Origin of the sequence: Bradyrhizobium sp. 164, assembly GCF_023073715.1 — a bacterium.
Classification (GTDB): Bacteria; Pseudomonadota; Alphaproteobacteria; order Rhizobiales; family Xanthobacteraceae; genus Bradyrhizobium.
The window spans coordinates 1-56,413 of sequence record NZ_JADPKA010000073.1 but is presented as its reverse complement, the minus strand read 5'-3'; the positions used below and the strand labels follow the sequence as shown (position 1 = coordinate 56,413).

At 64.0% G+C, this 56,413-nt stretch carries 57 protein-coding genes and 1 pseudogene (1 of these 58 cut by a window edge); 38 read left to right on the top strand and 20 right to left on the bottom strand.

Going from position 1 to position 56,413, the window contains the following annotated elements:
- On the top strand, window positions 1–96 hold the 3' end of the coding sequence (locus tag IVB01_RS23515; protein ID WP_247281372.1) for a flavin reductase family protein. 549 nt of this gene lie to the left of the window's left edge; only the last 96 of its 645 coding nucleotides appear in the window; its start codon lies off the left edge, out of view; the stop codon is at window positions 94–96.
- 16 nt (window positions 97–112) lie between these two features.
- Here IVB01_RS23515 and IVB01_RS23510 read toward each other — a convergent pair whose 3' ends face one another.
- The gene (locus tag IVB01_RS23510) at window positions 113–775 is read right to left on the bottom strand and encodes an aspartate/glutamate racemase family protein (RefSeq protein ID WP_247281373.1); all 663 of its coding nucleotides are present in this window, start codon (window positions 773–775) and stop codon (window positions 113–115) included.
- Window positions 776–943: 168 nt separating this feature from the next.
- On the opposite strand from IVB01_RS23510, the gene hydA (IVB01_RS23505) reads away from it, so the two are divergent.
- The 9 genes and pseudogenes from hydA (IVB01_RS23505) to IVB01_RS23465 all read left to right on the top strand — a co-directional run.
- Window positions 944–2,413, top strand: a complete 1,470-nt coding sequence (gene hydA, locus IVB01_RS23505; protein ID WP_247415289.1) for a dihydropyrimidinase — start codon at window positions 944–946, stop codon at window positions 2,411–2,413.
- A gap of 12 nt (window positions 2,414–2,425) precedes the next feature.
- A complete protein-coding gene (locus IVB01_RS23500) occupies window positions 2,426–3,418 on the top strand; it encodes an NAD(P)-dependent oxidoreductase (RefSeq protein WP_247281375.1) in 993 nt (330 codons plus the stop codon).
- A 1-nt stretch (window position 3,419) separates the two neighbouring features.
- The gene (locus IVB01_RS23495) at window positions 3,420–4,181 is read left to right on the top strand and encodes an SDR family oxidoreductase (RefSeq protein ID WP_346015532.1); all 762 of its coding nucleotides are present in this window, start codon (window positions 3,420–3,422) and stop codon (window positions 4,179–4,181) included.
- Entirely contained in the window at window positions 4,178–5,614 is a 1,437-nt protein-coding gene (locus IVB01_RS23490; protein ID WP_247494920.1) for an NAD(P)/FAD-dependent oxidoreductase, read from the top strand. Before IVB01_RS23495 ends, IVB01_RS23490 begins: the two co-directional genes overlap by 4 nt.
- Before the next feature lie 115 nt (window positions 5,615–5,729).
- The gene (locus IVB01_RS23485) at window positions 5,730–7,349 is read left to right on the top strand and encodes an ABC transporter substrate-binding protein (protein WP_247281378.1); all 1,620 of its coding nucleotides are present in this window, start codon (window positions 5,730–5,732) and stop codon (window positions 7,347–7,349) included.
- Window positions 7,350–7,377: 28 nt separating this feature from the next.
- Entirely contained in the window at window positions 7,378–8,409 is a 1,032-nt protein-coding gene (locus tag IVB01_RS23480) for an ABC transporter permease (protein WP_247281379.1), read from the top strand.
- On the top strand, window positions 8,406–9,266 hold the full coding sequence (locus IVB01_RS23475) for an ABC transporter permease (RefSeq protein WP_247281380.1): 861 nt from the start codon (window positions 8,406–8,408) through the stop codon (window positions 9,264–9,266). The genes IVB01_RS23480 and IVB01_RS23475 overlap by 4 nt, the downstream gene beginning before the upstream one ends.
- A complete protein-coding gene (locus tag IVB01_RS23470) occupies window positions 9,263–10,924 on the top strand; it encodes an ABC transporter ATP-binding protein (RefSeq protein ID WP_247281381.1) in 1,662 nt (553 codons plus the stop codon). Before IVB01_RS23475 ends, IVB01_RS23470 begins: the two co-directional genes overlap by 4 nt.
- Window positions 10,925–11,139: 215 nt before the next feature.
- A pseudogene (locus IVB01_RS23465) lies at window positions 11,140–11,232 on the top strand (ABC transporter permease); the annotation flags it as partial.
- A 95-nt stretch (window positions 11,233–11,327) separates the two neighbouring features.
- On the opposite strand, the gene IVB01_RS23460 reads toward IVB01_RS23465, so the two are convergent.
- Both IVB01_RS23460 and IVB01_RS23455 read right to left on the bottom strand, forming a co-directional pair.
- Window positions 11,328–12,077 (bottom strand): aspartate/glutamate racemase family protein, encoded by a 750-nt coding sequence (locus tag IVB01_RS23460; RefSeq protein ID WP_247494919.1) that lies wholly within the window; start codon window positions 12,075–12,077, stop codon window positions 11,328–11,330.
- Between the two features lie 2 nt (window positions 12,078–12,079).
- Window positions 12,080–12,790, bottom strand: coding sequence for a GntR family transcriptional regulator (locus IVB01_RS23455; RefSeq protein WP_247281383.1), 711 nt, complete (start codon window positions 12,788–12,790; stop codon window positions 12,080–12,082).
- A 198-nt stretch (window positions 12,791–12,988) separates the two neighbouring features.
- Here IVB01_RS23455 and IVB01_RS23450 point away from each other — a divergent pair, with 198 nt between their 5' ends.
- The 5 genes from IVB01_RS23450 to hydA (IVB01_RS23430) are packed head-to-tail and all read left to right on the top strand — an operon-like array spanning window position 12,989 to window position 17,766.
- Entirely contained in the window at window positions 12,989–13,993 is a 1,005-nt protein-coding gene (locus IVB01_RS23450) for an ABC transporter substrate-binding protein (RefSeq protein WP_247494918.1), read from the top strand.
- Complete coding sequence (locus IVB01_RS23445; protein ID WP_247281385.1) at window positions 13,977–14,828, top strand: ABC transporter permease; 852 nt, start codon at window positions 13,977–13,979, stop codon at window positions 14,826–14,828. The genes IVB01_RS23450 and IVB01_RS23445 overlap by 17 nt, the downstream gene beginning before the upstream one ends.
- Window positions 14,828–15,604, top strand: coding sequence for an ABC transporter ATP-binding protein (locus IVB01_RS23440; RefSeq protein ID WP_247281386.1), 777 nt, complete (start codon window positions 14,828–14,830; stop codon window positions 15,602–15,604). The genes IVB01_RS23445 and IVB01_RS23440 overlap by 1 nt, the downstream gene beginning before the upstream one ends.
- 9 nt (window positions 15,605–15,613) lie before the next feature.
- Window positions 15,614–16,345: an aspartate/glutamate racemase family protein gene (locus IVB01_RS23435; RefSeq protein ID WP_247281387.1), complete on the top strand. Its 732-nt coding sequence runs from the start codon at window positions 15,614–15,616 to the stop codon at window positions 16,343–16,345.
- A gap of 11 nt (window positions 16,346–16,356) precedes the next feature.
- Window positions 16,357–17,766, top strand: a complete 1,410-nt coding sequence (gene hydA / locus IVB01_RS23430; RefSeq protein ID WP_247281388.1) for a dihydropyrimidinase — start codon at window positions 16,357–16,359, stop codon at window positions 17,764–17,766.
- Window positions 17,767–17,808: 42 nt separating this feature from the next.
- Here hydA (IVB01_RS23430) and IVB01_RS23425 read toward each other — a convergent pair whose 3' ends face one another.
- The 3 genes from IVB01_RS23425 to IVB01_RS23415 all read right to left on the bottom strand — a co-directional run bounded on the left by IVB01_RS23425 (window position 17,809) and on the right by IVB01_RS23415 (window position 20,626).
- Window positions 17,809–18,261: an acetamidase/formamidase family protein gene (locus IVB01_RS23425; RefSeq protein WP_247281389.1), complete on the bottom strand. Its 453-nt coding sequence runs from the start codon at window positions 18,259–18,261 to the stop codon at window positions 17,809–17,811.
- A 162-nt stretch (window positions 18,262–18,423) separates the two neighbouring features.
- Window positions 18,424–19,842, bottom strand: coding sequence for a cytosine permease (locus IVB01_RS23420; protein WP_247281390.1), 1,419 nt, complete (start codon window positions 19,840–19,842; stop codon window positions 18,424–18,426).
- Window positions 19,843–20,131: 289 nt separating this feature from the next.
- The gene (locus IVB01_RS23415; RefSeq protein ID WP_247281391.1) at window positions 20,132–20,626 is read right to left on the bottom strand and encodes a MarR family transcriptional regulator; all 495 of its coding nucleotides are present in this window, start codon (window positions 20,624–20,626) and stop codon (window positions 20,132–20,134) included.
- Window positions 20,627–20,782: 156 nt separating this feature from the next.
- Between IVB01_RS23415 and IVB01_RS23410 the strand changes: the two genes are divergently transcribed.
- From IVB01_RS23410 to IVB01_RS23365, 10 genes are all read left to right on the top strand, one after another.
- The gene (locus tag IVB01_RS23410; RefSeq protein ID WP_247494917.1) at window positions 20,783–22,060 is read left to right on the top strand and encodes an amidohydrolase/deacetylase family metallohydrolase; all 1,278 of its coding nucleotides are present in this window, start codon (window positions 20,783–20,785) and stop codon (window positions 22,058–22,060) included.
- An 8-nt stretch (window positions 22,061–22,068) separates the two neighbouring features.
- Window positions 22,069–24,459: a xanthine dehydrogenase family protein molybdopterin-binding subunit gene (locus tag IVB01_RS23405; RefSeq protein WP_247415276.1), complete on the top strand. Its 2,391-nt coding sequence runs from the start codon at window positions 22,069–22,071 to the stop codon at window positions 24,457–24,459.
- A complete protein-coding gene (locus IVB01_RS23400; RefSeq protein WP_247281394.1) occupies window positions 24,456–25,292 on the top strand; it encodes an FAD binding domain-containing protein in 837 nt (278 codons plus the stop codon). Before IVB01_RS23405 ends, IVB01_RS23400 begins: the two co-directional genes overlap by 4 nt.
- On the top strand, window positions 25,289–26,488 hold the full coding sequence (locus IVB01_RS23395) for a 2Fe-2S iron-sulfur cluster-binding protein (RefSeq protein ID WP_247281395.1): 1,200 nt from the start codon (window positions 25,289–25,291) through the stop codon (window positions 26,486–26,488). Before IVB01_RS23400 ends, IVB01_RS23395 begins: the two co-directional genes overlap by 4 nt.
- A 77-nt stretch (window positions 26,489–26,565) precedes the next feature.
- A complete protein-coding gene (locus IVB01_RS23390; protein ID WP_247281396.1) occupies window positions 26,566–27,720 on the top strand; it encodes an ABC transporter substrate-binding protein in 1,155 nt (384 codons plus the stop codon).
- A 125-nt stretch (window positions 27,721–27,845) separates the two neighbouring features.
- Window positions 27,846–28,718: a branched-chain amino acid ABC transporter permease gene (locus IVB01_RS23385; RefSeq protein WP_247415273.1), complete on the top strand. Its 873-nt coding sequence runs from the start codon at window positions 27,846–27,848 to the stop codon at window positions 28,716–28,718.
- Window positions 28,715–29,761 carry a branched-chain amino acid ABC transporter permease gene (locus IVB01_RS23380; protein WP_247281398.1) on the top strand — a complete coding sequence of 349 codons (1,047 nt, stop codon included), beginning with the start codon at window positions 28,715–28,717 and terminating at the stop codon, window positions 29,759–29,761. The genes IVB01_RS23385 and IVB01_RS23380 overlap by 4 nt, the downstream gene beginning before the upstream one ends.
- Window positions 29,761–30,543 carry an ABC transporter ATP-binding protein gene (locus IVB01_RS23375; RefSeq protein ID WP_247281399.1) on the top strand — a complete coding sequence of 261 codons (783 nt, stop codon included), beginning with the start codon at window positions 29,761–29,763 and terminating at the stop codon, window positions 30,541–30,543. Before IVB01_RS23380 ends, IVB01_RS23375 begins: the two co-directional genes overlap by 1 nt.
- The gene (locus IVB01_RS23370) at window positions 30,536–31,240 is read left to right on the top strand and encodes an ABC transporter ATP-binding protein (RefSeq protein WP_247281400.1); all 705 of its coding nucleotides are present in this window, start codon (window positions 30,536–30,538) and stop codon (window positions 31,238–31,240) included. The genes IVB01_RS23375 and IVB01_RS23370 overlap by 8 nt, the downstream gene beginning before the upstream one ends.
- 37 nt (window positions 31,241–31,277) lie before the next feature.
- On the top strand, window positions 31,278–31,583 hold the full coding sequence (locus IVB01_RS23365; protein ID WP_247281401.1) for a Rieske (2Fe-2S) protein: 306 nt from the start codon (window positions 31,278–31,280) through the stop codon (window positions 31,581–31,583).
- Between the two features lie 106 nt (window positions 31,584–31,689).
- Here IVB01_RS23365 and IVB01_RS23360 read toward each other — a convergent pair whose 3' ends face one another.
- Window positions 31,690–32,550, bottom strand: a complete 861-nt coding sequence (locus IVB01_RS23360; protein ID WP_247281402.1) for an alpha/beta hydrolase — start codon at window positions 32,548–32,550, stop codon at window positions 31,690–31,692.
- A gap of 274 nt (window positions 32,551–32,824) precedes the next feature.
- Between IVB01_RS23360 and dusA the strand changes: the two genes are divergently transcribed.
- Window positions 32,825–33,817: a tRNA dihydrouridine(20/20a) synthase DusA gene (dusA, locus tag IVB01_RS23355; RefSeq protein WP_256464562.1), complete on the top strand. Its 993-nt coding sequence runs from the start codon at window positions 32,825–32,827 to the stop codon at window positions 33,815–33,817.
- 6 nt (window positions 33,818–33,823) lie between these two features.
- Here the strand turns inward: dusA and IVB01_RS23350 are convergent, their stop codons facing one another.
- The 5 genes from IVB01_RS23350 to IVB01_RS23330 all read right to left on the bottom strand — a co-directional run bounded on the left by IVB01_RS23350 (window position 33,824) and on the right by IVB01_RS23330 (window position 38,697).
- On the bottom strand, window positions 33,824–34,378 hold the full coding sequence (locus IVB01_RS23350; RefSeq protein WP_247281404.1) for a TIGR02281 family clan AA aspartic protease: 555 nt from the start codon (window positions 34,376–34,378) through the stop codon (window positions 33,824–33,826).
- Between the two features lie 28 nt (window positions 34,379–34,406).
- Window positions 34,407–34,610 carry a DUF1289 domain-containing protein gene (locus IVB01_RS23345; protein ID WP_247494916.1) on the bottom strand — a complete coding sequence of 68 codons (204 nt, stop codon included), beginning with the start codon at window positions 34,608–34,610 and terminating at the stop codon, window positions 34,407–34,409.
- A gap of 44 nt (window positions 34,611–34,654) precedes the next feature.
- Window positions 34,655–36,250, bottom strand: a complete 1,596-nt coding sequence (locus IVB01_RS23340) for a HAMP domain-containing sensor histidine kinase (RefSeq protein ID WP_247281406.1) — start codon at window positions 36,248–36,250, stop codon at window positions 34,655–34,657.
- A gap of 171 nt (window positions 36,251–36,421) precedes the next feature.
- Window positions 36,422–37,702: a sodium:proton antiporter NhaD gene (gene nhaD / locus IVB01_RS23335; protein ID WP_247281407.1), complete on the bottom strand. Its 1,281-nt coding sequence runs from the start codon at window positions 37,700–37,702 to the stop codon at window positions 36,422–36,424.
- Between the two features lie 122 nt (window positions 37,703–37,824).
- Window positions 37,825–38,697, bottom strand: coding sequence for an NAD(P)-dependent oxidoreductase (locus IVB01_RS23330; RefSeq protein WP_247281408.1), 873 nt, complete (start codon window positions 38,695–38,697; stop codon window positions 37,825–37,827).
- Between the two features lie 196 nt (window positions 38,698–38,893).
- Between IVB01_RS23330 and IVB01_RS23325 the strand changes: the two genes are divergently transcribed.
- From IVB01_RS23325 to IVB01_RS23305, 5 genes are all read left to right on the top strand, one after another.
- On the top strand, window positions 38,894–39,331 hold the full coding sequence (locus IVB01_RS23325; RefSeq protein ID WP_247281429.1) for a VOC family protein: 438 nt from the start codon (window positions 38,894–38,896) through the stop codon (window positions 39,329–39,331).
- A 52-nt stretch (window positions 39,332–39,383) separates the two neighbouring features.
- Window positions 39,384–40,520: an Mrp/NBP35 family ATP-binding protein gene (locus tag IVB01_RS23320; protein WP_247281409.1), complete on the top strand. Its 1,137-nt coding sequence runs from the start codon at window positions 39,384–39,386 to the stop codon at window positions 40,518–40,520.
- A 203-nt stretch (window positions 40,521–40,723) separates the two neighbouring features.
- Window positions 40,724–41,812 (top strand): TRAP transporter substrate-binding protein, encoded by a 1,089-nt coding sequence (locus IVB01_RS23315; protein ID WP_247281430.1) that lies wholly within the window; start codon window positions 40,724–40,726, stop codon window positions 41,810–41,812.
- A 163-nt stretch (window positions 41,813–41,975) separates the two neighbouring features.
- A complete protein-coding gene (locus IVB01_RS23310) occupies window positions 41,976–43,064 on the top strand; it encodes a TRAP transporter substrate-binding protein (RefSeq protein ID WP_247281410.1) in 1,089 nt (362 codons plus the stop codon).
- 384 nt (window positions 43,065–43,448) lie between these two features.
- Entirely contained in the window at window positions 43,449–43,814 is a 366-nt protein-coding gene (locus tag IVB01_RS23305; RefSeq protein WP_247281411.1) for a hypothetical protein, read from the top strand.
- A 226-nt stretch (window positions 43,815–44,040) separates the two neighbouring features.
- On the opposite strand, the gene IVB01_RS23300 is transcribed toward IVB01_RS23305, so the two are convergent.
- The 5 genes from IVB01_RS23300 to IVB01_RS23280 form a co-directional block, all read right to left on the bottom strand.
- Window positions 44,041–44,331: a hypothetical protein gene (locus IVB01_RS23300; protein WP_247281412.1), complete on the bottom strand. Its 291-nt coding sequence runs from the start codon at window positions 44,329–44,331 to the stop codon at window positions 44,041–44,043.
- A gap of 241 nt (window positions 44,332–44,572) precedes the next feature.
- Entirely contained in the window at window positions 44,573–46,192 is a 1,620-nt protein-coding gene (gene groL, locus IVB01_RS23295) for a chaperonin GroEL (protein ID WP_247281413.1), read from the bottom strand.
- Between the two features lie 38 nt (window positions 46,193–46,230).
- Entirely contained in the window at window positions 46,231–46,545 is a 315-nt protein-coding gene (gene groES, locus IVB01_RS23290; RefSeq protein WP_247281414.1) for a co-chaperone GroES, read from the bottom strand.
- 227 nt (window positions 46,546–46,772) lie between these two features.
- Window positions 46,773–47,888: a glycosyltransferase family 4 protein gene (locus tag IVB01_RS23285; RefSeq protein ID WP_247281415.1), complete on the bottom strand. Its 1,116-nt coding sequence runs from the start codon at window positions 47,886–47,888 to the stop codon at window positions 46,773–46,775.
- 16 nt (window positions 47,889–47,904) lie between these two features.
- On the bottom strand, window positions 47,905–48,384 hold the full coding sequence (locus IVB01_RS23280) for a sigma factor-like helix-turn-helix DNA-binding protein (protein WP_247494915.1): 480 nt from the start codon (window positions 48,382–48,384) through the stop codon (window positions 47,905–47,907).
- Between the two features lie 494 nt (window positions 48,385–48,878).
- Here IVB01_RS23280 and IVB01_RS23275 point away from each other — a divergent pair, with 494 nt between their 5' ends.
- From IVB01_RS23275 to IVB01_RS23260, 4 genes are all read left to right on the top strand, one after another.
- On the top strand, window positions 48,879–49,331 hold the full coding sequence (locus IVB01_RS23275) for an Hsp20 family protein (RefSeq protein WP_247281417.1): 453 nt from the start codon (window positions 48,879–48,881) through the stop codon (window positions 49,329–49,331).
- Window positions 49,332–49,429: 98 nt separating this feature from the next.
- Window positions 49,430–49,915 carry an Hsp20/alpha crystallin family protein gene (locus IVB01_RS23270; protein WP_247281418.1) on the top strand — a complete coding sequence of 162 codons (486 nt, stop codon included), beginning with the start codon at window positions 49,430–49,432 and terminating at the stop codon, window positions 49,913–49,915.
- Between the two features lie 92 nt (window positions 49,916–50,007).
- On the top strand, window positions 50,008–50,370 hold the full coding sequence (locus IVB01_RS23265) for an SPW repeat protein (protein ID WP_247281419.1): 363 nt from the start codon (window positions 50,008–50,010) through the stop codon (window positions 50,368–50,370).
- 167 nt (window positions 50,371–50,537) lie between these two features.
- Window positions 50,538–50,759 (top strand): hypothetical protein, encoded by a 222-nt coding sequence (locus IVB01_RS23260; protein WP_247281420.1) that lies wholly within the window; start codon window positions 50,538–50,540, stop codon window positions 50,757–50,759.
- 588 nt (window positions 50,760–51,347) lie between these two features.
- Here IVB01_RS23260 and IVB01_RS23255 read toward each other — a convergent pair.
- Window positions 51,348–52,952 (bottom strand): TRAP transporter large permease subunit, encoded by a 1,605-nt coding sequence (locus IVB01_RS23255; protein WP_247494914.1) that lies wholly within the window; start codon window positions 52,950–52,952, stop codon window positions 51,348–51,350.
- Window positions 52,949–53,488, bottom strand: a complete 540-nt coding sequence (locus IVB01_RS23250) for a TRAP transporter small permease subunit (protein ID WP_247281431.1) — start codon at window positions 53,486–53,488, stop codon at window positions 52,949–52,951. The genes IVB01_RS23255 and IVB01_RS23250 overlap by 4 nt, the downstream gene beginning before the upstream one ends.
- Before the next feature lie 165 nt (window positions 53,489–53,653).
- On the opposite strand from IVB01_RS23250, the gene IVB01_RS35505 reads away from it, so the two are divergent.
- The gene (locus IVB01_RS35505) at window positions 53,654–53,776 is read left to right on the top strand and encodes a hypothetical protein (protein ID WP_256464563.1); all 123 of its coding nucleotides are present in this window, start codon (window positions 53,654–53,656) and stop codon (window positions 53,774–53,776) included.
- Window positions 53,777–53,814: 38 nt separating this feature from the next.
- Here IVB01_RS35505 and IVB01_RS23245 read toward each other — a convergent pair whose 3' ends face one another.
- Window positions 53,815–54,051 carry a hypothetical protein gene (locus IVB01_RS23245; RefSeq protein WP_247281422.1) on the bottom strand — a complete coding sequence of 79 codons (237 nt, stop codon included), beginning with the start codon at window positions 54,049–54,051 and terminating at the stop codon, window positions 53,815–53,817.
- Between the two features lie 224 nt (window positions 54,052–54,275).
- On the opposite strand from IVB01_RS23245, the gene IVB01_RS23240 reads away from it, so the two are divergent.
- On the top strand, window positions 54,276–54,950 hold the full coding sequence (locus IVB01_RS23240) for a response regulator transcription factor (protein ID WP_247281423.1): 675 nt from the start codon (window positions 54,276–54,278) through the stop codon (window positions 54,948–54,950).
- Window position 54,951: 1 nt separating this feature from the next.
- Window positions 54,952–56,289, top strand: coding sequence for an ATP-binding protein (locus tag IVB01_RS23235; RefSeq protein ID WP_247281424.1), 1,338 nt, complete (start codon window positions 54,952–54,954; stop codon window positions 56,287–56,289).
- The last annotated feature ends 124 nt before the right edge of the window (window positions 56,290–56,413 follow it).

The window sequence follows — 56,413 nt, the reverse complement described above, 5'->3', positions numbered from 1 at the left end:
TTCGGCAATCTCTATTCGACCCAGCGCGACATGTTCGCGATGGACCGCGAGAGCTATGACGATTGGCAGGCGAGGCGGGCGCGTGAGGCACGCTAGCCCGTCAATCAGTGCCTCAGTGCGCGCCGAATTGCACGGCGCCGAGCGCCATGGTGACGGCGGCCTGGGTCGGATCGATCACGGGAATGCCGAGCGCCTCCTCAAGCGGCTTCCGGTGGCGCGCCATGCCGGCACAGCCCATCACGATGGCGCCGGCGCCGTCCTCCTCTTTCAGGGCGCGGCCGACCGCGATCATCTTGGCGAGCGTGCCTTCGCCCGATGCGGTTTCCGCCACGCTCATGTCGAGCGGGCGCTCGCCGGCCAGCCGCTCCAACAGGCCCATCTGACGCAGATAACGCATATGCCGGCGGATCGAGCGCTGCGCGATCGCGATCACGCCAAAGGTCTCGGCGCGGGTCAGCGCGGTCAGCACGCCGCATTCGGCAATGCCCAGCACCGGCCGCGTGGTGGCCTCGCGGCAGACATGCAGGCCGGGGTCGCTGTAGCAGGCGATCACGAAGGCCGCCGACTCCTTGTCGCCGGCGAGGGTCCGCCGCAGCGGCATCACCACGCTTTCGGCGTCGGCCTGGCTCTCGATGCCGTAGGGTCCTTCGACCAAGGTCTCGCACACGATCTCCGGACCGTCGGCAAAGGCCAGCGGCTTCAGCGCTTCGGCAAGGCCGGCCGTGACCACGCGGTTGGAATTCGGGTTGATGACCATGATGCGCGGTCGGGGCATGGGAGGTTCCTGCTTGGGCAGTGTTGACGGTGCGAAGCTTGACGATGCGAAACAAAGGCAATCACTATGCCATGGACAGCATGAAGCGGTCATGCGCAGGGCGCAAGGGCGCGCCGCAAAGCTGCGCAACGCCAATGGACTTCGAGAGTTACGCAAGGAGACACCGTTATGACCGAACCCGCCTATGACCTGATCATCCGCGGCGGGCGCGTCGCCACGACCACCGACGTGTTCGAGGCCGACGTGGCAATCACAGGTGAAGCCATTGCTGCGATCGGGCGCGGGCTCGGCCCGGCCAAGCGCGAGATCGACGCGCGCGGCAGGCTGGTGCTGCCGGGCGGTGTCGACAGCCATTGTCACATCGAGCAATTGTCTGCCGCCGGCATCATGAATGCCGACACCTTCGAGAGTGCCACGACGTCGGCGGCCTTCGGCGGCACCACCTCGGTCATTTCCTTTGCCGCGCAGCATGTCGGCATGCAGCTGCCGCAGGTGCTGGAGGATTATCATGCGCTGGCGCGCAAGGGCGCGGTAATCGACTACGCCTTCCATATGATTATCGCCGACCCGACGAAAGAGACGCTGGAGCGCGATCTGCCGACGCTGATTCGTCAGGGTCACGGCTCGATCAAGATTTTCATGACCTATGACCGGCTGAAGATCGACGACGAGCCGCTGCTCGACATTCTCGTTGCAGCGCGCGAGGGCGGCGCGATGCTGTGTGCGCACGCGGAAAATCACGGCATCATCTCCTGGATGGTGAAGCGGCTGCTCGCGCGCGGCTACACTCATCCGAAATATCACGCGATCAGCCATGCGCGCTTTTCGGAAGCAGAGGCGTTCAACCGCCTGATCGGCATGGCGGCCCTGGTCGACCAGCCGATCATGATCTTCCACGTCTCGACCGCCGAGGGCGCGCAGACGATCCGCGATGCCCGCGGACAGGGGTTGAAAGTGTTTGCCGAGACCTGCCCGCAATATCTGTTCCTCACCGCCGACGATCTCGACAAGCCGGGCGCGGAAGGCGCCAAATGGATGTGCAGCCCGCCACCGCGCCGCAAGGACGACCAGGAGGCGCTGTGGAAGGCGTTATCGCTCGGCGATCTGCAGACCATCTCCTCCGATCATGCGCCGTATCGGTTCGACGAGACCGGCAAGCTTCGCGCCGGGCCGAACCCGAACTTCAAGCAGGTGGCCAACGGCCTGCCGGGCCTCGAGATGCGGCTGCCGCTGCTGTTCGATGCGATGGTCTCCAAGGGACGGCTTGGCCTCGAGAAATTCGTCGAGCTGACTGCGACCGCGCCGGCCAAGATCTACAATCTGCATCCGCGCAAGGGCTCGATCGCCGTCGGCGCTGACGCCGATATCGCGATCTGGGATCCCGATCGCCGCGTGACCGTCACCGACACGATGATGCACGATCTGGCCGGCTACACCCCGTTCGCCGGCCGTTCGCTGCAGGGCTGGCCGGTGACGGTGCTCTCCCGCGGCCGCGTCATTGTCGAAAGCGGAAGGCTGAACGCCTCGCCGGGCTCCGGCCGCTTCCTGGCCCGCAGCGGCGGCGAGGCCGCGAAACCGACTGGTCGATTGGTCTCGGACATGAACCCGGAGCAGAATTTTGGCGCCAAGCTATTGTGAGCGGACCGCGAGATGAGCGTCGTGATCTTCGGTGGCGCAGGCTTTGTCGGGCTCAATATCGCGGAGCTGCTGCTTGCCCGCGGCCATGCGGTCACACTGTTCGATCAGGCCGAGTTGCCGGTGGAGGCGCGCTGCGCCTTTGCGCCCTACGGTGAACGCTTGCGGGTGCTGCGAGGGGACGTGACCGAACGCAGCGCGGTTGAGGCCGCAGTCGGACCGGGATGCAATGCCGTGGTGCTTGGCGCCGCGATCACGGCAGGCGCGGCGCGCGATGCCGCCGAGCCGGAGCGCATCCTGGCGGTCAATCTGCTGGCGCAGGTGTCGATCCTGACCGCTGCGCGCAAGGCAAAGGTGCAGCGTGTGATCAACCTGTCGTCCGCTGCAAGCTATGGCGCGAGCGGCCGGCATTATCCCCTGCTCGAAGAGACGACGCCCTGCGATCCGCAATCGCTGTATGCGATCACGAAATTCGGCTCTGAGCGTGTGGTGGCGCGGCTCTCCGACCTCTGGCAGGCCGATGTGATCAGCGTCCGGCTCTCGGGCGTTTTTGGCCCGTACGAGCGTGCAGGCGGTGTCCGCGACACGCCGTCGCCGCAGGCGCTGATTGTGGATTGCGTGCGGCGGGGCGCGCCGGCGTTGCTCAGCGAACCCGGTGCACGGGACTGGGTCTATGCCGCCGACGTCGCCGCCGCTGTCGCCGTGCTGCTCGATGCCGCCCGGCCCCGCCACATGCTTTACAATATCTCGAGCGGTGTGACGTTCACCGCCGAGGCCTGGGGCAAGGCTTTTGCTGATAAAGCTCTTGCCGACCCGGACAGCGGTTTCGTTTGCCGCGTGGCTGTCTCCGGCGAGACACCAACCGTGACGGTGCACGGCCCGACCCGGGCGCCGCTGTCGGTACAGCGCATGGCCGACGAATTCGGATGGCGCGCCAAATTTGGCTGTGAGGAGTCAGCGGAGCATATGCGGCGCTGGTTGCATGATCATGATCGAGGCGGCGCCTGAGATGAAGCTGGCGGGCAGGATGGCGATCATCACAGGCGGCGGCTCCGGGATCGGCCGGGCCAGCGCCGTTCTGTTCGCCCGCGAAGGCGCCTTCGTCGCGCTGGTCGATCGCGATGCTGACAGCGCAGCCGAAACACTGGCGATGCTTCGCGAACAGGGTGGCAGCGGCAGCGTCCATGTTGGCGATGTCGGCGACGCCGATTTTGCAAGGGCCACCGTCGAAAGTGTCGCAACAGGCGGCGGTAGGCTGGACGTGCTGATGACGTCTGCCGGCTTCTCCTGCGGTGGTACCGTGATCACGACCGCACCGGCGGATTGGGACGCGGTATTCCGTGCCAATGTCGGCGGCACCTGGTTGTGGGCGCGCGCGGTGGTGCCGATCATGCAGCGGCAAGGCAAGGGCGCCATCATCACGCTGGCGTCGCAGCTGGCAATCGCTGGCGGCAAGGGCAACAGCGCCTATATTGCGGCCAAGGGCGCCATCGTCAGCCTGACCCGCACCATGGCCATCGATTTCGCGACCGATGGCATCCGTGTCAACGCGTTGGCGCCCGGTGCGATCGACACGCCGCTGCTGCGCCGCAGTTTTGCGCGCCATGTCGATCCCGAGTCGGTGCGCGAGGCCTCGCGGCAGCGTCATGCCATGAAGCGATTCGGCCGCGCCGAGGAGGTGGCGGCGGCGGCGCTCTATCTCGCCAGTGACGATTCCTCCTTCGTCACCGGCACGGTGCTTCCAGTCGATGGCGGGTGGCTTGCGGCATGAGTGATGGCCTTGCAGCACTTGCAGTTCAGGTCCGCGCCGATCTTGCCAAGACGGCGCATCCGGGCATGCCCTGGCTGACGCCGATGACGGCTCCCGATGGCAGCCGCGCTCTGGACGTGCTCATTGTTGGGGCTGGTCAATCCGGACTTGCGACGGCTTTCGGCCTGCAGCGCTCGCAGGTCACCAACATCCTCGTGCTCGACAAGGCGGATGAGGGTTGCGAAGGCCCATGGCTGACCTATGCGCGGATGCCGACCCTGCGCAGTCCGAAGGACTACACCGGCCCTGATCTCGACCTGCCGAGCCTGACCTATCAGGCCTGGCACGAGGCCAAATTCGGAATGGAGAGCTGGCGCGATCTTGGTCTGATCCCGCGCGAATATTGGGCGGCCTATCTGTCGTGGTATCGGAAGGTGCTCGGTTTACCGGTGCACAATGGCTGCGAGGTGACCGATATCGCACCCGATGCTAACGGCCTACTGAGGGTAACAGTGAGGACTGCTCATAGCGAGGAGGTGCTTTACGCCCGCAAGATCGTGCTCGCGACGGGACAGGAAGGTATGGGCGATTGGAGCATTCCCGAACCATTGCGCCATCTGCCGGCGTCGCGATGCGTTACTTGCGCGGCGCCGACAGATTTTACCGCGCTACGCGACAAGCGCGTCGCGGTGATTGGCGCGGGCGCCTCGGCCTTCGATAACGCAGCGATGGCACTGGAGGCAGGTGCGGGCGCCGTGCATTTGCTGTGCCGGCGCGCTGCGATCCAGCTGGTGCAGCCCTATCGATGGCTGACCTTCCGCGGCTTCCTCAGGCATTTCTCCGAGCTCGACGATTCCTGGCGCTGGCGCTTCATGCGCGCGGTGCTCGAGCTGCGCGAGGGATTTCCGCAAGCCACCTATGATCGCTGCGCCCGGCACGCGACGTTCCATCTGCACGAGGGCGCACCTGTCGAGGGAGCGCGGGAGACTGTTGACAGCGTGCTGCTGCGCACGCCACGTGGCGAGATCGCGGTCGATTTCATCATCTGCGCCACCGGCGTCATGATGGACTTTGCCGGTCGCCCCGAGCTGAAGCGATGCGCCGATAACATCGCGCGCTGGGCCGACTGCTACACGCCGCCGGCGCAGGAACAGAGCCCGCGCCTTGGCGCCTTTTCTTATTTGTCGGACGACTATGCCTTCTGCGAGCGCGCGGTTGGACGAACACCGTGGATCTCCGGCATTCACCTGTTCGCCATCGCCTCGACCATGAGCTTTGGTCCGTCCGGCTCTTCGATCAATGCGATGACGACGGCGGTGCCGAAGCTGGTCCACGGCCTCACGCGCGACCTGTTCCGCGCCGATATCGACAAGCACTGGGCGGCATTCCAGGCCTATGATGTCCCTCAAGCTATGATCCGGCGCACCCCCGCGGCGGCGGAGGGGAGCGCGTGATGCCGGCGAGCGTGTATGCATTCCACTGCGACGAAGAAGCATGCCGAACTGCCGGTTTCTGGCACATGATTTGCTGCCATTTCGGGCGTGCGCGGCCTAACAAAGGACAGAGGCGATGTACCCCGTGATTTCCAGGCATCTGATTTCGGCGTCCGCCGTTCTTCTTTCGGCGACATTGATTGCGCCCGCGGCCCGTGCGCAGAGCCGCGCTGAGACCTTGCGCTACGTGACGGCGGCAACGGTCAACACGCTCGATCCCAACATTCCCGGCTCGACCCGCGAAGCCTTCGCGCTCAGCATGAGCAGCTATGACCGGCTGGTGTCGTTCGGCCGCAAACAGCTCAACGGCAAATGGGTGTTCGATCTCGATACCATCAATGGCGAGCTCGCGGAGTCCTTCAGCGTCAGCCCCGATGGCCTGAAGCTCACCTTCAAGCTTCGTCCCGACGCCAAGTTCCACGATGGCTCGCCGGTTACTGCAGAAGACGTGAAGTGGTCGCTCGACCGCTGCGTCACCGCGCCGGTACTCGGCAAGGCGCAATTGCTGACAGGATCGTTGACCAGCGCCGACCAGTTCAAGGTGATCGATCCACTGACCCTTGAAGTGACATTGCCGCGGCCCGACAAGCTGGCGCTGCCGAACCTTGCGACCGTCTATCCCATCATCATCAATTCCAAGCTTGCCAAATCGCATGCGACGCCTGAGGATCCTTGGGCGCTGAGCTGGCTGAAGGAGAACGAGGCGGGCAGCGGCGCCTATATCGTCGAAACCTTCAAGCCGGGCGAGCAGGCGATCGCCAAGCGCAACGAGGCCTGGAATCGCGGCTCGCCGGACAAGCCGGCGTTCTTCAAGCGGCTGATCATCCAGTCGGTACCGGAGCCGGCGACGCGCGCCAATCTGGTCGAGCGCGGCGACGCGGACCTCGTGATCGATCTGCAGGCCAGCGACGTCCAGGCGCTGGAGGCCAAAGGCAAGCTGAAGGTGATTTCGACGCCGCAATACAATGCGGTGACCTTCATCTCGATGAACAACAAGATCCCGCCGTTCGACAACGTCAACGTCCGCCGGGCTGTCGCCGCGGCGCTACCCTATGATGACATGTTCAAGGCGGCGCTGTTCGGCCGCGGCGCGCCGCTGTTCGGTGCCAGCTGGGCCGACGGGAGGCCGCCGAGCGGCGGCTATCCGATCCCGCAACCGGTCAAGCTCGATCTGGAGAAGGCGCGGGCCTATCTGAAGGAGGCTGGCGTGCCCGAAGGTTTCGCCACGACCTTCAGCTTCAACGTCGGTCAGGCCGCGACTGCCGAACCGATGGCCGCCCTGGTCAAGGAATCGCTGGAGAAGATCGGCATCAAGGTCGACATCCAGAAGCTGCCGGATGCGCAGATGTCGACCTCGATCAACGAGAAGAAGCTGCCCTTCTTCACCGAGGGCATCGTCGCCTGGCTGCCGTCGACCGATTATTTCTACCGCAACTTCTACACCGGCAATCAGCGCTGGAACTATTCGTCCACTGACAATGCCGAGTTGGAGGAGATCGCGCAGGCAGCGCGCTTCGAGCCGGACAAGGCGAAGTACGAGGCGGAGGGCAAGGAGCTCAACGCCATCCATTTCGAGCAGATGTTCCAGGTCCCGCTCTGGCAACCGGCGCAGGACGCGGTCATGGCCGCCAATCTCGACGGCTATGTCTATCAATTCACCCGCCAGGTGGATTATCGTAACCTGAGCCGCAAATAGCAGCGGAGCCGGGAGCGCGGCGAAGAGCATGGGCACCATCGGTGCGACTTTGATCCGGACCGGGCGGCGGTTTCTCTCGTCGCTGCCGGCGCTGTTCGGCGTGCTGGTCTTCACTTTCCTCTTGATGCGGGTGCTGCCAGGCGATCCCGCCGTGTTCTTTGCCTCCGGTCCCAGTGCCGGCAACGAGGAGATCGAAGTCGTCCGCAGGCAGCTCGGGCTCGACAGGTCGCTGCCGGAGCAACTCGGCATCTATCTCTACGATGTCGGCCGCGGCAATCTTGGCCGTTCCATGATGACGGGGCAGCCGGTTGCCAAGGACCTGCGGCAGCGGCTGCCGGCCTCGCTCGAGCTGACGCTAACCGCGCTCGTGATCGCGCTGATCGCGGCGGTGCCGCTCGGCGTGCTGGCCGCGCTGCGGCCGAACTCGCTGATCGATCACGGCGTACGGCTGTTCTGCTCGCTCGGCGTCTGCGTGCCGACCTTCGTCTCCGGACTGCTGCTGATCTACGTGTTCTACTATCTGCTGGGTCTTGCCCCCGATCCGACCGGACGGATCGACGTCTTCGCCTCGGTGCCGCCGGCGCGCACCGGCTTCCTGATGGTGGATTTCCTGCTCGCGGGTGACGTCGAGGGGTGGTGGGCCGCGGCGCGTCAGTTGATGCTGCCTGCCTTCACGATGGCGCTGTTCGTGATCGCGCCGCTCGCCCGCATCACCCGTGCCTCGATGCTGGTGTCGCTCGGAAGCGATTTCGTGCGTACCGCGCGCTCGATCGGCCTGTCGCGCTGGCAGATCGTGGTGACCTATGCGCTGCGGAATGCAATCCTGCCCGTGATCACCATCGCCGGCATCGTGTTCTCGACCATGCTCGGTGCCAACGTGCTGGTCGAGAAAGTGTTCTCCTGGCCGGGCGTTGCGTCCTACGCGCTCGATGCGCTGCTGGTCTCCGACTATGCGCCGGTGCAGGGCTTCGTGCTGCTGATGGCCAGCATCTTCGTCGCGGTCAATCTCCTGGTCGATGTGCTCTACGGCATCGCCGATCCCAGGGCGACGGTCGTATGAGCCTGACAGCAACATGGTCGGGGCTGCGTCACACCGTGTGGGTGCTGCGCGGTAACCTCGTTACCGCGATTGCCGCCGCGGCGGCGATATTGCTGGCGCTGGTCGCAATCTTCGGCCCCATGCTGGTGCCTTATGATCCCGTCGCTTCGGACGTGCCGCGTGCGCTGCAGCCGCCGAGCGCACTCCACTGGGCCGGCACCGACCAGCTCGGCCGCGATGTCTTCAGCCGATTGATCGTCGCCACGCGGCTCGATCTCGCCATCGCCGTGACGGCCGTCAGCGTGTCCTTCGTGATCGGCACGGTGATCGGCTCGCTCTGCGGCTATGTCGGCGGCAAGCTCGATCGCGCGGTCGGCCGGTTCGTCGACGTGCTGATGGCCTTTCCGCTCTTCGTGCTCGCCATGGCCATGGTCGCAGCGCTCGGCAACCGGGTCGAGAATATCGTCATCGCGACCGCGATCATCAATCTGCCGTTCTACATCCGCTTCGCGCGCGCGGAGGTCAACATCCGCCGCAATCTCGGTTGGGTGGAGGCGGCGCGCGCCTGCGGCGATGGGCATGTCTCCGTCGTGCTGCGCTTCCTGCTACCCAACGTGCTGCCGGCGATGGCGGTGCAGATGTCGCTCAATCTCGGCTGGGCGATCCTGAATGCCGCGGGCCTCTCCTTCATCGGCCTGGGCGTCAAGCCGCCGACGCCGGAATGGGGCATCATGGTCGCCGAGGGCGCGCGCTTCATCTCGACGGGCAGGTGGTGGTTGGTGTCGTTTCCGGGGCTGGCCCTGATGCTGGCCGTGCTCTGCTTCAACCTGCTCGGCGACGGGTTGCGCGATATCCTCGATCCGCGCATGCGCACATGATGTCGCCACTGCTCGAAATCGACAATCTCGGCGTGACGTTCTCGACGCGGCGCGGGCTCGTCGAGGCGCTGCGGGGAGTCTCGCTGTCGCTCCAGCCGGGTGAAATGCTGGGCCTCGTCGGCGAGAGCGGGTCCGGCAAATCAGTCACCGGCTTCGCGGTCACGGGCCTGCTCGACAAAGCGGGTCGCATCACCGCCGGTCGTGTCAAGTTCAGGGGCCAGGACATTACGCGCGCATCGGGGGCGGAGCTGCGCAACCTGCACGGCGCCAACATGGCGATGATCTTCCAGAATCCGCGCGCCGCGCTCAATCCGATCCGCACCGTCGGTGCCCAGATCGCCGACGCCGTCCTTTCGCATCGGCGGCTCTCGAAGCAGGAGGCGCGGGCCGAGGCGCTGAAGTTGCTGCGCGCGGTGCAGATCCGCGATCCCGACCGGCGGCTGGATGCCTATCCGCACGAGCTCTCCGGCGGTATGTGCCAGCGCGTGATGATCGCGATCGCGATCTCCTGCAACCCATCACTTCTGATTGCCGACGAGCCGACCACCGGCCTCGATGTGACGACACAAAAGGTGGTGATGGACCTCCTGGCGCGCATCGTCGCCGAACGGGGCATGACGACAATCCTCATCACCCACGACCTTGGTCTTGCGGCACATTATTGTCGGCGCGTGGTGGTGATGGAGCAGGGGCGGCTCGTGGAAGAAGGCGCGCCGCAGACATTGTTTCGGGCGCCGCAGCACGCCTATACCAAGCGACTGGTGGCATCGTCGCCGACCGCGACATCGCGTGTCGGCGACCTCGTGCCGGCCGACGAAGCTCTGCCGGTTGTCGAGGTGAAGGACCGGCCGACGCCCGCGCCGGGCACGCCGCCGCTGCTCGACGTCCAGCACGTCGTCAAGCGTTTTGACGATGGCGCCGCTGCGGTAGCGGATTTCTCGATGACCGTGGCGGCGGGCGAGAGCGTCGGCCTGGTCGGGGAGTCCGGCTCCGGCAAGAGCACCACCGCCCGCATGATCTGCCGGCTGATCGATCCGAGCGCAGGCGATATCCTGTTCGACGGCTATTCGATCGCAAAGCTGCCGGCGCGTGATTTTCATCGCTCGCCGCTACGCAAGGAAATCCAGATCGTCTTTCAGGATCCGCACGAGAGCCTCAATCCGCGCTTTACCGCGTTCGACTGCATTGCTCATCCGCTGCTGAGGCTCACCGGCCTGCGCCCCGGCGACGCGCTGCGGTCCCGGGTCGAGGAGTGCGCCGACCGCGTCGGCCTGCCGCGTGAGTTGTTGTCCCGCTTCCCGCATCAATTGTCGGGTGGCCAGAAGGCGCGCATCGGCATCGCCCGCGCCATTGCGTGTCGGCCGCGTTTGCTGGTGCTCGACGAGCCCACTGCGGCGCTCGATGTCTCGGTGCAGGCCGTAGTGCTGCAGCTGCTCGACCGGCTTCGGCGCGAGGACAATCTCGCCTTCCTGTTCGTCAGTCACGACCTCAACGTGGTACGCATGATGTGCAGCCGGACCATCGTGCTGCGCGCCGGTGGCATCGTCGAGCAGGGCGAGAGCCTCGCTCTGTTTGCCAATCCGCAGACGGATTACACGCGCGAGCTGGTCGAAGCTATCCCACACATTGGGTCGCCTGCTTCGCTTCTGCCCGCCTGATTTCCACTTCCAATTCATGGCTATATCGCCCGACAAGAGCCAGGCAGCGGATGCTTGATGGTGTAGGAGCGAGGAACTTTTTCGAAAGGCGGGCTCAGACTAGAATAATTCGCAAAAACGAAAGTCCGGAGAATCTTCTCTTCATTGCGATCGGTTCATAAGTCCTGCCGCCTTCCTGAGCCGCGTGCCGCCATGAAGTGCAGAGAGCTGAGCCATTAGGCCTGTTCCTGCTCTGCACCGTGCCGTTCTGGACCTCGAACATCATCAGGATGATTTCCTGGATTCCGCTGCTCGGCAAGGAAGGATTGAACATCGCGCCGCCGGGCTGCGAATCCCGCTTGTTTGCCTTCGGCCGTATCCTCGAGAACGAATTGGGGTTTTCGTATCGCCGGCCGAAGCTCCCCTAGCGGTCGCGATGCTCGAGCCGGGCGGCGAGCGCGTCGGCAAGGCCGATGGTCGGCTTGGCGGCGGGGCGGCGATACGTTCCCGCCGTTGCCTTGCGCAGGCGCAGCGCATGCAGCGCCTCGGCTTGTTTCACGGAGGCGATGACCTGATCGACCACCGGGACCGGAATCCGCTCGGCGACGCGCTCGGCAAGGCCCGAGAGCGGGGCGCCGGCGAAGATCAGCACATCGGCCTCGTCCTCGATGATGGCGCGCTGGGCGAGCTCGACCAGCACGTCTTCCTTCTCGGTGCCGACCTCGCAGATCGCCTGAAACGGCGCATCGAGCATGCGGATGCCGGCGCACCGCTGCCACAGCCCGTGGGCGCGGACGCATTCCTCGTACCAAGGGCCCAGGGCCTGGGCGAAGGTGACGATGGCAAAGCGGCGTCCGGCCATACAGGCGGTCAGCATGGCGGCTTCCGCCATGCCGATCACGGGGATGTCGAAGGTCTCGCGCGCCGCGAACAGGCCGGGATCGCCGAATGCCGCGATGATTGCGGCATCCGCCTTCATGTGCTGCTCTGCCAGCATCTCCAGCGCAATGGCGCCGCCGATCTGCGCTTCGGTACGCGTGGCGATATAGGGCACCCCGCGGGTCGCGGTGCAGGGGATCAGCTCGGTGCCGGAGGAAGCGGCGCGCTGCCCGACTCCCAACATCAACTGAGTGACCTCGGTGCTGGTGTTCGGGTTGAGCAGCAGCAGCTTCATGATTATGCCGCCGTCCGTTTGGCCTGAGAGGCGGCGAGGACTTCGAGCAGCGCCGTGCCGGTGCGCGCGACGTGGGCGCCGAGCAGGCGGCCGGCCGCTTCGCTGTCGCGTGCCTCCAGCGCGGCCAGGATGTCCGCGTGCTCGTCGACCGAATTGCTCCAGCGCCTGTTCGCGCCGAGCGCGAGATAGCGCGCGCGCTCGGCGCGGGAGATCAGCGTCTCGTGGGCTTCGCGCAGCGGTGTGTTGCGGGCCATGCGGACGATGGTGTTGTGAATCTCGCCGTTGATGGTGAAATAATCGTCGAGCTTGCCGTTGCGGTGATGACCCTCCATGCGGGTCTGAAGCGTGCGCAGGCGGGCGAGGTCGCGCTCGGTGGCGCGCTCCGCGGCGAGCTCGGCGGCGAGCCGCTCGATGCCGGCGAGGGCCTCGAACAATTCCGAGATGCCGTCCACCGCGATATCGGCAATGCGCGGGCTGCGATTGGGACGAAGCTCGATCAAGCCTTCAGCCGCCAGCACCTTCATCGCCTCGCGCAAGGGGGTGCGCGACACGCCGAGCTCCTTCGACAGCTTCGTCTCCTGGGTTTGCGAACCCGGTGGCAGCTCGCCGCGAATGATCATCGCCCGCATCCGCGCCGCGGCACGCTCGTGCAGGCCCGTCCGCTTGAGTTTGGGCGACTTTCGTCCCTTTGGCGCTTCCGATTTTGGCTGCACGCGTGCCTCACTTCTCACGTTGATCTTAGCCGTTTCCGGCCCTTTGGCCTGCTCAAAATATCGACGCATCTCGCTGAAAACAATGGCATAGCGCGCAAATTGTATGCAGCATGCAGAAACTGGATTGCGTTGTGGCTAAGGGCGGCGGATGATCGTTTCTGACGCGCGAGATCCCGCGCATTCGAAACGGAGCAGGTGATGCGGACGAGTTTGCGACTGGGCCTCGTGGTGATGGCGGCAATGCTTGGCGGAAGCGATCTCGCCTCCGCGCAAGCCGCGAAGATCAAGCTCGGCTACGCCAAATGCGCGCACTGCCTGCCGATGTCGCTGATCCCGGGGATGGCGAAGGGCGTCGAGGTCGAGGCCACCGGCTTCAACTCCGGCAATGACGTGCTCACCGCCCTGGTCTCGAAGAGCATCGACGTCGCGCAGGTGACCTATCTCCATTACATCACAGCGCTCGACAAAGGTTTCGACGTCGTCGCCGTCTCAGGCCAGATCAATGGCGGCTCGGAATGCCTCTCCTCCGTGAAACTGAACCTTCCCCCTGAGGACTGGGCGACGTTCAAGACGACCGTTGCGAAGGCGAAGGGCGACGGTCAGCCGCTCAAGATCGCGGCGTCCCGCGGTAATGCCCAGGACATCCACATGCGCGGCGCATTCCTCAAGCAGGGCGTCGATCCCAACAAGGACATCCAGTTCATCAACATCCCCAATCCGTCAGATCATCTCGCCGCGCTCCAGCGCGGCGAGGTCGACATGATCTGCTCGGTCGAGCCGTTCGCCTCACAGATCCGGCTCGCCGGCGCCGGCAAGCATTTTGTGCTGCCGTATGAGCAGGCTGCGGGAAATCTCACGAATCTGATCGTCACGCGTTCGGATGTGATCGCGAGTCAGCGCGCCGGCGTCCAGGGCGTCGTCGGCGCCGTGGTCGAGCTCGACAACAAGCTGATCGCCGACAAGGCGCCATGGGTCGAGGCCATCAACAAGCTCACCGGCCTCGACAAGACTGTCGCGACTGAGGCGCTGAAGAATGCCTCGCCCGATCCCGCGATCCATCGCTCGCAAACGCTGGCGATTGCCGCGATGATGCGTGACCTCAAATACATTTCGAAGGACGTTTCCGCGGACGCGGAGAAGAACATCGACTATTCGTTCCTGGAGCAGGCCACCGGAAAAGCCAAGAATGACCTCGGTTACTGACGTCTCGCCGGTCAGGCCGGCGTTTCGGCTGACGCGGGCATTCCAGGGGCTCGAACGCCTCGTTGTGCCTGCGCTGCTGATCGCGGGCTGGGAGGCCTTTGCCCGCAGCGGCATGCTTCCGCCCGCGCTGCTGCCGGCGCCCAGCGCGGTGCTGCATGCGCTCGGCGATTGGGTGTTCGGCTTCGACGAGACCACGCAGACCTATTCCGGGCACTGGCTGCGCGACGCGCTTGCCAGCGCGCTTCGCGTGTTCGGCGGCTTTGCGCTGGCGAGCCTCCTCGGCATCCTCGCGGGCGTCGCGATCGGCTGGTCGCGCTTGTTCGAGAAGACGCTGGAGCCGACGCTGCAGATGCTCCGCCCGATCCCGCCGGTGTCCTGGATCCCGCTGGCCATCATCTGGTTCGGCATCGCCGACAAGCCCGCGATCTTCCTGGTCTTCCTCGGCGCCTTCTTCCCGGTGCTGATGAACAGCATCCATGGCGTGAAGACCGTGGATCACAATCTGGTCCGCGCCGGTGCGATGATGGGCGCCAATGGCCGGCAGATGCTGACCGACATCGTGCTGCCGGCGGCGCTGCCCTCGATCTTCGCAGGGCTACGTATCGCGGTCGGCTCGGCCTGGATGCTGACGGTCACGGCCGAGATGGTCGCGGTCAAGAGCGGCCTCGGCTACGTGCTCTGGGATTCCTACTACTTCCTGCGCTACGACATCGTGCTGGCTGCGATGATCTCGATCGGGCTGCTCGGCTATCTCTCCGACCTCGGGCTCAAGGCGATCATGGCGCGCACGCTGCGCTGGCAGCAGACGACCACCGTGCAGGGCAGGGCGCGCTGATGGCGGCAATCGAGCTTCGCAACATCGTCAAGGTGTTCTCGGACAAGCGGCGCGGTCGCGACCTGCTGACGCTGGACAACATCAATCTCGACATCGAGGCCAACGACTTCGTCTGCTTGCTCGGCCCTTCCGGCTGCGGCAAGTCGACCCTCCTCAACATCATCGCCGGATTCGAGCAGGCGACCTCCGGCCGCACGCTGGTCGACGGCAAGCAGGTGGAGCGCCCGGGCTCGGACCGCGGTGTCGTGTTCCAGCAGCCGACGCTGATGCCGTGGCTGACGGCGATCGACAACGTCGCCTTCCACCTCAAGCTGAAGGGCGTCGCCAAGACCGAGCGCCACGACCACGCCATGGAGTTCATCGATCTCGTCGGCCTGCGCGGCTTCGAGCATCATCATCCCTCCGAAATGTCGGGCGGCATGAACCAGCGGGTCGGCATCGCCCGCGCGCTGCTGATGAACCCGAGCGTGATCCTGATGGACGAGCCGTTCGCTGCGCTGGATGCCCAGACCAAGCTCGAAATGCAGGAGGAGCTGGTCGCGATCTGGCAGAAGCGCCGCTGCACCATCGTGTTCGTCACCCACAGCGTCGACGAGGCCCTGGTGCTCGGCAACAAGATCGTGGTGATGACCAGGCGGCCGGGCCGGATCCGCGAGGCCGTCAATTTCGATCTGCCGCGACCGCGTGACATCACCAGCCCCGAATTCAACGACGCCAAGCGCCACATCCTGGCTTTGATCCGGGAGGAGTCGACGCGGCTTGCGCAGGCGTCGTAAGGTATCGCCATGCGCAAGCGTCTCGGCATGATCACGCCGTCCTCCAACTCGGTGCTCGAGCCCGTCACCAGCGCCATGCTGCATGGCGTGGCTGATGTCACCGCACATTTCTCGCGCTTTCGCGTCACCGAGATTGCGCTCGACGCCGCTGCGCTGAGCCAGTTCGATGCCTCGGTGATGCTGCCGGCCGCGGACCTGCTGGCCGATGCCAAGGTCGACGCGATTGCCTGGAATGGCACTTCCGCAAGCTGGCTCGGCGTCGGCCGCGACCGGAGCCTGTGCGAGGCGATTACGGCTCGCACAGGCAAGCCGGCGACGACGTCGACGCTCGCCTGCATCGATGCCGCCCGCGCGCTCGGCGCCAAGCGCGTCGGCCTGGTCTCGCCATATACGGACGATGTGCAGCGGCGCATCGCCGACGTCTGGGCCGAGGAGGGGATCATCCCGCACGCCGAGCGGCACCTCGGCCTGCGCGACAATTTCTCCTTTGGCGAGGTCGCGCCGGCGACCATTGCGGACGTGATTCGCGCCGTGGCGGCGGAGGGGGCAGATGCGATCGTCATCCTCTGCACCAATCTCGATGGTGCGGCGCTTGCGGCCTCGCTCGAACGGGAATTGGATGTCGCTGTTCTCGACTCGGTCGCGGTCACGTTGTGGCGGACTCTCGGCCTCGCCGGCGGCGACATCAGGGCCCTTGCGGGGTGGGGCCGCATATTCCAGACATCAGCGGTCATCAAGTGACGGAGGCGCAAGTGATGCAGTTCGATCTCGCCATTCGCGGCGGCACCATCGTGACCGCCAGCGACGAGTTTCGCGCCGATATCGGCATTCGCGACGGCCGCATCGTCAGCATTGCCGATCGCATCGAGGGTGCCGCGCGCGAGATCGACGCGACGGGCCTGTTGGCACTGCCGGGCGGCATCGACAGCCACGTCCACATCTCGCAAGCCTCTGGCCCGGACGTGGTGATGGCCGACGACTTCGCCTCAGCGACGCGCGCGGCGGCTGCCGGCGGCAACACCATGGTGCTGCCCTTCGCGCTACAGGAGAAGGGCACCTCGCTGCGCACCTGCGTCGAGAACTACCGCAAGCTCGCCGAAGGCGAATGCTATATCGACACCGCGTTCCATCTCATCATCTCCGATCCGACCGCGGTGGTGCTCGGGCAGGAGCTGCCGGCCCTGGTCAAGGACGGCTACACCTCCTTCAAGGTGTTCATGACCTATGACGACCTCGTACTCAGCGACAAGCAGCTGCTCGAGGTCTTCGAGGTCGCCCGCCGCGAGCAGGCGCTAGTGATGGTCCATTGCGAGGGCTATGACGCCATCCGTTTCCTCACCAATAAGCTCGAGCGCGAGGGCCACATTGCCCCTTACTATCACGGCGCCTCGCGGCCTCAGGCCGTCGAGCGCGAGGCGACGCATCGCGCCATCAGCCATGCCGAGGTGATCGGCGTTCCCATCATGATCGTGCACGTCTCCGGCCGCGAGGCGATGGAGCAGGTGCGCTGGGCACAGCAGCGCGGATTGCCGGTGCATGCGGAGACCTGCCCGCAATACATCACGCTGACGGCTGATGACATGAAGGGCCTCAACATGGACATTACGGGCGCGAAATATGTCTGCTCGCCGCCGCCACGCGATGTCGAAAGCCAGCAGGCGATCTGGGAGGGCATCACATCAGGCGTGTTCCAGACCTTCTCGTCCGATCATTGCCCGTTCCGCTACGACGATCCCAAGGGCAAGCTGACGCCGAACGCTCGTACCTCGTTCCGCTGGGTCCCGAACGGCATTCCCGGCGTCGAGACCCGGCTGCCGATCCTGTTCTCGGAAGGTGTTTCGAAGGGCCGCATCACCTTGCAAAAATTCGTCGAGCTGACCGCAACCAACCACGCCCGCATCTACGGCCTCTATCCGCGCAAAGGCTCGATCGGCGTCGGCTTCGATGCCGATATCGTGCTGTGGGACCCCAAGCTCAAGAAGAAGATTCAGCAGGCCGATCTTCACCACGGCTCGGACTATACGCCCTGGGAAGGCTTTGATGTCACCGGTTGGCCCGTCACCACCATTGCCCGCGGCCGGATCGTGTACGACCAGGGCGAGATCGTCGGCGACAAAGGCTCGGGTGAGGTGCTGAGCCGCGGCAAGTCGAGCCTGATCTGACCAGGCGCGCTCTCGCGGCGCCTGGTCGAGCGAAGGACGCGGTCAGGGCATGCGGGATTTTGCCAGGACGCAGTGGCCGCCCTTGTTGCCGTCGACCATCTGCGTAACTCTGAGATCGGCGGCGATCGAACACAGCGTATAGGCGTCCTGCGCGCTGAGGCCGCTCCTCTCGCGGATCAGCGCGATCATGTCGCGCAGCGCCGCCTTGGCCGCATCCTCGAGGTCTTCATTGAACCCCATCGCGATCCAGTCGACTGCGGTTTCCGCGCGCGGGGAGGCGAGGCGAAGATCGCGCCGGACGTGGAATTCGACGGTGCCGGTGAGCGCGGCCTTGATCGCCGTCAGGCAGACCTCGCAATCGCCCTGGAGCGCATGGCCGTCGCTGGCGGAGAACAGCGCGCCCAGCACGAAGACGGGAAAGTAAAGCGTGCTGCCAGCGCCGAGCTCCTTGTTGTCCATGTTGCCGCCGAATGCCCGCGGCTCCTTCGAGGACATCCGGCCTCAGCCCGGCGGCGAGGCGACGCCGAAATTGCCGTGGATAGCGGCAGCTCCTCTCCCCAGGGTTACGCGCGCGGTCGTCCGTCCCAGAGCCCCCACTGGATGTTTCCGGGAATGGATCGCAGAACGTAGTCCATGAATCGACCGTCACTGCCGCTGCTATCTGCCTGCGCCGCTCGCAACGATGGAGGAGGGTGAGGTCGAGAGCTTGCCGAGCCCGAGATAGACGAAGCCCGAGACCCCGATGCCGAATAGCCAGCTCAGGTCGGCACCGCCGAGCAGGTTGATCGAGATTGGCCCCTGCAGCGCGCCGACGAGGCCGTCTTCAACCAGCCATCCGGCAACGAGGCCCGCAAGGAAGGCGATCATGCCGGCCCAGTTGATGTCGCCATAGGCGCTGGTCTCCGGCGAGCGATAGAGCTCGGCGATGTCGATCTTGCCCTTCCGCTTGATGAAGAAGTCGGCCAGCACCACCCCGGCCCACGGGCTCATCCATAAGAGCAGGCTGATCATCCAGTTGTCGAACGCTTTTGCGAAAGACGGCGCGAAGATGAAATACAGCGTAACCAGATAGCCGGCGATGCCGACGATGACGGTAAGCCAGAAGCGCGAGAACTTCAGCCCCGCGCTCAGCGCTGCCAATGTCGCCGAATAGACGTTGAGGATATTGGTGGCGATCGGGCCGTGCAGCACCATCAGCAGGACGAGGATGCTGACGGGCCCGCCGAACACCGCGCTGACCATTTTTGCAGGATCGGTGTCCAGCGTCGTCGAGGCGATGGTCGCGCCGAGGATGCCGAGCCAGACCGTCGGCACGAACATGCCGACATAGCTGTACCAGAACACGGCCTTCGACGACGTGCTGCGCGGCACGAAGCGCGAATAGTCGGAGGCCCAGGTCACCCAGGAAATGCCCCAGCCGACCCCGATCGCGGTCGTCAGCAGCGTCAGCATCGCCAGATGTGCACCCGGAGGCAGCGAGGTCGTCAAGTTCCAGTTGACGACACCCGGGCGCGTCCATGCCAACACGCTCATCAGCACCATGATGGCGATGGTCGGCGGTACCGTGTACTTTTCGAAGGTGCGTATCGCGTAGAAGCCGTAGATTCCGATCAGGACCTGCGCGGCCATGACCAGCGTGATGACGACGATCTCGACCGCCCAGGTGTCGGGAATGCCGAACTGCCCGAGGATGCCCATCGACACCTTCACCGGGAAATAGGTGTTTACCCCGATCCAGCCCAGCGTCATCAGGAACATCAGGATGCTCGGCAGATAGGCGGCGCGGACCCCGAACGCGGACCGGCTCAGCACCATCTGATTGACGCCGGTCTTGTGCCCCATCACCGTGAAGGTCGCGAAGATCGCGCAGCCGACGATGTTGCCGAGCACGATGACCGCGATCGTCTCCATCAGGCCAAGCTTGAGGATGATGCCGAGCGCGCCGAGCGCCCAGTTCACCGGCGCGATGTTGGCGCCGGCCCAGATCCACATCTGCTGCGGCCCGGTTGAGTCCCGGTCCGCATCGGGAATTGGCTCGATGCTGTGAAGATCAGCGCGAAGTTCGGAATCCGTCATGACATCCCCCAATACGAAGCACGCTTCGCATCCTCGCAGCATAAATCGTGCCATCGGTTGTGGCCGGCCGGAGCAGGGCCTGCATCGATGCCGGATGGAGCCTCGCTTGCGTCGGATTGCTGTTGGATTCTCAAGCGCGCCTCGACCTCACGTGTAAGTTGGCCGCCGGAACTACGAGGTGGCGATCCTCTGCGCGAGCCAGTGGGCGAGAGGCAAGGGACGTTGCATGGCTGAGCAGCGGGTACGATGATAAATTGAGCAGCCCAACTCAAAAGCGCAGCAACTGCGTCTAATCGAATAAGGCAGTGGCACTGTCGCGACTGGGGTGGCCGGCCACGATGCGCTGCATCATTTCGATGAACTGCGCCTGTTCCCGATCGCTGAGATCCCCCAGCGTTGCCCGATGCGCTCGTCGCGCCGCGCCCTCGATCTTGACCAGTAAGGCTGCGCCGGCCGGCGTCAATCGGCACAGGCGCGCCCGTCGATCGTCCTTGTTGACCGCGCGCTCGATCAGGTTTCGTGCCGCGAGACGTTTCAATGCGCCGGTCGTGGTGGTGCGGTCGAGGGCTATATCGGCCGCCAAAGTGGTCTGATCGGCGATTTCACGCACCGCCAATGCCGTGAGAAGGCTGTATTGCAGCGGCGTGACCTCGAACGCGCCGCAGGCCTCCTGAAACAGTGCTACGTGAATCTGGTGCAGCCGGCGGATCAGATATCCGGGTCGTTGCGACAAGGGCCAAGGGCGGTGCCTGCTCCCGCCGCGACGTGTCTTCGCCTGCCGCAATGCACGCTCTCCCAATCCAAATCCCTGCCGCGCTTAGCTCGATTCGAACCCGCTCGCCACCTCCGGATCATGGCACGGAGTTTGCTTCATCCAAAATGCGAAGCATGCTTCGTAATTGGGCGATGCTGTCGCTCGTTCAAGGAGAGGAGAGCGCCCATGTCCGTTACTGCCAGCTTCGACCTTCTGCTGCGAGGCGGTCGCGTGATCTGTCCGGCTTCCGGCGTTGATGGCATCAAGGACCTCGCTATCCGCAACGGCAGGATTGCAGCCGTCGCGTCCGACATTCTGCCGACCAGCGCCAAGGAGGTCGTCGACGTCGGCGGCAAGCTGGTGCTACCCGGGCTGATCGACACCCACGCCCATGTCTATCAATATGTCTCCGGCCGCTTCGGCATGAATCCCGACATGGTCGGCGTGCAGTCGGGCGTGACGACGCTGGTCGACCAGGGCGGCCCGTCCTGCATGACGCTGCCCGGTTTTCGTCACTTCATCGCGGAGCCCGCGGCCTCACGAGTTTATGCCTTTCTGTCCGCCTACCTCGTCGGCGGCCTCGAAGGGCACTTCTATCCGCAGCTCTACAGTCCCGATGGCGTCGACATTGACGCCGCGGTCAAGGCGGCGACGGCCAATCTCGACATTGTACGCGGCATTAAGGCGCATGCCGAGATCGGCGGTTTCGCGCGCTGGGGCATTCGCGTCATCGAGATGGCGGCGGAGATCGGCAGGCGCGCGGATCTTCCGGTCTACGTGCATTTCGGCCAGCTCTGGGGCCTGCCCGAAAGCGGCGCCAATGGCGAGGATGCCGACACGATTCTTACGCGCGTGATCCCGCTCTTGCGTGAAGGCGATGTTCTCGCTCATCCGTTCACGCGTCATCCCGGCGGCTTCGTCAACCGCGAGGGTGAGGTGCATCCGGTGATTCAGGCCGCGCTCGACCGCGGCCTGAAGGTCGATGTCGGTCACGGTAGCCACTTCTCTTACCGGCTCGCCAAGAAGGCGATTGCCGCCGGCATCATTCCGACCACGCTCGGCGCCGATATTCACGGCTACAACACGCATGTGCCCGCGCCGGCCGGAACGCCCGACCAGCACGAGCACGAGGAGAACCATCCGTTCGCAGGACAGGCCAAGTTCAGTCTGGTGCAGGCAATGAGCTCGATGATGGCGCTCGGTCTGTCGCTGGAGCAGGTAGTGCCGATGGTCACCTCCAATCCCGCAAAGATGCTTGGCCGCAGCGAGGAGATCGGCGCGCTCAAGGTCGGCATGGGTGCCGACATCTCCGTGCTCACGGAGAAGAACGGCCGGTTCGTCCTGAAGGACAACGAGAAGAACGAGATCATCGCCGACCGCCTGCTGCAGCCGGCCTTCTGCCTGCGCGCCGGCACGCGCTTCGACGCGGTCGCACCGATCCTGCCGCAGGCCGTCGCGGCATAAGGCCGTTGGTGAGGGAGAACGCCGGCGTGCGCAACGAGCGAGAGTTTCCTTGCAAGTCCGGGCAGGGCGTTGGCGCACGGTTGCCGCGGAAGGAGGATGACCGCCTGATGCGCGGCCGCGGCCAATACGTCGCCGACATCAGGCTCGCGGGCCTTCAGGACGTCGCCTTCGTGCGCAGCCCGATGGCGCATGCGCGCATCTGCGGCATCCACGTGCCCGAGCGTTATCGCGGCAGCGTGTTCACGGCGGCCGATCTCGTCGGGATCAAGCCGATCCGCGCGGTATCGGGGCTGCCGGGCTTCAAGATATCCGAACAACCGGTGCTCGCCACCGGCAAGGTGCGCCAGGTCGGCGAGCTCGTTGCGATGTGCCTTGCGCCAACGCGCGCCGAGGCCGAGGATATCGCGGCCTCCGTGACGCTCGATCTGGAGGAGCTGTCCGCGGTCACCGACATGCTGAAGGCGCGCGAGCCCGGCTCGGCGCTGGTGCATGAGCATTGGGGCGACAACGTCTTCCTCGAGACTAATTACGAGGTCGACATCTCCGCCGCGCTCGATGCGCCGATCAAGGTGACACGCGAGATCTCGACGGCGCGGCAATGCATGTCGCCACTGGAGGGCCGCGGCGTGGTTGCGACCTTCGACCGACGGCTCGATCAGCTCACGCTGCATTCCGCGGCACAGATGCCACACATCACCCGCAGCGGCCTTGCCGAATCCCTCGGCATGGAGGAGGGCCAGATCCGCGTCATCTCGCCCGATGTTGGTGGCGGCTTTGGCCACAAGGGCATTCTGCTGCCGGAAGAGGTCTGCCTGTCCTGGCTGACCATGCGTAACGGCCATCCCGTGCGCTGGCTGGAAGATCGCCGCGAGCATCTCGTCGCCAGCTCCAATTGCCGCGAGCATCATTACAGGATCACGGTCTATGCGGACCGTGACGGCACGCTGCGCGGCATCGATTGCGAGGCGACCGTGGATTCCGGGGCCTACTCGTCCTATCCGTTCTCGGCCTGTCTCGAGGCCGCGCAGGTCGCGAGCATTTTGCCCGGCCCTTACAAGATGCCGGCCTATCGCTGCCGCACCTTCTCGGTTGCTACCAACAAATGCCCGATCCTGCCGTATCGCGGCGTCGCGCGCACCGGCGTCTGCTTCGCGCTGGAGCTGATGCTTGATCTCGTGGCGGCCGAAGCCGGGCTCGAGCCAGGCGAGGTGCGGCTGCGCAACCTGGTGCTGCCGGAACAGATGCCGTTCGACAACATCACCAGGAAGCACTTTGACAGCGGCGATTACCCCGAAGCGATGCGGCGCGCGCTCGCCGCCATCGACATCGACTCCATTCGTGCCAAACAGAGGCTGGGCGAGGTTGACGGACGCCGCATCGGCGTCGGCGTCTCCATCTATTGCGAGCAGGCGGCGCACGGCACGTCGGTCTATTCCGGCTGGGGCATCCCCATGGTGCCAGGTCACGAGCAGGCCTCGGCACGCTTGACGCCGGACGGCGGCCTCGAATTGCGCGTCGGTGTGCATTCGCATGGGCAGGGCATGGAAACGACGCTTGCCCAGGTCGCGCACGAGATCCTCGGCGTCGACGTTGCAAAGATCCGCATCGTCCTCGGCGACACCGCGATGACGCCCTATTCGACCGGAACCTGGGGCTCACGCTCTATGGTGATGGCCGGCGGCGCGGTGGCGACGGCTTGCCGCGAGCTCGGCGAACGCGCAAGGCGCATCGGCGCCAAGCTGTTGCAGCATGACCCCGCCTCGGTGGTGTTGCAGAACGGCGAGGTACGTGGCGTCAACGGCAGTGTCAGCCTGAGGGCGATCGCCCACGCCTGGTATCGCCGTCCGCAAGACTTGCCGGCCGACGTCGATGCCGGCGGGCTGGAGGTGACGCAAGGCTACAAGCCGGTGCGCGACAGCGGCACCTTCAGCTATGCCGCGCATGCGGCCGTCGTCGCAGTCGATCCTGATCTCGGCGTAGTCGAAATTCTGGATTATGTGATCGTCGAAGACGGCGGCGTGCTGGTCAATCCGCTCGTCGTTGACGGCCAGATCTATGGCGGTCTGGCGCAGGGCATCGGCACCGCGCTCTACGAGGAGATGCCATTTGATGCCTCCGGCCAGCCGCTGGCGACGACGCTCGCCGACTATCTGCTGCCGGGCCCGACCGAGGTTCCGGCGGCGCGCCTGGACCACATGGAGACGCCGTCGCCTTACACGCAGTTCGGCGTGAAGGGCATCGGCGAGGGCGGCGCGATTGCGCCGCCGGCCGCCATCGCCAACGCGGTCAACGACGCGCTGCGTCCGCTCGGCGTCGAGCTGATGCAGTCGCCGATCACGCCGCATCGCCTTGTCGAAGCCGTGCTGGCTGCACGCGCGGCCGAAAGGAGCGCGGCATGAAACCGGCACCCTTCAGTTATGAGCGTCCGCGCGATCTCGACGCCGCGCTGTCGATGCTGGCCGCAAGCCGCGGTTCGGCAAAGATCATCGCCGGCGGCCAGTCGCTCGGACCGATGCTCAATCTGCGGCTGGTGCAGCCGGAGCTGATCGTGGACATTTCCGGCCTGGCTGAGCTCAAGCGGGCCGAGGTTTCTCGCGGCGAACTCGTGCTCGGCGCCTTGATCACCCATGCCGACATCGAGGACGGGCGCACGGCCGACGTGACCCGCGGCGCCATGCGCGGCGTCGCCGCCAACATCGCATACCGCGCGGTACGCAACCGCGGCACGATCGGCGGCTCGCTCAGTCATGCCGATCCCGCCGCCGACTGGATCTCGTCGCTCGCGGCCCTGGGTGCGCGTGTGACGCTGCGCAGCCTTGCCGGCGCTCGCACGATGGCGATCGAGGCCTTCGTCGTCGGCGCCCTGGAATCGGCGCTGCATGCGGGGGAAATCGTCGAGGCGATTCACGTCCCGTCACGCGCGGCTTCGGCCCATTGGGGCTATGCTAAGAGCTGCCGCAAGACCGGCGAGTTCGCCCACGCCATCGGCGCGGTACTGATCGATCCAGTTGCTGCCTCGGCGCGCGTCGTGATCGGTGCGATTGATACGACGCCGATCGTCGTCACCGATGCCGCCGAGCTGTTCGGCGGACGGATCGTGGCCGACTACAAGCAGCGCTTCGACGCTCGCGTCGCGGATGACCTTCTGACCAAAGCCGGCATCGACGACGCCGCGCAGCGTCACATCCATGTCAGAGTGTTGAAGCGCGCCGTCCTGGAGGCGACGGCATGACGACGGTCGCGCTTCAGGTCAATCGCCGTGCGGTCGAAGTCTCGGCTGAGCCGCGGACCAGCTTGGCCGATTTCGTCCGCGATAAGCTGGACTTGACCGGCACCCATCTCGGTTGTGAGCACGGCGTCTGCGGCGCCTGTACCGTGTTGCTCGACGGCGTGCCGGCGCGCTCCTGTATCACCTATGCGGTGACCTGCGCGGGCGCCGACATCACCACCATCGAAGGGCTCGATGAGGACGAGGTCACGACCGAGTTGCGCGCAGCCTTCACCCGCGAGCATGCCCTCCAGTGCGGCTATTGCACCCCTGGGATGCTGGTCTCGGCGCGCGACCTGGTGCTGCGTCTGCCCGATGCCGATGAGCGGCGCATCCGTGTCGGTCTCAGCGGCAATCTCTGCCGCTGTACCGGCTACGTCGGGATTGTGCGGGCCGTCCAGTCCGTCATCGAGGCGAGGCGTGCACGCAACATCGCGCCGCTTGCCGATGGCGGCCGGACCAGTCTCGGCCCTGCCGGATCGGGACGAGCCATGTTCGGCGGCGACGAGCCGGAGCCTGCGCCGCGGGTCTCAGTGCCGGCATCAGACGGCGCCGCACCGGTCAGAATTTCCGATTTCGTTCCGGCGACCGTTCTCGATCAGAGCTTCACGCTGCCGCACGCACCCACAAAGGTGCTCGCGATGTTCGATGACATCGCCGATATTGCATCCTGCCTGCCTGGCGTCTCGCTCACGGCGCCGCCAACGCCGGAGCGCGTGGAGGGCATGATCAGCGTCAAGCTCGGGCCGATCGCGGCGTCCTTCGAGGGCGTCGCGCGCGTCGAACGCGATCCCGCAACACTATCGGGACGCATCGTCGGCGTAGGCACCGACCAGCGCAGCCGTTCGGCGACGCAAGGAGAGATCCGCTATCGCCTGCTTCCGCTCGAAGGCGGCGCGGCGACCGCGGTTGAGCTCTCGATCGGGTACACGCTCACGGGAATGCTGGCGCAGGTCGGCCGATCCGGCTTGGTGCGGGATCTCGCCAAGCGGCTCGTTGCGGAGTTCGCGGGCAATCTCGACCGCCACATGGCCGGCGCGCCGTCGGGGCAGGTGGCCGCGGCAGAGCTCAGTGGCTGGTCGATTGTCTCGGACGTTTCGCGCGCCGGGCTGGCGCGCATGTTTGGCCGCGCCTTCACTGGAAAAGGTGGCGCGGAATGATCGGCGTGCCGGCGCTGTGGAGTGACGAAGTCTTGGACGACCCTGGACATCAACATCGTGCGATTTGGAGAGACAACATGACACGAGCACTCGGACTGGTTCCGGTCTTCGCGCTTGCGACGGCCTTGTTCGGCGGCACGGCAGGGGCGCAGACCATCAAGATCGGCGTCAATGAGCCGCTTACCGGCGCGTTCGCGGCCTCCGGGACCTACGTCGTCAACGGCGCGAAGATCGCCGCCGACGAGATCAACGCCAAGGGCGGCATCCTGGGCAAGAAGATCGAGCTCGTCATCGAGGACAACAAGAGCAACCCGACGGAAGCTGCCGCCGTCGCCGAAAAACTCATCACCAGCGACAAGGTGCCGGTGCTGATGGGCGCCTGGGGCTCGAGCCTGACGCTCGCGGTGATGCCCAAGCTGATGGAATACGAGACCCCGATGGTGGTGGAAACCTCGTCCTCCGGCAAGATCACGACGACGGGCAATCCCTTCGTCTTCCGGATCTCGCCGCCCTCGGCGGTTGAGGCCGCCGCGTTCAAGGGCATCGTCGACAAGCTCGCGCTCAAGAAGGTCGATTTCCTCATCATCAACAACGACTGGGGCCGGGGCACTGCCGAGGATTTCAGCAAGATGATGAAGGACAAGGGCATCAGCATCGGCCTCGTCGAGACCATGGACCAGGGCGCGCAGGACATGAGCGCGCAGCTCTCCAAGATCAAGAGCTCGGATTCCGAGACGGTGATCGTCACGACGGCGGTCGATCAGCTGACCCTGATCTTCAAGCAAGCGGCCGCGCTCGGCCTGAAGAAGCGCATCATCACCACCGGCGGCTCGCAGAACCCGGACCAGATCATCGCCCAGGCCGGTGCCGCCGCCAATGGCACCATGCATCTGACCACCTTCCTGCCGTGGTTCCCGGACAAGACGCCGAATCCGGAAGCCACCAACTATTTCATCACGGAATGGAAGAAGCGCGGTTTCGAGTTCGCCGGCTGCACCGAGAGTTTTCGCGGCTATGACGGCATCCGCACTGCGGCGGCGGCGGTCGAGAAGGCCGGCAAGGCCGAGCCGGCTGCGATCAAGGCGGCGCTCTGGGACATCAATATCAAGGGGCTGAACGGCGACATCGTGTTCCGCAAGTCTGGTCCGGAGGGCAAGGAGAGCGGGCAGAGCCAGCCGAACGTCTATCTCATCGAGATCAACGACGGCAAGGTCGAGCTGAAGACGCTCTAGAGCATGATCCGGAAAAGTGTGAAGCCATTTTCCGGCAAGATCATGCTCAAACAATAACGCGCTTCGTCGACGGCGAGGGCGGTACATCACTGCCCCCGTCATGTGCGATTTATTCGGGAACGGCTTTGAGCGAATTCCTTCAGCATCTGGTCAACATGCTCGTGCTCGGCGGCACCTATGCGCTGCTGGGCATCGGACTAACCTTGATTTTCGGCATCATGAACGTCGTGAACTTCACGCACGGCGTGCTCTACACGTTCGGCGCCTACATCATGTTCATCGTGGTGCAGCAGCTCGGGCTGAATTTCTTCCTGGCATTGCCGGTCGCGGTGCTTGCCGGGTGGCTGCTCGGGGCAACCATCGAGCTGACATTGCTGCGACCGCTGCGCGGCTCCGACATCGACACCACGATGCTGGTCATGATCGGCGCCTGGATCGCGATGCAGTCCGGCACGCTGTGGATCTGGGGCGGTGTCGCCAAATCGGTGGCCACGCCGTTTCCCGAAGCGCCGCTGGTGCTCGGACCGGTGTCAGTATCCTGGCTTCGCCTGTTTGTGCTCGCCGCGGCGGCAATGTTGATCCTGGTGACGTACCTCCTGATCAACAAGACCAGCCTGGGACGTGCAATGCGGGCGACGTTCCAGGACCACGACACGGCCTCGCTGATGGGTGTCAACGTGGACATGATCTACACCTCGACCTTCGCGATCGGCTCCAGCCTTGCCGCCGCCGCCGGCGCTCTGCTCGGGCCTGTCTACGTGATCTTCCCGCAAATGGGCGATTTGGCCGCCGTCAAGGCCTTCGCCATCGTCATCCTTGGCGGCCTCGGCAATATCACGGGCGCGGTGATCGGTGGCTTCATCCTGGCGCTGGCCGAGGAATTGGGGGCAGGCTACGTCTCGTCGGGTTACCGCGACGCCATGGGTTTCGTGATCATCATCGCGGTCCTGATCTTCCGGCCGACCGGCCTGTTTGCGCGCGCGGAGCGGGTTGGATGAGAGCCGCCGTCACCATTCTCGCCGTCGCGGCCCTGGCCTCGGTGCCGCTCTGGCTGCGCGATCCCTATCTCCTGAACGCGCTGATCACGACCGGAATCTTCGTCATCGGCGCGATGAGCCTCAATCTGCTGCTAGGCTTCACCGGCCAGCTCAGCCTCGGCCACATCGCTTTCTTCGGCATCGGTGCCTATGTCAGCGCGCTGACGTCGCTCGGCTTCGACGTCGGTCTGCCCGGAGACGTCCGCCTGGTTCACGCACCCTGGCCGCCGATTGCAGGCTCCTTGCTGGCCATCCTGGTCGCCGGAATGTGCGGCTATTTCGTCGGGTTGCTCTCCTTCCGCGTCCGCGGCGCCTATTTCGTCATCGTGACCATCTCCTTTGCCGAGGTCGTCCGGCTGGTCGCGCTGAACTGGGTCGAGCTGACGCAGGGACCGCTGGCGCTGACCAACATTCCATCCATCGCGCTGTCCTTGCCCGGGATTGGTGAGCTGACGCTGCGCACCAAGATGCAGAACTACTATCTTGTGCTGGTCGTGGCCCTCGTCGCCTATCTCCTGATCGCCCGCCTCGTTCATTCCCATTTCGGCCGTGCGATGCGGGGGCTGATGGAGAACGAGACGCTGGCGGTCTCTGTCGGCATCGACGTCACCAGGACGCTGACCCTGGCAGCCGTGATCTCGGCCGCAATCGCGGGCGCGGCCGGCAGCCTCTATGCGCACTACATCCGGATCATCGATCCTGAAGTATTCGCCTTCATCAACACCGTCACCATGGTGATCATGGTCATCAGCGGCGGCAAGGGCTCGCTGGCCGGGCCCGTCGTCGGTGGTCTGATCTTCGGGTTGCTGCCGGTCGCACTGCGGCCGGTGATGGCGCCGGAGGCGCAGTGGATCGCCTATGGCGGCGTGCTGATCGCCATCCTGTTCGTGTTGCCCCGTGGCATCGTGCCCTCGCTCGCACAGCGCTTCATCCGACGGCGCAGCGGCGCGCCGGCGCTGGCATCAGTCGCGCTCACCGAAACCGGTGCCAAGGAGCCGGCGTGATGACCGCGCGCAGCATTGCCTTGACCATCGAGCAGGTCGCCGTCCGCTTCGGCGGGCTGGTCGCGATCTCCGACATGAGTTTTACGGTCGGTGAGGGCGAGATCGTCAGTCTGATTGGACCGAATGGCGCCGGCAAGACCACCGCCTTCAACGTCATGACTGGTTTCCTGAGGCCGAGCGCAGGCCAGGTTACCTATCAGGGGGCGACGCTGACCGGGTTGAAGCCGCACGAGATCGCCGATCTCGGCCTGATACGCACCTTTCAGCGCACCAGCGTGTTTCCCAACGACACCGTCTACGACAATCTCCTGATCGGTCTGCATCGTCAGGGCCGGGTCCGGCTGCTCGATGCCATCCTCGGGCTGCCGGGCGCGCGCGCCTCGGAACGCAGGCTGCGGCAGCGCGCGAGCGAGTTGATCGAATGGGTCGGCCTCGAACGCCGCGCCCATGATGCGGCTGGCTCGCTGTCCTACGGTGAGCAGCGCCTTGTCGGTGTCGCGCTGGCGTTGGCGGCGGAGCCCTCGATGCTGCTGCTCGACGAGCCCGTCTCGGGCATGAACGCCTCGGAAACCCACCGTTTCGTCGAGCTGATCCGCAGCGTCCGCGACCGTGGCATCACCATCCTGCTGGTCGAGCACGACATGCCGATGGTGATGACAGTCTCGGACCGCATCGTGGTGCTGAACTATGGCCGTATCATCGCCGAGGGAACCCCGGATATGATTCGCAACGATCCGGCCGTGATCGAGGCCTATCTCGGACATGGAGCGGGGCGTGCTTGAGATCCGCGACGTGGTGTGCGGCTATGGCGGCGTCACTGCGCTGCGCGGCATCTCGCTCGACGTGAGGGCTGGCCAGCTCGTCGCCCTGATCGGCGCCAACGGTGCCGGCAAGAGCACGACGCTGCGCGCGATTTCCGGCCTCGTGCCGCCGCGCGCAGGGCAAATGCGGTTCGAGGGCATCGACATCACCGGGGCGAGACCGCCGCGCGTTCTTGCCAGCGGGATCGCACATTGTCCGGAAGGCCGGCGCGTATTTCCGCACATGAGTGTCGAGGAAAATCTCGACATGGGGGCTTACCTCCGTCGTGGTTCGGGCGAGATCGCGGCCGACCGCGACCGCATCTACGCGGAATTTCCGCGGCTCGCCGAGCGGCGCCGGCAGGCGGCGGGCACGCTGTCGGGCGGCGAGCAGCAGATGCTGGCGATCGGGCGCGCGCTGATGTCACGGCCGCGGCTGATCATGTTCGACGAGCCCTCGCTCGGGCTCGCGCCGAACATCGTCGAGCGCACCTTCGCAATCATCCGCGGTATCCGTGATGCCGGCACCACGGTGCTGCTGGTCGAGCAGAATGCGTTCGCCGCGCTCGAGATGTGCGACCACGCCTATCTGCTCGAGAATGGCCGCATCGTGCTGTCAGGCGCAGGTTCCGAGCTGATCGCGAACGAGCATGTGCGGAAGGCCTATCTCGGTGGATGATCCGGCTGTCTCTCCGGATCAGCGGGGGTGCATTGCGGTGTGTGATCTCGACCGGCTCAAGGCCGTGACCATCGTCCGCGTCGCCGGGCGGGACATGCTTGTGATCTGGAACGAGGGCGATGTCGTCGCGTGCGACCGCGTGTGCCCGCACGAACAGGCAGACCTTGGTCGGGGGCGCGTGGAGGCGGGGCGGCTGTTCTGCCCGCGCCATGCCGCGTCATTCGATTTGCGTGATGGGGCCATCACTGCGGGCTGGCCGAGCCCGCCATTGCGGCTCTACCCGGTGCGGATCACGGGTGAGCAGGTCTGGGTTGATACGGGGATGCGACAGTCAGAGCGATGATGGCATTGTGCCGGTGTTTTGCCCGACGTGTCAAATCCATGGGTGGTGCAAATTAGTCCTGAGAAAACAACGGCATTCTACTGTGCATGGGGTTGTTTTCGCAGTTTTAGTTCAGCAGCGCCTGCGCGGCCTCCACCAGAATGCCGTCAGGCCGCCGCAGCGCCTCCAGAATAGTGAAGTGATCGGCGCCTGCGACCTGGATGAGTTGTCCCGGCGCTTTCGCGGCCGCGCGCTTCTCATGGAAGTTGATCGAATCCAGCACCAGTGCCGGTAGCTCGCTGCTGCCATAGGCGATATCGAGCCGCTTGTTTGTTACGGGCAGGCGAAGCGGCGAGAGCCTGGCGATTTCCTCGTCCGTCAGCTTCAGTGCGTCGTTGAGCCAGGTGTCGCGGATCGGCGCGAGATCGTAGACGCCCGATAGCGCCAGCCCTGCATGGACGCGCGGATGATCCAGCGCCATCGCAACGAGCTGCGCGCCTGCCGACCAGCCCGACAGCACGACCGGTCCGGCAATGCCGTAGGAGGCACCGTGCGCCGCGATCCAGTCGAGCGTCCGCGGGATCTCGGCGACGATGTCGGTGAGGGACACCTCGGGCGCCAGCGAATAGCCGGGAATGGCGACCGACCAGCCATGGGCGGCGATGCCTTCGACGAGCATGGCGAACAATTCGCGCGAATTGCGCTGCCAATAGCCGCCATGCAGGAACACCAGGCAGGGCGCCTCAGGCCCGGCGGCCGGGTAGAGATCGATCTTGTTGTTCGCCCGCTGACCGTAAGCCAGATCGAGATGGGATTTCAGCGTGCTTCGCAGCCGGCTGGAGGTTTCGTTCCGTTCGGCGATCAGGGCCGTGCTGTTCTTGACGGCGGCGTTGTTGTCGTAGGCGGCGTCGCGTTCTGCCTGGGACAGCCCGGACCATGCGGAACGGGGATCGAGCGGTCGACCTGTCGAATGAGCATTCTCAATCATAATCACTCCGATACGGCCCTGGATGGCACCCTTGTCCAATTTGGGCCGGCTATTCACCGACAATTGAGGTGTTGGACCAGCCGTGTTCAGATTGGACGAGGCTGCCTCGGACTATGCCATGCGGGATCATTGTTGCCTTCTCTTGTCGGCCCCACGTTACTGTTGCGGTTGCATCAGACGCCCATTCAGGCGAAGGATACGCGCCACGCCACACAAAATGCTGGTTCGGGTGCGAGGGCACCTCCATGCTGTCGGTTCGATGAAAGAATAGCATTTGAATTCGCAAGACTATCGCTTTTCCGTGGCACCCATGATGGATTGGACTGACCGGCATTGCCGGGTGTTCCACCGTCATCTGACGCGGCGGGCGCTGCTTTATACGGAGATGCTGACCACCGGCGCCATTATCCATGGCAACCGGGAGCGGCTGCTTGGGTACGACGCGTGCGAGCATCCGGTGGCGCTTCAGCTTGGCGGGTCGGATCCGCACGACCTCGCGCTGGCCGCGCGGATCGGCGAAGGATTTGGTTATGACGAGATCAATCTCAATGTCGGCTGCCCGTCCGATCGCGTCAAGGACGGCCGGTTCGGCGCCTGCCTCATGGCGGAGCCGGAACTAGTGGCCCGGTGCGTTCAGGCCATGAAGCGCGCGGTCGCCGTTCCCGTCACGGTGAAGTGCCGTATCGGGATCGACGACCAGGACCCTGAAGTGGCGCTCGATACGATCGCGCGTGCGGTGGTGGCGTCCGGCTGCGATGCGCTGATCGTGCATGCCCGCAAAGCCTGGCTCACTGGCCTGTCGCCAAAGGAGAACCGCGACATCCCGCCGCTCGATTATGATCGCGTCTATCGGCTCAAGCGCACGATGCCTGCTGTGCCCGTCATCATCAATGGCGGCATCTCTGGGATCGACGAGGCCAAGGCGCATCTTGCCCACGTCAACGGTGCGATGCTCGGCCGCGCCGCCTATCAGGAGCCGTGGCGGTTGCTCAGCGTCGATACCGACATCTTCGGCGAGGCGGCGCCGCACGCGTCCATGCAGGACGCGCTCGAGGCGATGATGCCCTATATCGAAGAGCAGCTCGCGCGCGGCACCCGGCTGCACGCAATTACGCGGCATTTCGTCGGCGCGTTCCACGCCGTGCCCGGCGCGCGCGCCTTCCGCCGCCATCTTGCCGAGCAGGGGGTGAAGCCGGGCGCCGGTCTCGACGTGCTGCGCGAGGCGATCGCTCATGTCGGTGCACGCGCGCCAGCGGAGGCGGCGTAGAATTGTCTAGTCGGCCGCGATCCGGGAGCGTCGGGGGCTGCTCTGGAGCTCCGGAAAACCTGTCAGCATCAGCGTGTCCGCGCGCACGCCCCAGCTTTCCAGGCGGTCGAGGAAGCTCATGCCGAGCAGATTGGTCTTCATCTGGCCGCGTTGCACGACCAGGGCCGGCACCGACTTCTCGACCAGCTTGCCGACGGCGAGACGGTCTAGCGTGAGCCGTGCCGCCTTGGTGTGGCCGCCCGCGGTCTCCAGGTCGACGTCGTATTCGAGCATCTCGAGCGGCAGTCCGATCGCTTTCGCGGTTTCCCAGGTCAGCACCACGGAGGTTGCACCTGTATCGATTACCATCGGCGCAGTGACGCCGTTGATCTTCGCTCGCAGCGCAAATTCGCCACCCTGGCCGCGCGGGATATGCACGGCGGGGGCCGGGGCGGCGGTCTGCGCCCGGAAGATGTGGGAAACCTTGTGACTGGCACGCACGATCTGATCGGGATCGCCATAGGCGACGACGGCGCCTGCGGTGCCGGCGAGCATGAGGAGAACGAGCAGGAAGCGGATCATGGCGCGCCTCCAGAGGCGTTCGTGCCGATCAGGTACGCTTCGGCAATACTGCGATCGGCGCGAGTCCTGCCTGATTCATGCGCGCGGGCAACAGCGCCATGATCGCCAGCCGTTCCGCGCTGTGCATGGCGTGCCAGCGCGCGATCTCCGGCAAGGTCCGGCCGCAGCCGAAGCAAAGCTTGGTCTTGGGATCGATCATGCAGACGGCGACGCACGGCGTTTCTTTGCTCATGCGGATATTGTGAGGGATCGTCGGGCATTTCTGCAAGCATCTCGTTAAGAGCCCGTGCCTGCGCTCATGATCGGCTTGTGGCGCGGCCGGCGCTTCTCGTCGGGAACGAGCGAATTCTCGGGCTGAAGCGGCGGAGAATCATCCGACAGCGGCGCCAGCGCGCTCATCACGCGCTCCGGCGGGAAGGTGACGATCACCTCGGTGCCGATGCGCAGCTTCGATTTCAGAGTGAACGTGCCGCCATGCAGGTCAATCAGATTCTTGGCGATGGGCAGGCCGAGGCCTGCGCCCTGTTCGGCCGACTTGATCGAGTTGGAGCCCTGGCCGAACGAGGCGAGCACGACCGGGATCTCGTCCTCGGGAATTCCGGAGCCGGAATCCCTCACCGAGAGATATTGTCCGCCCGAAGCGGTCCATCCCGCCTTGAGCCAGATCTCGCCACCCTGCGGCGTAAACTTGATCGAGTTAGAGAGCAGGTTGAGCACGACTTGGCGGATCGCGCGCTCGTCGGCCCAGAGCCGCGGCATGGCCTGCTCGAACACTTCGTGGATCGTGATGCCACGGCTCGAGGCGCGCAGCTTCATCAAATGATGGCAGTCGGCGACGATGCCGACCAACGACACTGCTTCCTCGTTCAGCTCGTAGCGGCCGGCTTCGATCCGCGATAGATCGAGGATCTCGTTGATAAGGTTGAGCAGGTGCACGCCGGAATTATGGATGTCCGCCGAGTACTCCTTGTAGACGGGCACCGCGTGTGCGCCAAAAATCTCACTCTTCATCACCTCGGAGAAGCCGAGGATGGCGTTCAGGGGCGTGCGCAGTTCGTGGCTCATCTGCGCAAGGAAGCGCGACTTGGCGACGTTGGCGGATTCGGCGCGGTGGCGCGCTTCGTCCGAGATGGCCTTGGCCTGTTCGAGTTCGCCGATCAGCGCGTCCTTCTCGGCGCGCGCCTCGAGCGTGGCGAAGGTCGAGGAGTGCAGGCGGTGAGCCAGCAGGACGAAATAGCCTTCGGCCGCCAGCGCGAGTGCCGCCAGGACGTAATTGTCCAGTGAGCCGGTCATCACGAAACTCAGCGCCATTGCGACCGCGACCGGCGCGGTGGCGGCAAGGGCAGCGATCGGCAGATTGGCGGCCAGCATGCTCGATACTGCGATCACCAGCAGCATCAGGAACATCATCAGCGTTTCCGTGACCATGTCGAGCACGGGGTGGATCAGGATCGCCATCCAGCACAGGCCATAGAGCAGGTCGAGCACGACGAAACGCGTTCGCCATGCGCGCGTCGCGGCCGGAGAGGTGGCCTCTGTCAGGAACCGCCGGCAACTGCGGATCATCGCACTGTGGATGCAGAGCATGCCCGCGGTCCAGGCCGCCGCCGGGATCGGCTGCATCCAGAGCCCGAACAGCACGCCGGTGGCGACCACCAGCAGCATCACGACATAGGAAGCCGACAGCCGCGTCTGGGCATATTGACGCAACATCTCGGCGTCGAACGCCGGCCGGGTTCCGCTGGTCGACGTTAACTTGTCGCGTGCCTCGCGTACCCGCTGCGCCGCAGCCCTGCGGCTGCTCGCCGATGGAGCGCTCACCGGCTCGGCCGGAAGCTGCACAACCTCGGGCTTTTCAGCGGGGTTACTCATCAAGCAACACGATTCCTGCCCACGCCGGACGCGGGCCTTCTGCATTGTCTATCTCTGGCAAGAAATCCTTAAGAGGTGCCTTAAGGAGCTAAAGAATTACGTTAACGCCTGATTAAGAAACGCCTTCCGTGATGGGAACCGGCGCTGGCGACGGGCGTCATGACGGGCAGATCAATGCAGCAGCGAGTGCTGCGCGATGTAGACCAGTGCACCCGCGAGGTAGCCCACGAGCGCGGGACCCGCGATGCGGCGGGCGTACCAGAAGAACTCGATCTTCTCGAGCCCCATCGCCGCGACCCCTGCGGCCGAGCCGATGATCAGGATCGAGCCGCCGGTGCCGGCGCAATAGGCGATGAATTCCCAGATGAAGCTGTCGGGCGGATATTGCGCCAGATTGTACATGCCCATCGTCGCCGCGACGAGCGGCACGTTGTCGATGATGGCGCTCAATAGGCCGAGTAGGATGACGATGATGTCGAGACGGCCGACTGTTGTGTCGAGCCATTTAGCCAGCACCTCCAGGACGTGGGCGTGCTCCAGGCACGCGACGGCTATGAGAATGCCGACGAAGAACACGATGGAGCTCATGTCGATGCGCGTTAGCGCATGGACGAGGGTGAGGGGGCGACGCGCATCCTCGTCCTTGTGGCGGTGAACGATCTCGCCCACCAGCCAGAGAATGCCCAGCCCGAACAGGATCCCCATGAAGGGTGCGAGGTGCGTCACGGCCTTGAACACAGGAACGGCGACCAGCGTACCGAGGCCGAGATAGAACATCAGATTGCGCTCGAACACCTCGACCTTGAGAGCCTGCGCTTCCCGCTGCGGCGGCGGGATGATGTCCTTCCCCTTGACGGAGTAGCCAACGATGAGCAGCGGGACCAGCAGATTGAGCAGGGACGGCAGGAACACCGATTGCATGATGCTGACGGGGGTGATCTGCCCTCCGATCCAGAGCATCGTCGTCGTGACGTCGCCGATGACGGTCCAGGCGCCGCCCGCATTGGCGGCGATGACGATGAGGGAGGCGAAGAGCAGGCGGTCGTTCTTGTGGCCGATCAGCTTCTGGATCAGCGAGATCATCACGATGGTTGTCGTGAGATTGTCGAGGATCGCGCTCAGGAAGAACGTCACGAAGCCGATGATCCACATCAACGTGGTCTGCTTCGTGGTGCGGATCACGGACGTGATGACCTCGAAGCCGTTGTGGGCGTCGATCACCTCGACGATCGTCATGGCGCCGATCAGGAAGAAGACGATTTGGGCGGTCGCGGAGACGGATTCGTCGAGCTGGCGGTTGACAAGGGATGCATCGCCGACGGACAGCGCATAGATGGTCCAGAGCAGGCCCGCTCCCAGGAGAGCCGAAGCGCTCTTGTTGATGCCGAGCGGGTGTTCGAGCGCGATGGCAGCATACGCAACGATGAAAACGGCGGCTATCACGCTCAGCAAGTCAGTCCCCCCGAACTTTGTACTTCAGCTCAATGTGCTTGCCAGACCTCGTCGCAGTGCCGGCGGCGTCGAGGTCTGGGACGGTCGCAGTGCCGCCCGGCAGCAAGCCGTCAAGATGATCCTCAGCGTTGCAGACGCGCGAGCAGGCTCGACGTGTCCCAGCGCTTGCCGCCCATTTTCTCCACCTCGGAGTAGAATTGGTCGACCAGCGCCGTGACAGGCAGGTTGGCGCCGTTGCGGCGAGCTTCAGCCAGCGAGATCGAGAGGTCCTTGCGCATCCATTCCACCGCGAACCCGAAATCGTACTTGCCCTCGTTCATGGTCTTGTAGCGATTTTCCATCTGCCAGGACTGCGCGGCCCCTTTCGAGATGGTCTCGATCACTGCGGCGACGTCGAGGCCACTCTTCTTGGCGAAGTGGATACCCTCGGAGAGACCCTGCACGAGGCCGGCGATGCAGATCTGGTTGACCATCTTCGTCAGTTGGCCGGAACCGGCGGGCCCGAGCAGTTTGCACATCCGCGCATAGGCCCCCGTGATGATCGGCTCGGCGCCGGCATAGGCGTCCTGAGCGCCGCCGCACATCACCGTCAGCACGCCATTCTCGGCGCCCGCCTGGCCGCCGGAGACCGGTGCATCGATGAACCTGAAACCGGCCTTGGTCGCGGCCGCATCGAGTTCGCGCGCGACTTCCGCCGAGGCGGTGGTGTGGTCGACGAAGGTCGCACCCTTCTTGATGCCGGCAAACGCGCCGTCGGGGCCGGTTGTGACCGCGCGCAGATCGTTGTCGTTGCCGACGCAGCACATCACGAAATCCTGGCCTTCAGCGGCGGCCTTCGGACTCGCTGCGGTCTTGCCGCCGAACTTGTCCGCCCACTCCTTCGCCTTGGCCGCGGTGCGGTTATAGACGGTGACCTCATGGCCCCCTTTTTTCACGAGGTGTCCGGCCATGGGGAAGCCCATGACGCCAAGACCGAGGAAAGCGACTTTTGCCATGTATGAGACCTTGTCCGTAGTTTGGGTTTTACGGTTCTTGCCGGGCGAGCAGGAGCCTGGTTCCGCCGTGAGGGCGGATTGGGGCGCACCATAAACCCTTGAGGCCTGAGGGCAACGGCTTCGTTTGGCGGTCCCCTGTGCTAGGATGGCGGACCTCAAGGACTTCAAAAAAGGGAGCGAAGGCATGGACATGGGTTTGGGCGGCGTGAGCGTGGGCGTGCTCGATCATTTCAACATCCGAACCCGGAAACTGGCCGAGACGGTCCGCTTCTACGAAGACGTGCTGGGCCTGGAAAATGGTGCCCGGCCGAATTTCGCCTTTCCGGGCGCCTGGATGTACAGCGAGGGCAAGCCGGTGGTGCACCTCGTCGATATTTCTCCGACCGCCGAGCCACAAAAGCCGGATTCCGGCGTTGTCCACCATGTCGCCTTCGTCAGCCGCGGCTTCGACGCTATGAAGCAGCGGCTCGCATCCAAGGGGATGAAGTTCGAGTCCCGCCAGGTGCCCGGCGGCGACCTCTGGCAGATCTTCGTCCACGATCCCAACGGGGTCATGATCGAGCTGAACTACGAGGCGGCCCGGGAGCAGGGAGCCGCGCCCGCGGAGATGGCTGACGATATCGGCAGGCAGTAGCCTTTTGGGCGTTTCCGCTCTAATGGGGCATCTTGAAATCAGGAGATGCGCTTTGAGCGTGACGCAGCAACAGGTTCTCGACAGCCTTGGCCGGATCAAGTCGCCGCGCGGGGTCGCGCTCACCAACGCCAATGTGCTGAGCGCAATCAGCGCCTCGGACGGCAAGGTGTTCTTCTCGATCAATGTCGATGCCGCCGAGGCGCGCGCCTGGGAGTCCATCCGGGCCGAAGCGGAAGCCGCTGTGCGCGCCATTCCCGGCGTCACCACCGTGATGGTGGCGCTGACCGCGGAGCGCAAGCCGGGCTCCGCGCCGCCGCCACCACCGCAGCCGAGCCGCGGCACGCCCGGCGTGCAGCCGGCCCACGCCCATAAGCCGCCGCAGGCCGGCCAATCGCCGATGGCGCGGCAGTCTGAGATCCCGGGCGTTGCCGCCGTGATCGCGGTGGCCTCCGGCAAGGGCGGGGTGGGAAAATCGACCACCGCGCTCAATCTGGCGCTCGGCCTGCGCGACCTCGGCCTCAAGGTCGGGCTGCTCGACGCCGACATCTACGGCCCCTCGGTGCCGCGGCTGACCGGCCTGCGCGACAAGCCGGAGCTGAACGACGAGCGCAAGATGATTCCGCTCCGGCGCTTCGGCCTCGCCATCATGTCGATCGGCTTTTTGGTGGAGGAGGAGACCGCGATGATCTGGCGCGGCCCCATGGTGATGTCGGCGGTGACGCAGATGCTGCGCGACGTCGAATGGGGCAAGCTCGACGTGCTGGTGGTCGACATGCCGCCTGGCACCGGCGATGCCCAGCTCACGCTGGCTCAGAACGTGCCGCTTAAGGGCGCCGTGATCGTCTCGACCCCGCAGGACCTGTCTCTGATCGATGCACGGCGGGGGCTTGCCATGTTCAAGAAGGTCAACGTGCCCGTGCTCGGCATCGTCGAGAACATGAGCTACTTCCAGTGCCCGCATTGCGGCACCAAGTCGGACATATTCGGCCATGGCGGGGCGCGGCACGAGGCGGAGAAGCTCGGAGTACCGTTCCTGGGCGAGATCCCCTTGCACATGGCGATTCGCGCCACCTCGGATGCCGGCAATCCTGTCGTCGACAGCGAGCCGGACGGACCTCATGCGGCGATCTACCGCGCCATTGCAGGCCAGGTCCGGGACCAGCTCAAGGGTGTCATCGCCGCGGCCTGAACCGGTCGTCGGCAAGCTCCTGGGACATGCGACTTTCGTAGAGTCCCGTCATGCCATTGTCGCGTTCCGCAAGCGGGGCTTCCGTGTTAAACGCCCACGGCAGTCAAGCCCCTTCGGTTCGACGCGGCCTTCACGCGTCGCCGGAATGAGCGGCGGCAAAAGAGAAGTTGAGGGGAAACGCCCCAGCAAGGAGAGAGATGAAGATGAAGCGTCGTGAATTTCTTAAAGTGTCGGCAGCGGGCGCGGCGGCAACCGCGGTGGCCTCGCCGGCGATCGCGCAATCCTCGCCTGAGGTGAAGTGGCGCCTGACTTCGAGCTTCCCGAAGTCGCTCGACACCATCTATGGCGGCGCCGAGCAGGTGGCCAAGTATGTCGCCGAGATGACCGACAACAAATTCCAGATCCAGGTGTTTGCGGCCGGCGAACTCGTCCCCGGCCTGCAGGCGCTCGATGCGACCTCCAGCGGCACGGTGGAGATGTGCCATACGGTGTCCTACTACTATGTCGGCAAGGATCCGACCTTCGCGATTTTCGCCTCGGTGCCGTTCGGCCTCAATGCGCGCCAGCAGAATTCGTGGCTCTATCAGGGCGGCGGCAACGAACTCGCCAACGAGTTCTTCAAGAAGTCGAACGTGGTCGGCTTCCCCTGCGGCAACACCGGCACCCAGATGGGCGGCTGGTTCCGCAAGGAGATCAAGACCGTTGCCGACCTCTCCGGCCTGAAGATGCGCATCGGCGGCATTGCCGGGCAGGTGCTCCAGAAGGTGGGCGTGGTGCCGCAGCAGCTCGCTGGCGGCGACATCTACCCGGCATTGGAGAAGGGCACCATCGACGCGGCCGAGTGGGTCGGTCCCTACGATGACGAGAAGCTCGGCTTCGCCAAGGTCGCCAAGTACTACTATTATCCAGGCTTCTGGGAAGGCGGTCCGACCGTCCACGCCTTCGCCAATCTGGAAAAGTGGAATGCGCTGCCGAAAAACTATCAGGCGATCCTCACCAACGCGACGGCCAACGCCAACACCTGGATGGCCGCGCGTTACGACATGCAGAACCCGGCGGCGCTGAAGCGTCTCGTCGCCGGCGGCACCCAGCTTCGTCCCTTCACCAACGAGGTGCTGGAAGCCTGCCTCAAGGCGACCAACGAGCTTTGGGCGGAAGTCTCGGCCAAGAACCCCGACTTCAAGAAGTCGATCGACGCCATGCAGGCCTATCGCTCCGACGAATATCTGTGGTGGCAGGTCGCCGAATATACCTACGACAGCTTCATGATCCGCTCCCGCACCCGCGGCTGATCTACGGCTTAAGTCGTAAGACGGATCGCCCGGCCTCGCTCGCGAGGCCGGGCTTTTTCTTTGCCGCAGTGCGATCGGGATGGCATTCGGCCCGGCGATGTTCCATGCTGTCCCCAAGCCTCGACAAGAAGGCCCACAATCAGATCCATCAGGGTAGGAAATCATGAAGAGAAGAGACTTCATCAAGGTCACGGGACTTGGTGCGGCCGGTGCCGCCACGCTCGCCGCGCCTGCGATCGCGCAGTCCATGCCGGAAATCAAATGGCGCATGCCGACGAGCTGGCCGAAATCGCTCGACACGCTGTTTGGCGGCGCCGAGATGATGTGCAAGATGGTCGCTGAAGCGACCGACAACAAATTCCAGATCCAGATCTTCGCCGCCGGCGAGATCGTGCCGGGTCTCCAGGTGCTCGATGCCGTGCAGAATGGCACCTGCGAGATCGGCCACACCGCGTCCTACTACTATTTCGGCAAGGACCCGACCTTCACCTTCGGCTCAGCCGTGCCGTTCGGTCCCAACATGCGCATCAACCAGGCCTGGTACATGCTGGGCGGCGGGCGCGACGTGCTCAACGAGTTCTACAAGGGCTACAACGTCGTCTCGCTGCTCGCGGGCAACACCGGCTGCCAGATGGGCGGCTGGTTCAGGAAAGAGGTCAACACGCCCGACGATCTCAAGGGCATGAAATTCCGCGTTGGCGGCTTCGCCGGCCGTGTGCTCCAGAAGCTCGGCGTCGTGCCGCAGCAACTCGCCGGCGGCGACATCTATCCGGCGCTGGAGAAGGGCACCATCGACGCCGCCGAATGGGTCGGTCCCTATGACGACGAGAAGCTCGGCTTCTACAAGATCGCGCCGCACTACTACTATCCCGGTTGGTGGGAAGGCGGGCCGATGCTGCTGGCCTTCGTCAACCTCGACAAGTGGAACGCGCTGCCGAAATATTACCAGAGCGTGTTGGAGCAGGCCGGCCACTACGCCAACAATTACATGATGGCGCGCTACGACAACGCCAATCCGCTGGCGCTGAAGAAGCTGCTCGCAGGCGGCACCAAGCTGCACGCCTTCTCGCCGTCGATCATGGATGCCTGCTACAAGGCGGCCAAGGAGCTGCACGCCGAGGTCGGCGCGACCAACGCCAACTTCAAGAAGGTCCACGATTCCCTCGCCAAGTTCACAAGCGACGGCTACGCCTGGTTCCAGGTCGCCGAGGTCGGCTACGACATCTTCATGGCCCGGCGCTCCCAGAGCTGATCACGCTGCGTGTTGCCTGCAACGCCTCGGAGCGAAGGCTCCGGGGCGTTGTCGTTGCGGCGTTCCGAAGCACGTCCAAACAAAAACAGCGAAAACAACCCCATGCACAGTAGACGAGGGGTGATAGCGGGATTGCCTGTCGGTGCTGCCAATACGCTGATATGTCGAGCTAATTAGCGGGATGAGACGATCGGCGGGCAGCTGGGTCCGCGCCGCGATTTTGGGAGCGAAACTAGCGTTAGGGACGCCGAGCGACGGATCCGGCTTCGCTGTTCCGATTCTGTGGATTACGGAGCCCGTTTGACTCGTCGGGCAAAACAGTGGCAAAAAGCGACAATCGTATAATCCGAAATTTGGGGTCGCGCCGATCTGCGGAAATGACCCATGAGCTTTGATCCCGATGAAATTCAAGACGCACTGCGAAAAGCATGGTCGTCGTCGACGGCCAGCCAATGGAGCGCGGACAATCCGGCGGCCGGGCAATGCAATGTCACTGCGCTGCTCATTCATGAACTGTTCGGCGGCCAGTTGCTGAAGACACCGCTGCCTGCCGCGGACCATTTTTACAACCGGATCGAAGGCGTGAGGTACGACTTCACGGCGAGCCAGTTCGATCGGCCGATCGTTTACCTGGATTTGCTGGCAAGTCGTGCGGAAGCGGAGCTTGGTGCAACAAACGACGAACTAGCGGAACTCAGAACAGCATTTCAGGAACATCACGCCAAGCGAGGCAAGGGTTCAATGCCTTAGTGAACAACGCCTGCCGCGTCCTCTGCGCTCGGCATGAGCCAATCGAGCCCGAGAAGGCCGGCTTCGAGGATAAGGCGACAATACCCCGAGGATTCTCGGGGGGAAGGCAAGCACGAGGCTCCCGTCCCGCAGGGGGAATTTCAGGGCCGCTGCAGCCAGTGATCTTAGCATCGAGGCTGCAAGCAAACTCAGGCGCGGAGTTCACCGACGCCGGGGATGTTCGGGTTCAAGAGCCGAACGATGGCGCCGGGCGCTCGCGCGGCGCCAGCATGAAGGATGAAGGCGTATCCGCCGGCATCAAGCTATCGACCTTGGTATTCACGCCAGCGTTCCACTTCATCCATGGCATCGACTCAAGATGAGGAATCGGTGGGAGCGCGATCTTCTTTTCGAACGCGTCGGCTGGAACGGGTTTGCCCGGCATACGATCCATTCCCCAAGCCGCCAGCGACGGCAGCAGGAGGATCGCAGCGATCGACGCCGCGAGTATCCGGCGGGCTAGGGGTTGCGCGAGCACTACCCGGGGTTTCTCCGCCCGAGCGGAGATATAATGATGTGATCGCTGACCATGTCATCCTCCTATCGTTCGAAAAAGACTGATCCAGGCGATCGTGGCGCAGCTGAGGGTGAACATCAGCCAGTGCACGGCCGCCGCTCCGTTTCTACGCAGCCTTTGCTGACGATCTCTGCTCATCTGACCGCTCCTCGTACGTCGATGTCTCCTTTCCTGATCGAGACGTGGGTCCGTTACTGCTAAGTTAGAAGTCCATCTGCGGCGCGGCTGGGGCTTCCGCCTTCTTCGGTTTCTCGGCGACGAGCGCTTCGGTGGTGATCAGAAGGGCGGCGATAGACGCAGCATCCTGCAAGGCTGTGCGAACCACCTTGGCCGGGTCGATCACGCCGGCCCGCACCAGATCCTGGTACTCGCCAGTCGCGGCGTTGAAGCCCCAATTGTAGTCGCCGTTCTCGATCAGCCTGCCGACCACCAGCGAACCGTCCTCGCCGGCATTCTCGACAATCTGGCGGGCTGGCATCTGGATTGCCCGGCGCACGATGTCGACGCCGGCCTTTTGGTCGGCGTTGGCGGTCTTGATGCGTTCAAGCGCCTTGAGCGCCCGCAACAGCGCCACTCCGCCGCCCGGCAGGATGCCTTCTTCCACCGCGGCGCGGGTCGCATGCATCGCGTCGTCGACGCGATCCTTGCGCTCCTTGACCTCGACTTCAGTGGCACCGCCGACCCGGATTACGGCCACGCCGCCCGCGAGCTTGGCAAGCCGCTCCTGCAACTTCTCGCGATCGTAGTCCGAGGTGGTCTGCTCGATCTGCAGCTTGATCTGGGCCACGCGCGCCTCGATGTCCTTCTTGGCGCCGGCGCCATTGACGATGGTCGTGTTCTCCTTGTCAATTACCACCTTCTTGGCCCGGCCGAGCATGTTGAGCGTGACGTTCTCGAGCTTGATGCCGAGATCTTCGGCGATCATCGTGCCGCCGGTGAGGATCGCGATGTCCTCGAGCATCGCCTTGCGGCGATCGCCGAAGCCCGGCGCCTTGACGGCTGCGATCTTCAGCCCGCCGCGCAGCCTGTTGACGACCAGCGTCGCCAGCGCTTCGCCTTCGATGTCTTCGGCGATGATCAGCAGGGGCTTGCTCGACTGCGCCACCGACTCGAGCAGCGGCAGCATCGATTGCAGTGCGGACAGCTTCTTCTCGTGGATCAGGATGTACGGGTCTTCGAGCTCCGCCCGCATCTTTTCGGCATTGGTGACGAAATAGGGCGACACATAGCCGCGATCGAACTGCATGCCCTCTACCACCTCCAACTCCGTGTTGAGGCTCTTAGCCTCCTCCACGGTGATGACGCCTTCGTTGCCGACCTTCTTCATGGCCTCGGCGAGGAAGCGACCGATCTCAGTGTCGCCATTCGCGGAGATCGTCGCGACCTGGGCGATCTCGTCGTTCGCCGTGACCTTCTTGGCGTGCGATTTGAGGTCCTTGACGATCGCCTCGACTGCGAGGTCGATGCCGCGCTTGAGGTCCATCGGGTTCATGCCCGCTGCAACCGACTTAGCGCCTTCCTTGACGATCGATTGCGCCAGCACGGTCGCAGTCGTCGTTCCGTCGCCAGCGACATCGCTGGTCTTCGACGCCACCTCGCGCACCATCTGCGCGCCCATGTTCTCGAACTTGTCTTCGAGCTCGATCTCCTTGGCCACGGTGACACCGTCCTTGGTGATGCGCGGCGCCCCGAACGATTTCTCCAGCACCACGTTGCGGCCTTTCGGTCCGAGCGTCACCTTGACGGCGTTTGCCAGCGTATCGACGCCGCGCAGCATGCGGTCGCGGGCTTCCGTCGAGAATTTGACGTCCTTGGCAGCCATGACGTTCTCTCCTTTGCCGTTCAATGAGTGTCAGCGCTTCACGCGGCCTTCTTCGTCGCGGCGGCCTTCTCGACCACGCCCAGCAGATCGCTCTCCTTCATGATGAGAAGCTCTTTGCCGTCGATCTTCACCTCCGTGCCGGACCATTTGCCGAACAGCACCCGGTCGCCGACCTTCACGTCGAGCGGCACCAGCTGGCCCTGTTCGTTGCGGCCACCCGGCCCGGCGGCGATCACCTCGCCTTCCTGCGGCTTTTCCTTCGCCGTGTCCGGAATGATGATGCCGCCGGCAGTCCTCTCCTCGGCATCGATGCGTCGCACCAGCACGCGATCATGCAATGGACGGAAATGCATGCACATCCTCCCCTACAATTCAGCGATGTCATAAAAATCGGGGCCGCAACCGGCCGTCCGGCAAAATCGACCTAGGCGCGGCAAAGATGAGGTCAAGAGGGGCTATGAAAAATTTTTCGACACCGCCGGCAGAAGTTTCCGCGACGACGTGTCGTGACACGGCGGGACGGAGCGGCGCCCTTGCCGGCTTTCCGCAGTGCCGCAGGTCCGTCCCTTCAAATATCTTTTTACGCGGCCGTGGGCGGCGCTCCCGGAGCGGTGTCCGTGGAGGTCGGCCGGACGCGCAGCGAGTGCCGATAGCCGGAGCTGGCGGTAAGGCTGCGAAGCATCCTCTGGTAGATCCGGGTATACTCCGTCGCCATGCGCGCGGACGAGAAACGTCCCTCGAACCGGGCGCGGATGGCTTTGCGGTCGAGCGCCAGCAATCCGGGAATGGCCCGCGCCGCCTCATCGACGTCGGACACGATACGGCCGGTTAGTCCGTCGTCGACGATTTCCGGGACCGATCCGCAACGGAAGGCGAGCACCGGCGTGGCGCAGGCCATGGCTTCGATCATGACCAGGCCGAAAGGCTCCGGCCAGTCGATCGGGAAGAGCAGCGCTGCCGCATTGCCGAGAAATTCGCTTTTGGCGCTCTCATTGATCTCGCCGATGAACTCGATTCCCGGCTCGTTCAGCATCGGCGCGATAACACCGCGAAAATAGGCTTCATCGGCCTTGTCGACCTTGGCAGCTATCTTGAGCGGAAGCCCCGCCGCCCGCGCAATTGCAATGGCGCGGTCGGGACGTTTCTCCGGTGAGATGCGGCCGAGAAACGCTAGATAGCCGCCTGTCGGGCTGAAGCTTGGGGTGTGCAGATCGAGCGGAAGGCCGTGGTACACCGTCGCCACGAAGTTCGCGCCTGAGAGCGGCGCCCGTTGCGCGTTCGAAATCGAAACCAGCGGCATGTCGGAAAATCGGCGGTAGAACGGCATATGGTCCAGCAGATCCTGCCGGCCGTGCAACGTTGTCAGCGTCCGGCCGCGCTCGGACCGGAACAGCGGAAAATGCAGATAGTCGGTGTGGAAGTGCAGGATGTCGAACTCATCCGCGCGCTCGCGCACCTTGTCGAGCATGACCATCGGATGGGGAATAGCATCTTGCACGTCGTGATCGAGGCGCAGCGCACGAGTGGTGCAGGGAACGAGCTCGGCCGAGGTAATGGAGTCCTGGCTGGCGAACAGCGTCACTTGGTGACCCTGTCGCACCAGCTCCTCGGTCAGCCACGAAACCACCCGCTCCGTTCCCCCATAAAGCCGGGGCGGGACGCTCTCGAACAGCGGGGCAATCTGCGCAATCTTCATCTTCTTCCCTCCGCGATTAACCGCTGAGCCAGCCCCGATCGGGACGATCGGGACGGCGCGCAGCTCCATGCAAACGGGAGCGCATCGCGCTCCGGATCTTTTGCAGTGCGCGCTCGCGCGATACGCCGGAAGTGCCGGCAAGCTCCTCCAGGGTCTTCGGCTGTTCGGCCAGGAATCGCGCCCCGACGATATGGCGCTCACGGAGGTCAAGGAGAGCGAGCGCGTCCCCCACTGCGCTTCTTACCCGGTTACGATCCTCCGCCTCCGACAGCAGCGTCTCCGGGTCGGGCGCCGGATCGATCAGCCGGTCCTCGATTTCCTCGGCCCCGTCCTCCCGCCTCGTGGGCAGGTTGAGCGAAGTATCACCCCGTATCCAGCCGTTCATCTCGACGACCTCAGGCGAGGCTACTTTCAGTTTGTCGGTGATATATTCGGCCTGCTCCGGCGACAGGTCGCGGGCAGATTCGATCGGACGGACAGGATGCTCATTTTCCAATTCCTCCTCAGAGCAAAGTGGGTGAGCTCCCCCAGCATGCGCCTGGGCCCAGAAGCGGCGCCCAAGCGCGTCATGCCGGCGGCGCTCACAAAATGTCGTATCTTCCGAATTGTTCCTTCGAGAAATAAGAGCTGCGGCCGGGCCCATGTGAGCAGCGAAGTGCAGGCGGTGAATCCGACAATGGCCTTGACGGCCTCGATTTAGGGAGCTCCCGTGGCGGCTCAAAAGGTGTGGGCCGGCCGAGCATGGGGCTGATTGCGCAGGGCGAAGGTGGCCGTCCGCAGCGGCGGTTGATGCGAAGCACACAATCTACCGAAGCCGGGGTCGGGACGGCAAAAATACAATTCGAGCGCGCATGGCGCCCTTGAAAACGACCCGCACCGTTCTAGCTCTTGGGTGCCACATGTGTGGCGCCGGACGCCGTCAGGGTCCGGTCAAGGCCGTCGGAAAACCGGCGTTGCTCCTATCCATGTTGCTCCAAGGAGGATGTGGTTATGAGAACTTACGAAATGCCCCCGTTCTGGCGCTCGAGCGTCGGCTTCGATCGTCTGTTCGACCTCGTCAACGACGCGGCGAATGCGGACGACGATTATCCGCCGTACGACATCGCGCGTACCGGTGAGAACCAGTACCGGATCACGCTGGCACTGGCGGGCTTCAGCCCGGAGGAGATCACCATCACCGCCGAGCAATCAATGCTTACGGTTGAGGGGCGCAAGCCCAGCAAAGGTGATCAAGACTACCTGTACCAGGGAATCTCCCTGCGGCCGTTCCGCCGCGTTTTCAACCTGGCGGACTATGTTCAGGTCAAGGATGCGACGTTCGAAAACGGCATGCTGAGGATCGCTCTGGTTCGGGAAATCCCGGAGGCGATGAAGCCACGCCGTATCGCGATCGAAGTCGCCGGCAACGACAACCAGCAAATCGAAGGGAAGCAGACCGCCTGACGGAGTTCCGTTCGGGGCCGTCGAACCGCCTGCGCGGCGTGGCCGCGCGCGGCTGAATTTTGTCAAATGAGCATGAAGAAACAGGAAGGAGGAAAGCTATGCCCCTACGCGATCTCGTTCCCCGGAATAACGGCTCCCGCGATCTGAGTCCGCACCGCAGCGAAGCCAATCCGTTCCTCGCGCTTCATCGCGAGATGAATCGGCTGTTCGATGATGCGTTCCGCACGTTCGACGTCACTCCGTTTGGCTCCCAGGCGACCGGATGGCCGAACATCGAAGTCAAAGAGACGGAGAAGGAAGTCAACGTCACCGCCGAGGTCCCCGGTCTCGAGGAGAAGGACGTCAACGTCGAACTGAGGGGCGGCCTGTTGACCATCAGCGGCGAAAAAAGGAGCGAGACCGAAGACAAGGAGCGCCGCTTCAGCGAGCGCTACTACGGACGCTTCGAGCGCTCCGTCCCGGTCGACGATGTCGATCAGGACAAGGTCGAGGCGTCTTTCAAGAATGGCGTGCTCACCGTGACGCTGCCGAAGTTACCGACCACGCAGCACAAGGTGAAACGGATCGCCATCAACGGCAAGTAACCGCGGGACGGGCGGGAGTTCGCTTTCGCCCGTCACCGGACTGGCCTGTGCAAAGAGAGTGAGGGAAAGGAGCGAATGTAAGGAGTTGCAACATGAACACCATCTGGAAAAAGGACATGATCGCCGATGGGGTCAACCTAGTGATCGGCCTCGGCTTGTTCATCTCGCCGTGGGCCTTCGGGTTCGCCGCTGAAAGTCCCACCAACTGGAATGCCTGGTTGAGCGGCATCCTGATCGCTGCGCTGGCCGTTGCGGCGCTGGCGATATTCGCCGAATGGCAGGAGTGGATAGCTCTGGCCGCCGGCGTTTGGGTCGCCGTATCACCCTGGGTGCTGCACTTCTCGGCCAAGGCAACGGTGACACCGCTCCACGTCATCGCCGGAATCCTCGTCGCCGCTGTTGCGGCTCTGCGAGTTTGGCAACTGCATCAGGGCCATCCACGTGTGACAGCGTGAATGCTCGGCGAGGGGAGGCTGCGGCAGCCTCCCTTCGCAACTGACCTGCGCGAGTGCGCCATTTTGCTGGCCAAGCTCGTTGCCGCGAGATGAACCATGATGGTGCTGAAGTGAAAGGGAACACGCCAATACTGTCTCCGTCGACCGTTGGGCCAAGCGGAGAGATCGTGCTGACCTCGCGTTTGTACACGCTCGACAAGAAGCGTCGCCGGGTCCTTGCAGGCCTTACCCCTGAGGAGACGACCGAATTCGAACTTTTGGATGCTCAGCTTCCGCTAGATGGCAAGCCGACTTGGCGACATTCCGAGCTACCGCTCTCTCCGAAAGAGCAGCGGTGGCTGGAGCTGTTCCGAAGAATGGAGGCCGCGCGGAAGCAGACCGCTGCCTGAAGACGATTGCGCGTGCTGATCATGGAGGGTTGGCCAAAATACGCGTCCTTCGCAGGAATGGTCTCTTGGGCAAGGAGCCTGTTCGCCGGCGGCTTGCGCGAGAAAAGCCGTTCACTCAGCACAGCGAACGAGGATGCGCTGCGGCAACCACGTCCGCCGATCGTCGCGCAGAAGGCGCCGCCCGGGGCCTCGGGACACGACGGTCCCCAGGATGATTATTCTCTTCCAGAAGGATTGAGAAGGCCGCGCAAAGGACCGCTCAATAAATATACCGGCCGCAGGCCCAATTGCGGATCTGAACTTCGTCGTTGAACATGTGCTGGCGAGACTTGCCGGCGTTGTCCTGGCGGCTCTTGCGGTCCAATTCATTTTCGACGGTATTCGAGGCGCTCGGCTCCTGGTGGCCGATTGAAACGCTGAGGAGTGAAAAGTGGCAAGATCTGGACCGATCGGCTCTGGACCTGCGTGCACCGGCGGCAGTGTTCTTCTACTCGCCCGACGTCGCCGTGCGCGTCCGGAGCAGCATCTGGCTGGTTATGCCGGACTGATGCAGGTCGACGCCTTAGACTAGCCAAAGCGCGAGGCCGGTCAGTTCTTCGGCTGGCCGAAATCGAGTGGCGGTGGCAGTTCGATTTCCGGGATCTCGATCTTGATCTTGTCCAAATCCACCTTCGTCGGCGCGTCCAGCAGCCCAGTCACCGTTATTGGAAAGGCGATGACAACGGCAACCATGATCGCCTGCAGGCCGATCCAAGGCATTGCACCCCAATAAATGTCTGAGCTCTTGACTTCTTTTGGCGCCACGCCCCGGAGGTAGAACAAAGCGAAGCCGAAGGGGGGATGCAGGAAGGAGGTCTGCATGTTGACGCAGAGCATGACGCCGAACCAGATCAAGGCAGCATCGGCACCGACGATGGGAGTCAGCAGCTTGTGTGCGATCGGCGCAATCATCGGGATGATGATGAAGGCGATCTCGAAGAAATCGAGGAAGAAGGCGATAAAGAAGATGAACAAATTGATGAAGATCAGGAAGCCCCACACGCCGCCCGGCAGTGATGTCAGCATGTGCTCCAGCCAGACACCACCGTTGCAACCCAAGAAAACGATCGAGAAGCAAGTCGATCCGATCAGGATGAAGGTCACCATGCAGGTGATGCGCATGGTGGTCTCATAACCCTGCTTAACCAGGGTGCGCAGGTCGGGAATCCTGATCGCCTCGATGCAGACCCAGGCCACTGCCAGATAGGCAATTGCGAAGGCAATCTTGAACGGCAGGTTAGGCGTGAAGTAGATGCCGATGATGGTGCCGACACCAGCAGCGGCGACGCCGACGAGCAAAACCCTGTGACCGGCCGAGCTGAAATCCTTGTGATGGATAACGGCAAGGACGATCGCGCCGACGGCGCCCATCGCGCCCGCCTCGGTCGGGGTGGCGAGGCCGAGCATCATGGTGCCGAGCACCACGAAGATCAGAACAGCGGATGGGATGATGCCCAGCAGGCATTTGCGCCAGAGCGCCCAACCTTTGAGCGTCCTCGCTTCCTTAGGCACGGCCGGGACATGGCCTGGCTTGATCAGGCTCAGAGCAAACGTGTAGCCCGCGAAGAGGGCGATCTGGAGGATCGAAGGCCCCCAGGCGCCCAGATACATATCGCCGACCGACTTCCCGAGTTGGTCGGCGAGCACGATCAGAACCAGCGAGGGAGGCACCAGCTGGGTAATGGTGCCGGACGCTGCAAGCACGCCGGTGATGTAGCGCATGTTGTAGCCGTAGCGGATCATGACCGGCATCGAGATCAGCGCCATTGCGATCACCTGCGCGGCCACCGTGCCGGTGATGGCACCGAGGATGAAGCCGACGATGATCACGGAATAGCCGAGACCGCCGCGAATGGGGCCGAACAACTGCCCCATCGAATCCAGCATATCTTCTGCGAGGCCGCATCGTTCGAGGATCGCGCCCATGAACGTGAAGAATGGAATTGCCAGCAGCAGCTCGTTGGCCAGCACGCTGCCGTAGATGCGCTCCGGGATTGCCTGGAGGAAGCTGAATCCGAAGAATCCTTCGTGGATCGCGAGAAATCCAAACGAAAGCCCGAGAGCGGCCAACGTGAAGGCGACAGGGAAGCCGATCAGCATCGCCAAGACCAGCCCGCCGAACATCAGCGGCGGCATCATCTCAATTGTGATCATTGGGTCGGCCGCTCGTATTTCGCATCGATGGTGACTTCGCCGCGCAGAGCCGCTGCTCGTTTGATGACTTCTGAGACACCTTGCAGAGCCAACATGAAGAATCCTGCCGGCAGCGCAAGCTTGATTGGCCATCGGAGGAGGCCGCCAGCATTATTGGACATTTCGCCGATGACGAGCGAGTTGTAGAACATCGACCATGACAGGTAACTGAGGAGCAGGCATGCCGGGACGAGGAAAACCAATGTCCCGATCAGGTCGAGCCATAACTGGCCGCGCTCGGAAAGCATGAGGTACATGATTTCGACACGCACATGCTCGTTACGTTTGAAGGTATAGGACGCGCCGAACATCACGACGACAGCGAACATATACCACTGCGTTTCGAGCCAGCTGTTGGAGCTGTAGCTGAAGGCGTACCGGATCATCGCATTTGCAGCGCTGACGAGACAGGCCGCGAGCACCAGAACGTTGCAGACGTTACCGATCTTCTCGTTCAGCCAGTCGATAGCTGCACTTATCGCCAACAATGGGCGCATCAATATCTTTTCCCCGCTCGCTGAGTGCTGACCCCAAACGAGCAGGATCATGGTGCTGCATCAGCAGCCTTCCACATCTGCGCCGGAGCTAGTTCACCCTCCTGATGCTTCCGCTCGTTCTTGTTGTTCGATTTCCAGCGAGACCTGTGCAGGTCGCGGGCGCGCGTGAAGCAGGGCACCTTTATCGTCGGCAGTTTTCCGGTCAACAGAAAAATAGACAATTTGCCGCAGCGGCCACTAAAAAAGTTCGCGGCCGGTCTGGTGATGGCGATCGAACAGGTGTTCTGAGATTCCCCTGCGCGTGTGTTCGAAACGTCGAGGTCCGTCTAGCGCTGGACGTCGTACTGCTTGCTGAGGTGATCGCCGATCTGGACAAGCATGGCAACGCATTCGGGGTAGCCGGGCCGATCTGAGGTGGCTCGGTCCGCACTGGCTCGAAACTCCCAGGACTTGCCATCGCGGAGGATCGAAATGGTCATTCCATCGGGACAGTCGGCATGAACCTTCAACTCGGCCTTCGCCATGGCGATGAGTTCGCTTTCGGTTTTCACAGGATTGCTCATTAAGTTCATCCTTTAGTCTGAGAGAAACTTGCTGGTATCTGTCAAATTAGCAAACAGCCTTCTCCTTGATGCAAGGACCGGTCATTGAAGCTTACGCGAACCTGACAGAAGGCCGACCCGCCGCCCCGGTGCTTTTTCGCTGGCCGCGGCGCCGCGAATGCTGGAAAAGAACGCAGATGCGGCGCGAGCCGTGCGGTGATACCGGAACAATCGGCGGGAATTTGATGCGCCTTCTGATCGTCGAGGACAATGCCGAGCTGTCGCGGCTCGTGGCCGGCGGGCTGGCGGCTGCCGGGTATGAGAGCGACATCGTCGGCAGCGCAGCCGAGGCGCGCGAAGCTGTGAGCAGCGTCAGCTATGCCGCGATGATCCTCGATCTCGGCCTGCCCGACGGCGACGGCCTGGCAGTGCTGCGCGAGCTGCGCCTCAAGATGGAGCCGCTGCCGGTCCTGGTGTTGACCGCGCGCGGGGGCGTGCAAGACCGCGTCACCGGACTGCGCAGCGGCGCCGACGACTATCTCACAAAGCCGTTCGCGATGGAGGAGCTGGTGGCGCGGCTGGAGGCAATCCTGCGCCGGCCGGGCCAGCTGCTCGGCCGCTCGCTCCGCCTTGCCAATCTCGTCTACGACACCGAGAGCCGCCAGATCTTCGTCGACGACCAGCCGCGGATCATCTCCGCGCGCGAGACGTCGGTGCTGGAGATCCTGTTGCGCCGGCAGGGCCGGGTGGTGCCGAAGAAGAACGTCGAGGATCACATCTTCGGGCTCGAAGGCGAGGTCGCCTCCAACGCGGTCGAGGTCTATGTCTCCAGGCTGCGCAAGCAGCTCACCGAACACGGCGCCAAGGTGGTGATCCACACCATCCGCGGCGTCGGCTATCTCATGGCCGAGGAAAAATAGCGTGGCTGCCGGAGGCCATGTCAGATCGCTCACGTTCAAATCGCTGATCTGGCGGATCGTCTTCCTGCACATCGTGGCGGTCGCGATGGTCGCGATCGTCCTGCCGCTCGTGCTGTTCTGGCTGCTCAATTCCGAGATCGACCAGTTGCACCACGACGGCATGCGCGCCCAGGCCGAGGTGCTGGCGGAGCGCATCGTCACCCAGCCGGACGGCTCGCTGACGTTCAACCTGCCCGACAGTCTGCGCGGGCTCTATTCGGACGCCTACGGCCGCTATCAATACGACATTCGCGATGGCGAAGGCCGGCTGCTGTTTTCCTCGCATCGGCGGGCCGCAGCCGCGGCTCTTCGGCCGCCCGAGACGATTTCCGGCGCTGGCGTCACCCGGGTCATCGACGGCAAGACGGTGCGCATCCAGGTCGCCGAGGATCTCGCGCATCGCGACGTCATCATCGACGACATCGTCTCGAACTTCTTCCGACGGGTCGGGTGGATCACCATCCCCATCCTTCTGGTCCTGCTCGCAACCGACATCATCATCTTCCGCCGCGCGATCGCGCCATTGTGGAAGGCCTCGGAGGAGGCCAGCAATATCGGCCCGGCGCGCACCGACATCCGCCTGCCGACGAAGCAGATCCCGCGCGAGATCATGCCGCTCGTCACGGCAGTGAACCAGGCGCTCGACCGCCTCGAGGACGGCTTTCGGGTGCAGCGGCAGTTCACGGCCGACGCGGCTCATCAACTGCGTACGCCGCTCACGATCCTGCGCACGCGGATCGAGACGCTTGGCGACGGCGCGGCGCGTCAGGCGCTGCATGCCGACATCGAAGCCATGAGCCGGATCGTCGCCCAGCTGCTGGAGATCGCCGAGCTCGACACGCTGGTGCTCGACCCCGGCGAGACCGCTGACTTGCGCGCCGTCTGTGCCGAGGTGGTCGGTTCGATCGCCCCGTTTGCGATCGCGCAGCATAAGGACATCGCCCTGCGGGGCAGCGACGCGCCCGTCATGATCCACGGCAATTCGGAGATGCTTCAGCGTGCAGTCTTCAACCTCGCCGAAAACGCGATCAAGTTCACGGCGAGGGACACCGCCGTCGAGGTCGAGGTGGGCGAGGACGGCTCAGTGCGGGTGCGCGATCGCGGTCCCGGCATCGCGGAGGCCGAGCGCGAGCTGATCTTCCAGCGCTTCTGGCGCCGTGACCGCCAGCGCAGCGACGGTGCAGGCCTGGGCCTCTCGATCGTGCGCGGCGTCGCGGACGATCACGCCGCGACGGTCGCGGTGGAGAATCTCCCCGGCGGCGGCGCGGAGTTCACGCTGCGATTCAGGTTGGCGGGCTGAACTGACGTTTCACCCTCCCCCTCAGGGGCAGGGGAATCGCATGTGAGCGTTCTCTGTAAGGCATTGCGAATTGGGCAGAAATCGATTCTGAAGGTGGCTCCTGAGTTGGAAGGAGCGGCCGATG

Coding starts and splice junctions, on each gene's coding strand:
- IVB01_RS23485 (WP_247281378.1), top strand. CDS start 5,730: ATGTACCCCGTGATTTCCAGGCATCTGATTTCGGCGTCCGCCGTTCTT.
- IVB01_RS23310 (WP_247281410.1), top strand. CDS start 41,976: ATGAAGAGAAGAGACTTCATCAAGGTCACGGGACTTGGTGCGGCCGGT.
- IVB01_RS23460 (WP_247494919.1), bottom strand. CDS start 12,077: ATGAAGCTGCTGCTGCTCAACCCGAACACCAGCACCGAGGTCACTCAG.
- IVB01_RS23445 (WP_247281385.1), top strand. CDS start 13,977: ATGACCTCGGTTACTGACGTCTCGCCGGTCAGGCCGGCGTTTCGGCTG.
- IVB01_RS23470 (WP_247281381.1), top strand. CDS start 9,263: ATGATGTCGCCACTGCTCGAAATCGACAATCTCGGCGTGACGTTCTCG.
- IVB01_RS23380 (WP_247281398.1), top strand. CDS start 28,715: ATGAGAGCCGCCGTCACCATTCTCGCCGTCGCGGCCCTGGCCTCGGTG.
- IVB01_RS23285 (WP_247281415.1), bottom strand. CDS start 47,888: ATGAAGATTGCGCAGATTGCCCCGCTGTTCGAGAGCGTCCCGCCCCGG.
- IVB01_RS23360 (WP_247281402.1), bottom strand. CDS start 32,550: ATGATTGAGAATGCTCATTCGACAGGTCGACCGCTCGATCCCCGTTCC.
- IVB01_RS23255 (WP_247494914.1), bottom strand. CDS start 52,952: ATGATCACAATTGAGATGATGCCGCCGCTGATGTTCGGCGGGCTGGTC.
- IVB01_RS23490 (WP_247494920.1), top strand. CDS start 4,178: ATGAGTGATGGCCTTGCAGCACTTGCAGTTCAGGTCCGCGCCGATCTT.
- IVB01_RS23400 (WP_247281394.1), top strand. CDS start 24,456: ATGAAACCGGCACCCTTCAGTTATGAGCGTCCGCGCGATCTCGACGCC.
- IVB01_RS23390 (WP_247281396.1), top strand. CDS start 26,566: ATGACACGAGCACTCGGACTGGTTCCGGTCTTCGCGCTTGCGACGGCC.
- IVB01_RS23510 (WP_247281373.1), bottom strand. CDS start 775: ATGCCCCGACCGCGCATCATGGTCATCAACCCGAATTCCAACCGCGTG.
- IVB01_RS23375 (WP_247281399.1), top strand. CDS start 29,761: ATGACCGCGCGCAGCATTGCCTTGACCATCGAGCAGGTCGCCGTCCGC.
- IVB01_RS23265 (WP_247281419.1), top strand. CDS start 50,008: ATGAACACCATCTGGAAAAAGGACATGATCGCCGATGGGGTCAACCTA.
- IVB01_RS23315 (WP_247281430.1), top strand. CDS start 40,724: ATGAAGCGTCGTGAATTTCTTAAAGTGTCGGCAGCGGGCGCGGCGGCA.
- IVB01_RS23495 (WP_346015532.1), top strand. CDS start 3,420: ATGAAGCTGGCGGGCAGGATGGCGATCATCACAGGCGGCGGCTCCGGG.
- IVB01_RS23330 (WP_247281408.1), bottom strand. CDS start 38,697: ATGGCAAAAGTCGCTTTCCTCGGTCTTGGCGTCATGGGCTTCCCCATG.
- hydA (WP_247415289.1), top strand. CDS start 944: ATGACCGAACCCGCCTATGACCTGATCATCCGCGGCGGGCGCGTCGCC.
- IVB01_RS23245 (WP_247281422.1), bottom strand. CDS start 54,051: ATGAGCAATCCTGTGAAAACCGAAAGCGAACTCATCGCCATGGCGAAG.
- IVB01_RS23305 (WP_247281411.1), top strand. CDS start 43,449: ATGAGCTTTGATCCCGATGAAATTCAAGACGCACTGCGAAAAGCATGG.
- IVB01_RS23410 (WP_247494917.1), top strand. CDS start 20,783: ATGTCCGTTACTGCCAGCTTCGACCTTCTGCTGCGAGGCGGTCGCGTG.
- IVB01_RS23450 (WP_247494918.1), top strand. CDS start 12,989: ATGCGGACGAGTTTGCGACTGGGCCTCGTGGTGATGGCGGCAATGCTT.
- IVB01_RS23420 (WP_247281390.1), bottom strand. CDS start 19,842: ATGACGGATTCCGAACTTCGCGCTGATCTTCACAGCATCGAGCCAATT.
- IVB01_RS23480 (WP_247281379.1), top strand. CDS start 7,378: ATGGGCACCATCGGTGCGACTTTGATCCGGACCGGGCGGCGGTTTCTC.
- IVB01_RS23345 (WP_247494916.1), bottom strand. CDS start 34,610: ATGAGCAAAGAAACGCCGTGCGTCGCCGTCTGCATGATCGATCCCAAG.
- IVB01_RS23440 (WP_247281386.1), top strand. CDS start 14,828: ATGGCGGCAATCGAGCTTCGCAACATCGTCAAGGTGTTCTCGGACAAG.
- IVB01_RS23275 (WP_247281417.1), top strand. CDS start 48,879: ATGAGAACTTACGAAATGCCCCCGTTCTGGCGCTCGAGCGTCGGCTTC.
- IVB01_RS23250 (WP_247281431.1), bottom strand. CDS start 53,488: ATGCGCCCATTGTTGGCGATAAGTGCAGCTATCGACTGGCTGAACGAG.
- IVB01_RS23500 (WP_247281375.1), top strand. CDS start 2,426: ATGAGCGTCGTGATCTTCGGTGGCGCAGGCTTTGTCGGGCTCAATATC.
- IVB01_RS23435 (WP_247281387.1), top strand. CDS start 15,614: ATGCGCAAGCGTCTCGGCATGATCACGCCGTCCTCCAACTCGGTGCTC.
- IVB01_RS23270 (WP_247281418.1), top strand. CDS start 49,430: ATGCCCCTACGCGATCTCGTTCCCCGGAATAACGGCTCCCGCGATCTG.
- IVB01_RS23240 (WP_247281423.1), top strand. CDS start 54,276: ATGCGCCTTCTGATCGTCGAGGACAATGCCGAGCTGTCGCGGCTCGTG.
- IVB01_RS23350 (WP_247281404.1), bottom strand. CDS start 34,378: ATGATCCGCTTCCTGCTCGTTCTCCTCATGCTCGCCGGCACCGCAGGC.
- IVB01_RS23395 (WP_247281395.1), top strand. CDS start 25,289: ATGACGACGGTCGCGCTTCAGGTCAATCGCCGTGCGGTCGAAGTCTCG.
- groL (WP_247281413.1), bottom strand. CDS start 46,192: ATGGCTGCCAAGGACGTCAAATTCTCGACGGAAGCCCGCGACCGCATG.
- IVB01_RS23425 (WP_247281389.1), bottom strand. CDS start 18,261: ATGTCCTCGAAGGAGCCGCGGGCATTCGGCGGCAACATGGACAACAAG.
- IVB01_RS23340 (WP_247281406.1), bottom strand. CDS start 36,250: ATGAGTAACCCCGCTGAAAAGCCCGAGGTTGTGCAGCTTCCGGCCGAG.
- IVB01_RS23475 (WP_247281380.1), top strand. CDS start 8,406: ATGAGCCTGACAGCAACATGGTCGGGGCTGCGTCACACCGTGTGGGTG.
- groES (WP_247281414.1), bottom strand. CDS start 46,545: ATGCATTTCCGTCCATTGCATGATCGCGTGCTGGTGCGACGCATCGAT.